57 protein-coding genes and 1 pseudogene (2 of these 58 cut by a window edge) are annotated in these 55,829 nt (G+C 59.6%); 27 read left to right on the forward strand and 31 right to left on the reverse strand.

The features are described from left to right. Positions 1-6: the beginning of a dipeptidase gene (locus tag QO002_RS17290; protein WP_307231887.1), read on the reverse strand. 1,050 nt of this gene lie to the left of the window's left edge; 6 of the gene's 1,056 nt are visible here — the first part of the coding sequence; it begins with the start codon at positions 4-6; the stop codon falls past the left edge of the window. 341 nt (positions 7-347) lie between these two features. Here QO002_RS17290 and QO002_RS17295 point away from each other — a divergent pair, with 341 nt between their 5' ends. From QO002_RS17295 to QO002_RS17305, 3 genes are all read left to right on the forward strand, one after another. Next, positions 348-1,577, forward strand: a complete 1,230-nt coding sequence (locus QO002_RS17295; RefSeq protein WP_370878556.1) for an alpha/beta hydrolase — start codon at positions 348-350, stop codon at positions 1,575-1,577. 1 nt (position 1,578) lies between these two features. Continuing rightward, entirely contained in the window at positions 1,579-2,610 is a 1,032-nt protein-coding gene (locus tag QO002_RS17300; RefSeq protein ID WP_307231889.1) for an Lnb N-terminal periplasmic domain-containing protein, read from the forward strand. A 248-nt stretch (positions 2,611-2,858) separates the two neighbouring features. Then, a complete protein-coding gene (locus QO002_RS17305) occupies positions 2,859-3,872 on the forward strand; it encodes a LacI family DNA-binding transcriptional regulator (protein ID WP_307231891.1) in 1,014 nt (337 codons plus the stop codon). 47 nt (positions 3,873-3,919) lie between these two features. Here QO002_RS17305 and QO002_RS17310 read toward each other — a convergent pair whose 3' ends face one another. The 4 genes from QO002_RS17310 to QO002_RS17325 form a co-directional block, all read right to left on the reverse strand. Beyond that, complete coding sequence (locus tag QO002_RS17310; RefSeq protein WP_307231893.1) at positions 3,920-4,972, reverse strand: Gfo/Idh/MocA family protein; 1,053 nt, start codon at positions 4,970-4,972, stop codon at positions 3,920-3,922. Next, a complete protein-coding gene (locus tag QO002_RS17315; RefSeq protein WP_307231895.1) occupies positions 4,969-5,754 on the reverse strand; it encodes a ThuA domain-containing protein in 786 nt (261 codons plus the stop codon). Before QO002_RS17315 ends, QO002_RS17310 begins: the two co-directional genes overlap by 4 nt. Positions 5,755-5,906: 152 nt before the next feature. Then, the gene (locus QO002_RS17320) at positions 5,907-6,248 is read right to left on the reverse strand and encodes a DMT family transporter (protein WP_307231898.1); all 342 of its coding nucleotides are present in this window, start codon (positions 6,246-6,248) and stop codon (positions 5,907-5,909) included. Between the two features lie 13 nt (positions 6,249-6,261). After that, a complete protein-coding gene (locus QO002_RS17325; RefSeq protein WP_307233474.1) occupies positions 6,262-6,837 on the reverse strand; it encodes a TetR/AcrR family transcriptional regulator in 576 nt (191 codons plus the stop codon). A gap of 192 nt (positions 6,838-7,029) precedes the next feature. Here QO002_RS17325 and QO002_RS17330 point away from each other — a divergent pair, with 192 nt between their 5' ends. Both QO002_RS17330 and QO002_RS17335 read left to right on the forward strand, forming a co-directional pair. Then, positions 7,030-7,428 (forward strand): group II truncated hemoglobin, encoded by a 399-nt coding sequence (locus QO002_RS17330; RefSeq protein ID WP_307231900.1) that lies wholly within the window; start codon positions 7,030-7,032, stop codon positions 7,426-7,428. Beyond that, positions 7,428-7,796, forward strand: coding sequence for a DUF423 domain-containing protein (locus tag QO002_RS17335; protein ID WP_307231902.1), 369 nt, complete (start codon positions 7,428-7,430; stop codon positions 7,794-7,796). The genes QO002_RS17330 and QO002_RS17335 overlap by 1 nt, the downstream gene beginning before the upstream one ends. A gap of 32 nt (positions 7,797-7,828) precedes the next feature. On the opposite strand, the gene hmuQ is transcribed toward QO002_RS17335, so the two are convergent. The 5 genes from hmuQ to QO002_RS17360 all read right to left on the reverse strand — a co-directional run bounded on the left by hmuQ (position 7,829) and on the right by QO002_RS17360 (position 10,486). Further along, positions 7,829-8,143 carry a heme-degrading protein HmuQ gene (gene hmuQ, locus QO002_RS17340; protein ID WP_307231904.1) on the reverse strand — a complete coding sequence of 105 codons (315 nt, stop codon included), beginning with the start codon at positions 8,141-8,143 and terminating at the stop codon, positions 7,829-7,831. 35 nt (positions 8,144-8,178) lie between these two features. After that, positions 8,179-8,460: a hypothetical protein gene (locus QO002_RS17345; protein ID WP_307231906.1), complete on the reverse strand. Its 282-nt coding sequence runs from the start codon at positions 8,458-8,460 to the stop codon at positions 8,179-8,181. Between the two features lie 35 nt (positions 8,461-8,495). Beyond that, the gene (locus QO002_RS17350; RefSeq protein WP_307231908.1) at positions 8,496-8,909 is read right to left on the reverse strand and encodes a DUF2325 domain-containing protein; all 414 of its coding nucleotides are present in this window, start codon (positions 8,907-8,909) and stop codon (positions 8,496-8,498) included. Positions 8,910-9,105: 196 nt separating this feature from the next. Next, entirely contained in the window at positions 9,106-10,041 is a 936-nt protein-coding gene (locus tag QO002_RS17355; RefSeq protein ID WP_307231910.1) for an energy transducer TonB family protein, read from the reverse strand. A 25-nt stretch (positions 10,042-10,066) separates the two neighbouring features. Then, positions 10,067-10,486, reverse strand: coding sequence for a hypothetical protein (locus QO002_RS17360; protein WP_307233476.1), 420 nt, complete (start codon positions 10,484-10,486; stop codon positions 10,067-10,069). A 293-nt stretch (positions 10,487-10,779) separates the two neighbouring features. On the opposite strand from QO002_RS17360, the gene hemP reads away from it, so the two are divergent. The 7 genes from hemP (at position 10,780) to QO002_RS17395 (ending at position 15,894) form a co-directional block, all read left to right on the forward strand. After that, complete coding sequence (hemP, locus tag QO002_RS17365; protein ID WP_307233479.1) at positions 10,780-10,893, forward strand: hemin uptake protein HemP; 114 nt, start codon at positions 10,780-10,782, stop codon at positions 10,891-10,893. 6 nt (positions 10,894-10,899) lie between these two features. Then, positions 10,900-11,955: a hemin-degrading factor gene (locus tag QO002_RS17370; protein ID WP_307231912.1), complete on the forward strand. Its 1,056-nt coding sequence runs from the start codon at positions 10,900-10,902 to the stop codon at positions 11,953-11,955. Between the two features lie 11 nt (positions 11,956-11,966). Next, positions 11,967-12,917, forward strand: a complete 951-nt coding sequence (locus QO002_RS17375) for a heme/hemin ABC transporter substrate-binding protein (protein ID WP_307231914.1) — start codon at positions 11,967-11,969, stop codon at positions 12,915-12,917. Continuing rightward, complete coding sequence (locus QO002_RS17380) at positions 12,904-14,022, forward strand: FecCD family ABC transporter permease (RefSeq protein WP_370878512.1); 1,119 nt, start codon at positions 12,904-12,906, stop codon at positions 14,020-14,022. The genes QO002_RS17375 and QO002_RS17380 overlap by 14 nt, the downstream gene beginning before the upstream one ends. Positions 14,023-14,031: 9 nt before the next feature. Then, the gene (locus tag QO002_RS17385) at positions 14,032-14,820 is read left to right on the forward strand and encodes a heme ABC transporter ATP-binding protein (RefSeq protein WP_307231916.1); all 789 of its coding nucleotides are present in this window, start codon (positions 14,032-14,034) and stop codon (positions 14,818-14,820) included. Between the two features lie 102 nt (positions 14,821-14,922). After that, the gene (locus QO002_RS17390) at positions 14,923-15,279 is read left to right on the forward strand and encodes a hypothetical protein (RefSeq protein ID WP_307231918.1); all 357 of its coding nucleotides are present in this window, start codon (positions 14,923-14,925) and stop codon (positions 15,277-15,279) included. Positions 15,280-15,465: 186 nt separating this feature from the next. Further along, positions 15,466-15,894, forward strand: a complete 429-nt coding sequence (locus QO002_RS17395) for a hypothetical protein (RefSeq protein WP_307231920.1) — start codon at positions 15,466-15,468, stop codon at positions 15,892-15,894. A 31-nt stretch (positions 15,895-15,925) separates the two neighbouring features. On the opposite strand, the gene QO002_RS17400 is transcribed toward QO002_RS17395, so the two are convergent. The 3 genes from QO002_RS17400 to QO002_RS17410 all read right to left on the reverse strand — a co-directional run bounded on the left by QO002_RS17400 (position 15,926) and on the right by QO002_RS17410 (position 18,382). After that, positions 15,926-17,428: a sensor histidine kinase gene (locus QO002_RS17400; protein ID WP_307231922.1), complete on the reverse strand. Its 1,503-nt coding sequence runs from the start codon at positions 17,426-17,428 to the stop codon at positions 15,926-15,928. 196 nt (positions 17,429-17,624) lie between these two features. After that, the gene (locus tag QO002_RS17405; RefSeq protein WP_307231924.1) at positions 17,625-18,191 is read right to left on the reverse strand and encodes an RNA polymerase sigma factor; all 567 of its coding nucleotides are present in this window, start codon (positions 18,189-18,191) and stop codon (positions 17,625-17,627) included. Beyond that, positions 18,188-18,382: a NepR family anti-sigma factor gene (locus QO002_RS17410; protein ID WP_307233483.1), complete on the reverse strand. Its 195-nt coding sequence runs from the start codon at positions 18,380-18,382 to the stop codon at positions 18,188-18,190. The genes QO002_RS17405 and QO002_RS17410 overlap by 4 nt, the downstream gene beginning before the upstream one ends. 144 nt (positions 18,383-18,526) lie before the next feature. Here QO002_RS17410 and QO002_RS17415 point away from each other — a divergent pair, with 144 nt between their 5' ends. Then, the gene (locus tag QO002_RS17415; RefSeq protein WP_307231927.1) at positions 18,527-19,321 is read left to right on the forward strand and encodes a response regulator; all 795 of its coding nucleotides are present in this window, start codon (positions 18,527-18,529) and stop codon (positions 19,319-19,321) included. Positions 19,322-19,408: 87 nt separating this feature from the next. Continuing rightward, complete coding sequence (locus QO002_RS17420) at positions 19,409-20,479, forward strand: sensor histidine kinase (protein WP_307231929.1); 1,071 nt, start codon at positions 19,409-19,411, stop codon at positions 20,477-20,479. 320 nt (positions 20,480-20,799) lie between these two features. On the opposite strand, the gene QO002_RS17425 is transcribed toward QO002_RS17420, so the two are convergent. The 8 genes from QO002_RS17425 to QO002_RS17460 form a co-directional block, all read right to left on the reverse strand. Further along, positions 20,800-22,380 carry an FGGY-family carbohydrate kinase gene (locus tag QO002_RS17425; protein WP_307231931.1) on the reverse strand — a complete coding sequence of 527 codons (1,581 nt, stop codon included), beginning with the start codon at positions 22,378-22,380 and terminating at the stop codon, positions 20,800-20,802. After that, positions 22,380-23,072 carry an HAD family hydrolase gene (locus QO002_RS17430; RefSeq protein ID WP_307231933.1) on the reverse strand — a complete coding sequence of 231 codons (693 nt, stop codon included), beginning with the start codon at positions 23,070-23,072 and terminating at the stop codon, positions 22,380-22,382. Before QO002_RS17430 ends, QO002_RS17425 begins: the two co-directional genes overlap by 1 nt. Positions 23,073-23,147: 75 nt before the next feature. Then, complete coding sequence (locus QO002_RS17435) at positions 23,148-24,632, reverse strand: mannitol dehydrogenase family protein (RefSeq protein ID WP_307231935.1); 1,485 nt, start codon at positions 24,630-24,632, stop codon at positions 23,148-23,150. 127 nt (positions 24,633-24,759) lie between these two features. Then, entirely contained in the window at positions 24,760-25,761 is a 1,002-nt protein-coding gene (locus QO002_RS17440) for an ABC transporter ATP-binding protein (RefSeq protein ID WP_307231937.1), read from the reverse strand. A gap of 34 nt (positions 25,762-25,795) precedes the next feature. Then, positions 25,796-26,620: a carbohydrate ABC transporter permease gene (locus QO002_RS17445; protein ID WP_307231939.1), complete on the reverse strand. Its 825-nt coding sequence runs from the start codon at positions 26,618-26,620 to the stop codon at positions 25,796-25,798. A gap of 12 nt (positions 26,621-26,632) precedes the next feature. Further along, positions 26,633-27,505, reverse strand: a complete 873-nt coding sequence (locus QO002_RS17450) for a carbohydrate ABC transporter permease (RefSeq protein ID WP_307231941.1) — start codon at positions 27,503-27,505, stop codon at positions 26,633-26,635. A 192-nt stretch (positions 27,506-27,697) separates the two neighbouring features. Beyond that, positions 27,698-29,008 (reverse strand): ABC transporter substrate-binding protein, encoded by a 1,311-nt coding sequence (locus QO002_RS17455; RefSeq protein WP_307231943.1) that lies wholly within the window; start codon positions 29,006-29,008, stop codon positions 27,698-27,700. Positions 29,009-29,162: 154 nt separating this feature from the next. Next, positions 29,163-30,116: a sugar-binding transcriptional regulator gene (locus QO002_RS17460; protein ID WP_307231945.1), complete on the reverse strand. Its 954-nt coding sequence runs from the start codon at positions 30,114-30,116 to the stop codon at positions 29,163-29,165. A 203-nt stretch (positions 30,117-30,319) separates the two neighbouring features. Here QO002_RS17460 and QO002_RS17465 point away from each other — a divergent pair, with 203 nt between their 5' ends. The 3 genes from QO002_RS17465 (at position 30,320) to QO002_RS17475 (ending at position 34,879) form a co-directional block, all read left to right on the forward strand. Then, positions 30,320-31,681 carry an NAD(P)-dependent oxidoreductase gene (locus QO002_RS17465; protein WP_307231947.1) on the forward strand — a complete coding sequence of 454 codons (1,362 nt, stop codon included), beginning with the start codon at positions 30,320-30,322 and terminating at the stop codon, positions 31,679-31,681. Between the two features lie 15 nt (positions 31,682-31,696). Beyond that, positions 31,697-33,010, forward strand: coding sequence for an NAD-dependent dihydropyrimidine dehydrogenase subunit PreA (gene preA, locus QO002_RS17470; protein WP_307231949.1), 1,314 nt, complete (start codon positions 31,697-31,699; stop codon positions 33,008-33,010). A gap of 183 nt (positions 33,011-33,193) precedes the next feature. Continuing rightward, on the forward strand, positions 33,194-34,879 hold the full coding sequence (locus QO002_RS17475; protein WP_307231951.1) for an adenylate/guanylate cyclase domain-containing protein: 1,686 nt from the start codon (positions 33,194-33,196) through the stop codon (positions 34,877-34,879). Between the two features lie 9 nt (positions 34,880-34,888). Here the strand turns inward: QO002_RS17475 and QO002_RS17480 are convergent, their stop codons facing one another. Continuing rightward, positions 34,889-35,545, reverse strand: a complete 657-nt coding sequence (locus tag QO002_RS17480) for a TetR family transcriptional regulator C-terminal domain-containing protein (RefSeq protein WP_307231953.1) — start codon at positions 35,543-35,545, stop codon at positions 34,889-34,891. A 280-nt stretch (positions 35,546-35,825) separates the two neighbouring features. On the opposite strand from QO002_RS17480, the gene QO002_RS17485 reads away from it, so the two are divergent. From QO002_RS17485 to hydA, 3 genes and pseudogenes are all read left to right on the forward strand, one after another. Then, a complete protein-coding gene (locus tag QO002_RS17485) occupies positions 35,826-37,079 on the forward strand; it encodes a Zn-dependent hydrolase (protein ID WP_307231954.1) in 1,254 nt (417 codons plus the stop codon). After that, positions 37,079-37,734 (forward strand): annotated as a pseudogene (locus tag QO002_RS30910) (endonuclease domain-containing protein). The gene QO002_RS17485 and the pseudogene QO002_RS30910 overlap by 1 nt, the downstream one beginning before the upstream one ends. Beyond that, positions 37,731-39,185 (forward strand): dihydropyrimidinase, encoded by a 1,455-nt coding sequence (hydA, locus tag QO002_RS17495; protein ID WP_307231956.1) that lies wholly within the window; start codon positions 37,731-37,733, stop codon positions 39,183-39,185. The pseudogene QO002_RS30910 and the gene hydA overlap by 4 nt, the downstream one beginning before the upstream one ends. Before the next feature lie 198 nt (positions 39,186-39,383). Here hydA and QO002_RS17500 read toward each other — a convergent pair whose 3' ends face one another. Further along, positions 39,384-39,827 carry a cupin domain-containing protein gene (locus tag QO002_RS17500; protein ID WP_307231958.1) on the reverse strand — a complete coding sequence of 148 codons (444 nt, stop codon included), beginning with the start codon at positions 39,825-39,827 and terminating at the stop codon, positions 39,384-39,386. A 119-nt stretch (positions 39,828-39,946) separates the two neighbouring features. Here QO002_RS17500 and QO002_RS17505 point away from each other — a divergent pair, with 119 nt between their 5' ends. From QO002_RS17505 to QO002_RS17535, 7 genes are all read left to right on the forward strand, one after another. After that, positions 39,947-40,738, forward strand: a complete 792-nt coding sequence (locus QO002_RS17505) for an ABC transporter ATP-binding protein (RefSeq protein WP_307233485.1) — start codon at positions 39,947-39,949, stop codon at positions 40,736-40,738. A 204-nt stretch (positions 40,739-40,942) separates the two neighbouring features. After that, a complete protein-coding gene (locus QO002_RS17510; protein WP_307231960.1) occupies positions 40,943-41,281 on the forward strand; it encodes a hypothetical protein in 339 nt (112 codons plus the stop codon). After that, entirely contained in the window at positions 41,278-42,150 is an 873-nt protein-coding gene (locus QO002_RS17515) for an ABC transporter permease (protein ID WP_307231962.1), read from the forward strand. Before QO002_RS17510 ends, QO002_RS17515 begins: the two co-directional genes overlap by 4 nt. After that, a complete protein-coding gene (locus QO002_RS17520) occupies positions 42,147-43,019 on the forward strand; it encodes an ABC transporter permease (RefSeq protein WP_307231964.1) in 873 nt (290 codons plus the stop codon). The genes QO002_RS17515 and QO002_RS17520 overlap by 4 nt, the downstream gene beginning before the upstream one ends. Positions 43,020-43,063: 44 nt before the next feature. After that, the gene (locus QO002_RS17525) at positions 43,064-44,056 is read left to right on the forward strand and encodes an ABC transporter substrate-binding protein (RefSeq protein WP_307231966.1); all 993 of its coding nucleotides are present in this window, start codon (positions 43,064-43,066) and stop codon (positions 44,054-44,056) included. Between the two features lie 354 nt (positions 44,057-44,410). Beyond that, entirely contained in the window at positions 44,411-45,598 is a 1,188-nt protein-coding gene (locus QO002_RS17530) for an efflux RND transporter periplasmic adaptor subunit (RefSeq protein ID WP_307231968.1), read from the forward strand. Positions 45,599-45,611: 13 nt separating this feature from the next. Beyond that, positions 45,612-48,917 carry an efflux RND transporter permease subunit gene (locus tag QO002_RS17535; protein ID WP_307231970.1) on the forward strand — a complete coding sequence of 1,102 codons (3,306 nt, stop codon included), beginning with the start codon at positions 45,612-45,614 and terminating at the stop codon, positions 48,915-48,917. Between the two features lie 71 nt (positions 48,918-48,988). Here QO002_RS17535 and ureG read toward each other — a convergent pair whose 3' ends face one another. From ureG to QO002_RS17575, 8 genes are all read right to left on the reverse strand, one after another. After that, positions 48,989-49,600, reverse strand: coding sequence for an urease accessory protein UreG (gene ureG, locus QO002_RS17540; protein ID WP_307231971.1), 612 nt, complete (start codon positions 49,598-49,600; stop codon positions 48,989-48,991). Between the two features lie 209 nt (positions 49,601-49,809). Then, the gene (locus tag QO002_RS17545; RefSeq protein WP_307231973.1) at positions 49,810-50,478 is read right to left on the reverse strand and encodes an urease accessory protein UreF; all 669 of its coding nucleotides are present in this window, start codon (positions 50,476-50,478) and stop codon (positions 49,810-49,812) included. Continuing rightward, a complete protein-coding gene (locus QO002_RS17550; RefSeq protein WP_307231975.1) occupies positions 50,475-50,633 on the reverse strand; it encodes a hypothetical protein in 159 nt (52 codons plus the stop codon). Before QO002_RS17550 ends, QO002_RS17545 begins: the two co-directional genes overlap by 4 nt. Positions 50,634-50,744: 111 nt before the next feature. Then, on the reverse strand, positions 50,745-52,457 hold the full coding sequence (locus QO002_RS17555; RefSeq protein ID WP_307231978.1) for a hypothetical protein: 1,713 nt from the start codon (positions 52,455-52,457) through the stop codon (positions 50,745-50,747). A gap of 160 nt (positions 52,458-52,617) precedes the next feature. Beyond that, a complete protein-coding gene (ureE, locus tag QO002_RS17560; protein WP_307231980.1) occupies positions 52,618-53,088 on the reverse strand; it encodes an urease accessory protein UreE in 471 nt (156 codons plus the stop codon). Continuing rightward, complete coding sequence (locus QO002_RS17565; protein WP_307231982.1) at positions 53,088-53,384, reverse strand: putative quinol monooxygenase; 297 nt, start codon at positions 53,382-53,384, stop codon at positions 53,088-53,090. The genes ureE and QO002_RS17565 overlap by 1 nt, the downstream gene beginning before the upstream one ends. Positions 53,385-53,501: 117 nt before the next feature. Beyond that, positions 53,502-55,214 carry an urease subunit alpha gene (gene ureC / locus QO002_RS17570; protein WP_307231984.1) on the reverse strand — a complete coding sequence of 571 codons (1,713 nt, stop codon included), beginning with the start codon at positions 55,212-55,214 and terminating at the stop codon, positions 53,502-53,504. A 79-nt stretch (positions 55,215-55,293) separates the two neighbouring features. Next, positions 55,294-55,829, reverse strand: partial view of a glycosyltransferase family 29 protein gene (locus QO002_RS17575; protein ID WP_307233487.1) — the 3' portion only. The gene runs 103 nt beyond the window's last position; only the last 536 of its 639 coding nucleotides appear in the window; its start codon lies off the right edge, out of view; its stop codon occupies positions 55,294-55,296.

Genomic DNA, 55,829 nt, shown 5'->3' on the forward strand with positions numbered 1-55,829 from the left:
CTGCATGAAAGAGAATTCCTCGCATTATCAACATATTGAGCAGAAACAGAGCTGCCATTCGCATCTGCGAACTGACGGATGCTAGACAATCCTTTCAAGTATGACAATTGCGCAAATTCGTTTTTATACAGATGGTCAACAACGTCCTTGTCGCCGCGGTATCCGGCTGCCGTCATCCCGGCGTCACAATGGTGTCCTCGGCGCAACGCAATCAAAAATAGCGTTGGCAATAGTAACAAAGGTTAAAATTCAAGTTGCATGGCGGGCGAATTTGACAATGCTGCAGCGAGTGTTGCGAGGGGTTGCGTATTATGTTCGTCTGGTCATCGATATGCGAAGCCAAAGGCATGCGGCTTGCTGCGCAAATGATCTTTCTTGCGACGGCACTATCGCTGACGGGCTGCGCCAGCCGCGCTGTCGGCGTACTCGTTCCCTCCGGCACGGCAAGCGACGCGACCAAGGTTGACCTCCTGGTTGCCACAACGCGCGCGCCCTCTGCCGACCCGGGCGTGCTCTTCGGCGGCGAACGGGCAGATCATGTGACGGCAGCAGAGATCGTCGTTTCCATACCGCCCGAGAAGAACCGGAAAGTTGGCCAGGTGCAATGGCCGAAAAAACTTCCGGCCGATCCGGAGCATGACTTTTCGACGGTCAGCGTCAAACCCCTGGCCGACTTCGCCGACGCGCGGTACTGGCTGAAGGAGAGAATGCCGAAAAGCCGGCGCGTGCTGGTTTTTGTCCACGGCTTCAACAACCGCTACGAAGATGCTGTCTATCGCTACGCGCAGATCGTTCACGATTCCAAGACCGACGTTGCGCCAGTGATCTTCACCTGGCCCTCGCGCGCCAGCGTCTTCGACTACAACTACGACAAGGAAAGCACCAACTACTCGCGCGATGCGCTGGAACGTTTGCTGAGAAACGCTGCCGATGATCCTTCAGTTGGTGAAATCACCGTGATGGCCCACTCCATGGGCTCCTGGCTGACAATCGAGGCACTGCGCCAGATGGCAATCCGCGATGGCCGCGTGAAGCCGAAGATCAAGGACGTCATCCTGGCATCGCCGGATCTGGACGTCGATGTCTTCAAGACTCAGTGGTTGGCCATGGGGCCTGACAAGCCCAAATTCACGATTTTCGTGTCACGCGACGATCGTGCGCTGGCGCTTTCGCGCCGGATCTCCGGCAATGTCGATCGTGTGGGCCAGATCGATCCCTCGCAGGAGCCTTATCGCTCGGCGCTTGAAAGATCGGGCATCACCGTTATCGACCTGACAGCGGTCAAGAGCGGAGACAAGCTCAATCACGGCAAGTTCGCGGAAAGCCCGGAAGTGGTGCGGCTTCTGGGCGACCGGCTGATCGAGGGCCAGACGGTTACCGATTCCAATATCGGCTTCGGCGACAGGCTTGGCGCGGTGGCCCTCGGCACCGCGCAGACCGTCGGAAGCGCCGCCAGCCTCGCCGTCAGCGCCCCCATCCTGATCTTCGATCCGAACACGCGGCAAAACTACAAGGGCCAGATCGACCGGCTGAACACCAGCGCCGGCAACACGCTGACCACTGCTGTAGGGGAGTAAGATGTCTGGAGGGACACGATCGACCTTCCGTCGGCTGATCAGCGCCGGAACATGGATTGTGTTGTTCGCACTCGTCGCGGCAACCAGCGTCTGGGGTGGCTTCGCTCTTTCCTATCGCTTCCCCGGCGGGCGGGGTGCAGGCACGACAGCAGCCGCCGTTTGGGCGCTGGCATCACTGGCCGTGCTGGCCCTCATTTGCTTGCGGCGACGGCGCATTCCGTCCCTGTTCGTCTATGGACTGCTATTTGTTGCCTTGCTGGTCTGGTGGAACACGGTCAAGCCCAGCAACACGCGCGATTGGGCCGACGAAGTCGGCCAAATGACCACCGGAACAGTTGTCGGGAACCGCGTAGACCTGCACAACGTCCGCAACTTTCACTGGCGCACCGAGGCCGACTACGATGTCGCATGGGAAGATCGCAGCTACCAGCTGGACCAGGTCGTTTCGGTCGATCTCCTGCTATCCTACTGGTCAAGCCCCGCGATTGCCCACACGCTCATTTCCTTCGGATTCTCGGATGGCCGATTCGTGACCTATTCCGTCGAGATCCGAAAAGAGCGCGGCGAGGCCTTCTCCGAGATCGGCGGATTCTTCAAGCAATTCGAAACCAGCGTGATCGCCGCAGATGAGCGCGATATCGTTCTCCTGCGAACCAATATCCGCAAGGAAGACGTTTACCTCTATCGCATCAACATGCCGGCTGCCGCTATCCGCTCGCTGTTTCTCGCCTATGTTGAAAAAACCAACGAGCTGGCAGCCGAGCCCAGTTTCTACAATACCGTGACGGCCAATTGCACAACGATTGTCTACCAGATGGTGGCGCGCATCGTGGATGGCCTGCCAATCGACTACCGGCTGCTCTTCTCCGGCTATCTGCCCGATTATATTGCCACTGTTGGAGGCTTTACGCCGGGCTTTGATCTCACCCAGCTCAGGGCCGGCGGCGCGATCAGCAGACGCGGCCAGGAAGCTGGCGATACGCCGGAGTTCTCGAAGGCAATCCGCGTCGGCGTGCCCGGCATCGGCGGCTAGCGCTTCATTGTTAAATGGAACCATTCTGCCGGAAGGAATTTCGGCCAGGACCAAGGACGCTGGCGAAGAGCGCAGCCGAAGTTGCGGTCGAGACGGCGGCCGACGGGTTGGCTCAAACCGGCCGTCCACTTTGTCGGCCGGCTTGAGCCAACAGAATTGCTTCCATTTAACAATGAAACGCTCTACCCGCAATTTCATTCCAGTCGCCACGATTTTACGATAAGCTTCCCTGAAAAGGGAATTTATGCATGAACCTCAAGGAGTTCGCCAGCAGGCTGGAACTGTCGCAAACCACGGTGAGTCGGGCTCTTTCCGGTTATCCCGAGGTCAAGCAGTCAACCCGCGAAAAGGTGCTGCGCGCGGCTCTTGAACTCGGCTATCGCCCCAATACCAGCGCACTCGGACTTGCGACGGGTCGCGTTGGAGCAATCGGCATTGTGCTGAAGGGTGGTGGCGAATTCGGCCCGCATACGAGCGAATTCATGGGCGGTCTCGGCAACCGGCTGCAGAAGGAAGAGATCGACATTCTCGTCTCGACGGTCGACTCCACCGAAGCCGAGCTTACCGCCTATCGGCGGCTTGCCGCGAGCAAACGTGTCGATGCCGTTGTTCTTCATTCGCCCTATATCGACGATCCGCGTGTAGAACTCCTGACAAGCCTGCGCCTGCCCTTCATCGTCCATGGCCGTCCGCAGGCAGAAGGTGCCTTTGGCTGGCTGGACATCGACAATTTCGGCGCCGTGCATCAGGCGACCCGGCATCTGCTCGACCTCGGCCACCGTCGCATCGCGTTTCTCAACGGCTATCGCGGCCGCATCTTTGCCGAACATCGCCAGGACGGCTACCAGACGGCGCTCACAGACTACGGCCTCCCACTCGACCCCGCCCTCGCCGGCAACGGCGAATTCACGGATGAAATGGGTTTCCGGTTGATGCAGGGCTTCTTGAAACTTCCGGACCGGCCGACAGCGGTCGTTGCAGGCTCGATGATGTCGGCGCTGGGCGCGATGCGGGCCATCCGGATTGAGGGACTAAAGGTCGGCGAAGATATCTCGCTCATCGCCCATGACGACGTGTTTCCCTATATCAGCCCGGAAAACCTCGTTCCGACGCTTTCGACGACGCGCTCGTCCATCCGTGCCGCAGGCGCCCGGATCGCGGAAATGCTGCTCGAACTCCTGCAGGGCAAGCCGGCCGAAAGCCTCCGGGAAGTCTGGCCTGTAGAACTGGTCGTTCGCAGATCGACGGCCGCCGCACCCTGAAGGTAAGGCGGCCGCGGATTTTCAATCGCCTTGTCAGACGGACAACGTCATACGGACAGCTCGCGCCGTTCCTTTTCCGTAAGGATCGCCAGATCGAGCACTTTTTGCAGCTCCGCGGCATGGCGGAAGCCCGGCTCCTCGGTCTTTCCAGCTCGAACAGCATCGATGAAGCGCTGGTAGTTGGTCAGCACGGTCCCCGCGTCGACATCCTTCCAGACACCCTTCTCGATATCCGCGCCCAGGCAAGCCCGCAGCGTCGAACCATCAGGTGTATGGATGACCTCGATCGCCCCCTTGTCTCCATGCATTCGCAGGCGCAGCTCGTTCAGATGGCCGACGGCCCAACGACTCGCGTGGATGACGCCCATGGCGCCATTGGCAAATTCTGCCGTCATGGTGAAGCTGTCATTGGCATCGAGATCATATTCGCCGATCTTGTTGCCCGGCGCCTTGTCAAAGGTCTTCAGTCGAGCAAAGACATGCTCGACATCGCTGCCTGCGCCATAACCGGCAAAATCAAGGATATGGATGCCGACATCGCCGAGCACGCCGTTCGAACCGTGCTTGGTGGAGAGACGCCAGAGCCATTGGGACTCAGTCGACCAGTCGCCCCAGGCCTTGGACACCAGCCAGCTCTGCAGGTAGGAAGCCTCGATATGACGAACCTTGCCGATCTGCCCGGCAAGCACCATCTGCCGGGCCTTCTGCACCTCCGCGACGTTGCGGTACGTCAGGTTGACCATGGTGACGAGGCCGGATGCCTCAGCCGCGCGAGCCATCTCGTCGGCCTTGGCATAGTCTTCCGCAAGCGGCTTTTCGCACAGCACATGCTTTCCGGCGGCAACCAGCTTCAGCGTTGTCGGGTGATGGATCTTGTCCGGCGTGACGTTGGTCACCGCATCGAACTCGCCCCAGGCAATCGCCTCATCAAGCGAGGTGAAGCGATTTTCGATCTTGTGGCGAGCGGCAAAGGCCTCGACACGGGCGATGTCGACATCGACGGCGGCGACAAGCTCGACGCCCTCGATCATCGAAAAATTCATCGCATGGGTGTTGGCCATGCCGCCGGTGCCGAGAATAAGAAGGCGAACGGTTTTCACTTGTAGCCCTCCTCACCGTCCTGATGCAGGCGCGGCCCGCGCTCGATGATCGGTTCCAGCGCCTTTTCGACCGGGACATTCGGCGCGTCATGAATGGCGGTGTAGGTTCCCTGCGGGTTATAGGCCCACTTCACCGAGTTGCGCAGCACTGTGTGCACATTGGCATCATGATAGGTCGGGTAAGTTTCGTGGCCTGGGCGGAAATAGAAGATATTGCCGGCACCGCGGCGCCAGGTCAGGCCCGAGCGGAACACTTCACCGCCCGCAAACCACGAGATGAACACGGTTTCCAGCGGCTCCGGAACTGAGAACTGCTCGCCGTACATTTCCTCGTTCTCGAGCACGAAGTTCTCATCCAGCCCGGCCGCGATCGGATGGCGCGGGTTGATGACCCACAGGCGCTCGCGCTCGCCAGCCTCGCGCCACTTCAGCGCGCAAGGGGTGCCCATCAGCCGCTTGAACGGCTTGGAAAAATGGCCGGAATGCAGCACGATCAGGCCCATGCCCTCCCAGACGCGCTTGGCGACGCGCTCGACGACTTCGTCGCTGACGGCGCCATGATCCTTGTGGCCCCACCAGAGCAGAACATCGGTTTCAGCCAGCCGCTCGACCGTCAGGCCATGCTCCGGCTCCTGCAATGTCGCCGTCGTCGCCTCGATTGCGGGATCCGAATTGAGCGCCGCCGCAATCGTGTTGTGCATCCCATTCGGATAGATGCCGCGCACGATCGCATTCGTCTGCTCGTGGATATTTTCCCCCCAGACGACCGCCTTGATAGTCATGTGTCTTCCTTCCTCGTCATCAATTCACCACCCTCGATCGGGTAGTTTCAAAAAATTGAAACCGCTTTCAAATTTTAGCGATAAGACGTCGCCCGGATTTTTGCAAGCAGAAACAGGCTTGAAAAGGCAACACCGAAGCGGACCGCTCTCCCTCAGTGGACGGAGGATTTGGAAAGAAGATTGAGGACGAGCACGCCGGCAATAATCAACCCCAGCCCAACCATGGCAGCGAGATCGAGTTTCTGGCCGAAGACGAAATAGCCAACGAGCGAGATCAGAACGATGCCGAGTCCGCTCCAGATCGCATAGGCGATGCCCACAGGTATGCTCTTCAGCGTGTAGGACAGACAGAAAAAGGCAATGGCATAACAGACGACCATCGTCACCGTCGGAACGACACGGGTGAAGTGCTGGGCCGCCTGCATCGCCGATGTACCAAGCACTTCAAACAGGATCGCGACCACCAGCACGAGATACAGCATAGGAAGGCTCATGGGTGCTCGCAATCTATTGGAAGGAAAGAGTTTTCAGGTTGGAAAACAGCGCCATCCGCTCTTCCTCACCGATATCGTGGCTGTGAAGAATATCGGCAAGCCACAGCCCGTCTGCTGCCATCCGCACAAGGAGGCAATTGGTTGACGAGTCCGTACCCACAAACTCATCGGCCCGATCACCAACCCACTGGCGCCAGCGATCACGCAAGACTGGTTCCGCCAGCAGAGCGATGGTCAGGACACGCCAGCCTTGTGCTTCTTCATGGCCTTGCCCTGTTTCATCGCCCAGCGGAAAGACGACAGATAAATAGGCCCGACTGAAACGCCCATGAGCGACCGGGTCGTTGCGCACTTCCTCATCGATCGCATGATCGAATTTTGACGTGAGATCCTCAAAAAGGCCATCGAGCAGCGCCATCTTGCTAGGGAAATGGTGCAGCAACCCTCCCTTGCTGACGCCGGCTGCCTGGGACACCGCATCCAGAGTTACGCTGGCAACCCCGTTTTCCAGGGAAAGGCGCGCAGCAACTTCCAGCAATTGCTGGCGAACGAGCCGGGGACGCTTCAATCTGTGGTGAGCGAGGGACATAATCGTATAAAGATACCATCTGGACGGTTTGTCAATATGTAAACTTTTGCGTGCGCAAGTCGCGATGAATTGCCGCAACGCCGGCCGCTAGCCTAAATGGAGATTGGTTGCGGCGAATGATCGGAGTAGAGAAAGGCAAGAAACCTGGGCAGCGCTTTCAGTCCCTGCCCGCCCGCCAAGCGAAAAGGCAAGATGACGGAACCGCGCACAGAGACCCTCTACGAAGCAATCGGTGGCGACCAGACGGTGCGTGCGCTCACGCACCGCTTCTACGAATTGATGGACACCCTCCCGGGCGCCGCGCGCTGCCGGGCCATTCACCCTACCGATCTCAGCGGCAGCGAGGAAAAGTTCTATGAATATCTGACCGGCTACCTTGGCGGTCCGCCGCTTTATACGGACAAACGCGGCCACCCCATGCTGAGGCGCCGCCATTTCGTCGCCGAAATCGGACCGGAAGAGCGCGATGAGTGGCTGATGTGCTTCAATCTGGCGATTGAGGAGACCGTTGCCCACCCGCAGTTGCGCGCGATCATTCTCGAGCCGATCACGCGGCTTGCGCACCACATGCAGAACAAGGAAGAGAATTGATGGCCGCAAGGGATTTTCGCCGCGTGCTGCCCTTCATTGCGGGGATGATGGGCGCAGCCGGCGTTGCAGCCGCTGCCGCCGCGTCGCATGGCGCCGATCCGCGGCTGCTTGGCGGCGCCTCCGCCATGTGCCTTGCCCATGCCCCGGCGCTTATCGCCTTGGCGGCAGCGTGGGAAAAACTGCGGCTTGCTGCTACCTCCGCGCTCCTGCTGTCACTTGGCACGGCACTGTTTGCAGCCGACCTGACGATGCGCCATTTCGCCGGGCACGGCCTCTTTCCGATGTCGGCTCCCACAGGCGGAACACTGATGATGATCGGCTGGCTGACGCTCGCAGTCGGCGCGCTCCTTCCTCAGAAGGCAGGCTGAACCACCCCGACCACCAATGCCCGATCGAAGGATCAGGCGCCTTCGACGACCGAAAAACCTTCGAACTTCGGCGGACCGAGATACATCGCCCGATTGTCTGCGGCGCTCTTGTGGGCAGCGCGAAAATTCTCGGACTTGGTCCACGCCGCGAAGGCGTCGCGATCTTTCCAGGTAGAGTTCGAAACAAAGAGCGTATAGCCCTCGTCCGCAAAGCTTTCGCCGCGCAGAAGGCGAAATTCGATGAACCCCGGCACCTCGGCAAGGCTGGAATCGCGGTTCTTCCAGACGGCCTCGAAGGCTTCCTCGTGCCCGATCGCTATCCTGAAGCGATTCATCGCAAAATACATCGTCAACTCCACAAATCGAAAGCCAACGTTTTGAGTCAGCCCTGCTTCCTGCGCAATCCGTCACGCTTGGCGGCGGAACTCGGAAACAGCAGAATTTTCCCGCCCAAAGCATGCGCAAGTGTTGAAATCGCATGGGGAGAACGACGAGGCAAGCGCACAAGATCAACCGGAAATGGCGTAATATTTGCAGCCGCAAGCTCATGCGTCGAATGCTGGCTCAGCAATTCATAGAGCTCGGGCACCATGCCGTCGCCGATCTGGTCGGCAAGCTTGTGCAGGCCGATCATGGTCATCTGATCGGGACGATCATTGTTCATTTCATAGACTCCAATGATTCTCGGCAAGGCGCGGCTCAGTTGGCGCGCTTTTCGCTCATTTCCTGCAGCGCTCGCTCAAAGCTGGATTTGCTGCCATTGCGCAGCGGAACAAAGGCTTTGCCCCACTTCTTGCAGCCCGTCTTGACGCGCAGACATGCGTCATGGCTGATGCAGTCGATCGGGCAGAAAACGCAGTCTACGGAGGGAAGCACGTTGTCGATGCGCGAAACGGCTTCGCGCAGGCCGCCGTCATGGTGGATCAATTCGGCGCCGAAGGAAGTGACGATCTGGCGCAGATGCGCGACCTGACAATCACGGCCACCGACATAGAGGAAGCTGCGCCCCTCAAGAGTAGGCTTGGAAGAATCTGCCGCGACAGCGGGTGCAGCTTGCCGGCCGGTGTCGCGCTGCTTTTCCTTGCCGCGCTGCTGTCGACGCTTGTCACCCATGTGCAACTCCCGATCTGTCGTGGCGGCAAATGCCGCTCGTTTCGTTGAGCGCGACCCTAGTAAACTTGATAAAAATAGTAAAGTATAAACATGACTTATCATATTTTTTGAGAATTTCTTTCGAACAAAAAACGCCGCTTCCTGCGTGACAGAGAGCAGCGATAATGCATTCGATACAGCGGGTTAGTTTGTGGCGTCAACGCCCGAAAGCCAAGGGAATTGTAAACGTCCAACTGCTCTTGCCGGCGCCATCCGGAATTTTAGGGAAGGGAGCAGCCCGCTGAACAGCCTCGATAGCCGCCTGGTCCAGAATCGGGAAGCCTGCACTTTTAGCGATACTCACCCCCGTTAAGGAACCGCCGGAAGACACGGTGAAGCGCACCTGCGCGGTGCCTCTGAGCCCTTCGCGCTTGGCGGAATTCGGATAACGGAAAGCCCGGTTCAGCTTGGAACGAATTTTGCCGGGATAGTTGGAGGCCGCAGCATTGCCGGCCTGCTGGTTCATGTTGCCCTTCTTGCCGCTGGACGTACTGGCCTTGGCATCAGCCGCGCCGTCGGCCTGCCCTTTCTGTGTTGAGACAACGTTCTGCCCGGCATCGCCCGCCTTCTGCTTTACCGGCTTCTTGCGCTCCACCTTCTTCTTCGGCTTTTCTTCCGGAGGCTTTTCCTTGGGTTTTTCAATCTCTTCAGGCACAGGCTGGATTTCGGGTTTTTCCTCGGGGATTACCGTCTCGACCGGGCTTACCGTCGCCGTCACTTCGGCGTCGGCAACAATCATCGGCGGAATGTCTTCCGCCGGAAGCACCACGTCGGCCTCGACCGGCTGAACATCCGTCGCCGTTTCTGACGGGATTTCTGTCTCCACTGGCCGGATCTCTTCGACCTGTGCCGTTTCCTCGACGGGCTGAACCTCTTCCGGCGGCGTTTCCAGCGGATCGATCGGCTGCTCGGTGGGATTGCCCGCCTGCAGGGTCTCCTCGAAGGCGTTGCCGAGCAAAGTGACTTCCATCGCCTCGCCGCCAGCCACCTGCGCGGTCACCTCTTCATTTTCAGGCTGGAACAGTGCTGCAGCTCCCGCATGCGCAAGCAACGACAGACCGACGGCGACCGTCCATTTCATCAATGTCTTCATGACAGATACCGATGCGCTAGCTGCATCAGCCCTTCAGTTCCACGGAAGCCTTCGAGCCGGCCGCAAGACCCTTCATGCAGGCGCCCTTGCCAACGCCCTGCCCGGTGCAAACGGGTGCGTCATTGATCAGCATGCTTTTGACCGCCTCGCATTTGGTACCGGGCAGGTCGAATTGACGCACCTTGACCTTGCCTGCGGGCAGATCGCGAAAATCGAGAACGGCCATGCGCTCCACCAGGCCCTTCTCGTCGAAGAGGACGAATTCGAAGGATGCCTTGTCCAGAGACTGCTCGAAACCGTTCGTCGCGAGGAAGGTCAGCTTGCAGCCCTTTTCAGATGGCGTGAGTTCATTGAGTTCGATGGCAAGCTTGCCCGCTGCGTCCTGAGCAAGGACTTGGCTCGGCAGGGCCGCCGTCGCCAGTATGGCAAGAGAGAGTGCGCGCATCGTCGTGATCATGTTGCCCATTCCTAAAAACTGGCCTGGAGTGGCGGATTTCCATGATTTCCAGGGCATCCAAGAGGCACCTTTTCAAGCCGCACCGGAAATAACTTGACCCGCAAAATCATATATTGCGTCCATAATAAAAGGTGAGTATGGAAGTCAAGATACGAACGCAAGGAATGACCGAAAATCGGCGAAAAACGCCTCCCGGAACGTTCCGTCAGGACCCACAGACTTTGACATCGAATGAACCAGAAAAAGTGATTGTGCCCGTGCAGACCGACACGAAGCCCCGCATGATCGATAGCCACGATCTCTTTCGTGGCAAAACCGAAATCCAGATCGCCCATGACGGCGCGATCTACCGCATGAAAATCACCCGTCAGGGCAAACTTATTTTGAACAAGTAGGCGATCATGACCACCAGCACCCGTCCGACCCCAGTCGAAATCCGCGCCTACCGCGCAGAAAACAGCAAGATGCGCGAGCGCGATATCGCCGCCCAGCTTGGCGTTTCGGAAGCAGCGCTCGTTGCTGCCGAATGTGGGCTGACCGCCATCCGCATCGACGGCAGCGCCAATCGCTTTCTGGAGCGCGCGCCGGAGCTTGGGACAGTCATGGCCCTTACCCGCAACGAAAGCGCCGTGCATGAAAAGATCGGCCCATTCGAAAAGGCGTCCACCGGCCCGCAGGCATCGATCGTTCTTGGCAGCGAGATCGATCTGCGTGTTTTCCCGCGTGCCTGGGCCTATGGCTTTGCCGTGGCCAAGACGGATGGTGAAAACATTCGCCACAGCCTGCAGTTCTTCGACAAGCAGGGCGTTGCCGTCCACAAGGTTCATCTGCGGCCGGAATCCAATCTCGGCGCCTACCATGCAATCGTTGCCGATTTCCGCCTCGATGACCAATCGCAGGAATTCGTCGAAAAGATAGCCACATCGGTGGCGGAAACCGAAGATACCACGCTCGATGTCGCAGAACTCCGCGATCGTTGGAGCAAGATGACGGACACGCACCAGTTCCACGGCCTGCTCCGCAACCTGAAGGTCGGCCGCCGGCAGGCGCTGCATTCCGTTGGTGAAGAGTATGCCTGGCTGCTCGCTCCGTCTGCCGTTGAGCAGATGATGCGCGACAGTGCCGCAGCCGGTCTGCCGATCATGTGCTTCGTCGGCAATCACGGCATGATCCAGATCCATTCCGGCCCGATCGAAACCATCCAGCAGATGGGGCCTTGGATCAACATCTTCGACCCGACCTTCCATCTTCACCTGCGTGCCGATCACCTTGCCGAGGTATGGGCCGTGCGCAAGCCGACCGCTGATGGCCATGTCACTTCGCTTGAAGCGCTGGATGCCAAAGGGGAAATGGTCATCCAGTTCTTCGGCAAGCGCAAGGAAGGCTTTGCCGAACGCCCGGAATGGCGCGCCATCATGGAAGGCCTGCAGAAGCTCGACACCACGGCTGCGGCCTGAGAGGAAACGTCATGAGCAAGCTTCTCGATCTGCGCAGGCTCCGTTCCTGGGAAAAGGCACTGGCCATCTTCGCGGTGGCCGCTCCCTTCGTCCTGCCCGCAATCTCGCCGGAGGCACCGGTCTTCGTACGCAACGCCGTTGCCGAAGACATGCAGGCAGTCGACACCGCGCGTCTGGTTTCGATCGGCGGCGCCATCACCGAGATCATCTACGCGCTCGGTGAGGAAAAGCGCCTCGTGGGCCGTGACAGCACCAGCATGTATCCTGAAGCAGTCCTCAAAATCCCTGATGTCGGCTACATGCGGCAGCTTTCGCCGGAAGGGGTGATCGCGACCAACCCGACCGCGATCATCTCCATCAAGGGCAGCGGCCCACCGGAAGCGCTTGCCGTTATCAAGCAGTCAAATATCGCGTTCGAAACCGTCCCCGAGATATTCGACAGCCAGGGCATCCTGAACAAGATCAAGAGCGTCGGCAATTTTCTCGGTGTACCCGAGAAAGCGGCTGTCCTGAGTGCCACCGTCAAGGCCGATCTCGATGCGGCTGTGGCCGACGCCGAAAAGCGGCCGGACGCGGAGCGCAAGCGTGTTCTCTTCATCCTCAGCACCCAGGGCGGCAAGATCATGGCTTCGGGCAGCGGTACCGCCGCCGACGGCATCATCCGTCTATCCGGCGCCGTCAATGCGACCGGCACCTATGCTGGCTACAAGCCCCTGACGGATGAGGCCATCATCGAAGCCAAGCCCGACGTTATCCTGATGATGACGCGCGGCGGCAGCCACGGCGCTGGTGACGACGAGCTTCTGGCGCATCCGGCCCTCAGCCTGACACCTGCCGCAAAAGACAAGGCCGTGATCCGCATGGATGGACTTCACCTGCTTGGCTTCGGCCCCCGCACGGCCAGCGCCGTGCGCGAGCTTAATGCCGCAATCTACGGAAAAAAGCCGAATGCCTCCCAGTAATATGGCTATTGAAAATGGCCATGGCGCCCCGACGCGCATGAAGGAAGACTGGCGTGCCGGCGACCGCTCCCAAGCAGCGCGGTTGTTGATCGCAGTCCTGATCGTACTGGCCATCGCTACTTTCCTGGCTTCAATCATGACCGGTGCCGCCGACGCATCGCTTGGCAACCTGTTTCGCTGGCTGACGGGAACCGAGACGGCAGAACAGGCGCTCAGCATCCGTGACCGCATCATCATTCTCGACATCCGCTTGCCGCGCGCTGTACTTGGCATGCTGGTCGGCGCCGCACTTGCGGTCTCCGGCACGGTCATGCAGGGCCTGTTTCGCAATCCGCTGGCCGATCCCGGTCTCGTCGGCGTATCTTCCGGCGCAAGCCTGGGAGCGGTCTTGATCATCGTGCTCGGCAGCGCCTTCTTCGGCCCGGTCTTCGCTGTCTTCGGCTTCTATGCCTTGCCCGTCGCTGCCTTCTTCGGCGGCCTAGCCACGACCTTATTGCTCTACCGGATCGCGACCCGCAGCGGCCAGACATCCGTTGCGACGATGCTCCTGGCAGGCATCGCCATCGCCGCACTTGCGGGCGCCGTCACCGGCGTCCTGATCTTCGTTGCCGACGACCAGCAGCTCCGCGACCTGACCTTCTGGGGCCTTGGTTCGCTTGCTGGTGCCAGCTGGACGAAAATTCTGGCGGCGGGACCAATCATTCTTTTGTCACTGGCCGTCGTTCCCTTCCTCTCGCGGGGTCTCAACGCCCTGACATTGGGCGAGGCAGCCGCGTTCCACATGGGTGTCCCCGTTCAGCGATTGAAGAACGTCGCCATCGTCAGCGTCGCTGCCGCCACCGGAGCTTCGGTCGCCGTCAGTGGTGGCATCGGCTTCGTCGGCATCGTCGTGCCGCATGTGCTGCGCCTCGTCATCGGGCCGGACCACCGTTTCCTGCTGCCGGCTTCGGCGCTTCTCGGCGGCACGCTGCTGATTTTCGCAGACATGATCGCCCGCACCATCGTACCGCCTGCCGAGCTGCCGATCGGCATCATCACAGCCTTTGCCGGCGCCCCCTTCTTCCTGTGGATCCTGCTGCGCGGGCGCTCTCACATGGGGCTTTGAGGACGAACAATGATCAAGGCCAGCAACGTTTCCGTCCGACTTTCGGGCGCCCAAGTGCTTCACGGTATCGATCTCGAAGCATCGGCGGGCAAGCTCACAGCCATCGTCGGACCGAACGGCTCCGGCAAGACCACGACCATGCGCGCCCTCGCCGGGGAAGCCCGCTACGAAGGCTCCGTCAGCATCAACGGATACAACCTTGCCACACTGAAACCATGGGAATTGGCGCTGAAGCGCGCAGTCCTGCCGCAAGCCACCGTCATCTCCTTTCCCTTCACCGTACGCGAGATCGTGCGCATGGGACTTTCTGTCGGCGTGGCTACCCAATCCGACGAGATTGACCGCATTTCCCGCGAAGCGCTTGAGGCTGTCGATCTGTCCGGCTTTGCCGGTCGCTTCTACCAGGAGCTTTCAGGCGGCGAACAGCAACGCGTGCAGCTTGCCCGCGCACTCTGCCAGATCTGGGATCCATTGCAGAACGGCGAACCCGCCTTCCTGCTGCTCGACGAGCCGGTTTCCAGCCTCGACATCCGACACCAGCTGACGATCATGCGGCTGGCGCGCGATTTCTGCCGTCGCGGCGGCGGCGTCATTGCGATCATGCACGACCTCAACCTGACGGCGATGTTCGCTGACCACATGGTGATGATGCGCAGCGGACGGGTCCACGCGGCAGGCCGCCCGGCAGAGGTCATGACCGATGACGTCATGGAAAACGTCTTTGGTTGCCCGATGCGGGTCAATGCCATACCAACCGACGCAGTACCCTTCGTTCTGCCCCACACTGCCGGTGCCTGACCAGAATCCGGGGAACAAAACCCCTTTCGAGACGTTTCGACACGAACCCCCGGCTTATCTGCCTGGGGAAAGCCGAACCCGCGGCACGAAAGGAGTCTTCCCATGGCCACTGGCCTGTTTTCAAGTTCCGCCAAGAAGCGCAACGGCGCCTTCCTCAATTCCGTCGATGACCAGCTGAGTGAAATCCGCGACGATATCGCGACGTTGAGCAATCTTTTATCGAAACGCGGCGCACAGGCATCCAAGGATGTCCGCACGAAAGCCGGCGATATTCGCGGCCATGCGGAAACCGGCCTTGACGACCTGCGCGAACAGGGCGAGCTGCTTCTCTCCGAACTCCGCGACCGCTATGCCGTGGCAGAGCGTCAGGTTCGACAGGGCGTTCGCGAGCATCCTGTTGCGACGATCGGGGCAGCCGCAGCCGTCGGCGTTCTTCTTGCCATCATGCTTCGTCGCTGATCGATCAGACAAATCGACAATGCAACGGATCGCCTGAAATCGGGCGATCCAACACCTTGATTTCCTGCATCATCTTTTGCTGTGAGCGATTCCGGGCTATGACGACGCTCATAGGCTTGAAGACTGATGCCGAACCACGTGTAACGGTACCCCTTGTCCGCGGGCCGCGCAATCTGGAGATGAAGTATGGGCTCTTTGGGGGCACTCCTCTCGACGCTGATCATGACCGACGTCGGCGCGACCGTTTCCCGCTACAAGCGCAACGGTATCTATTGGCTGATTGCCGGTTTTCTTTTCCTCAATGCCTATATTTTTGCAGTGATCGCCGGCGCCCTGTATCTCGCGACCCTCTATCCGCCTGTGGTGGCAGCGGCCCTGGTGGCGGGCGCGTTCGTCATTCTCGGCATTATCGTGCTTTGTATTCTTGCCTATGTGCGCGCCCGCGACCGCCGCATCCTTCTGGAAAACCGCCGTCAATCCCAGCTTCAGACTGGCCTCATCGCCGCAACCGCACTTTCGCTGGTTCGTCAGCAGCCGCTGCTTGCCGCCGGCGTCGCCGTGGCGCTAGGCGCATTTCTAGGTCTCACCCGCAAGAAAAGCGGCAGCGAAGACTGATCTTTTTTGGGATTGAAATTTCTGTTGCTGGCTAAAGCGGCAGGCGCACCAGCGCAGTGACGCCTGCCGGCAGGTATTGGACTTCAACAGAGCTTCCCATCACCTTGTCCAGGCTGCGTTCGATCAGGATCGAACCGAAACCCTTGCGATCAGGTTCGGCCACCGGCGGCCCACCGACTTCCGTCCATATCATACGCAGCACCTGCATGCCGTCTTCATCGACCTTGCGGGCGGTAATAATGACCGTGCCCTCAGCGCGCGTCAGCGCCCCATATTTCGCGGCGTTGGTCGCCAATTCGTGTAATACCAGCCCCAGCCCGACAGCCTGATCGGGGCCAAGCAGTATCTCGTCCTTGTGGATCTCGACCTGACGATCGTAATCGCGAACGTGGGGCGCAAGCTGCTTGTGTAGAAGCGCCGAGAGCCGGATGGCGCCCCATTCATGATCCGACAACAATCCGTGGGCCTCGGAAATCGCCTGCAGGCGACCGGCAAATGCGGTCATGAATTGCTTTGGGTCGCTGGTGGTGCGCAGTGTCTGGCGGGCGAGCGACTGAAGCATGGCCAGCGTGTTCTTCACCCGGTGATTGAGTTCCCTCAGGAGAAGCCGGGTTCGCTGGTTGGAAGTCTGTTCCTCGGTGACATCGACATTGATGCCGAGGAATACGCTCGGCCGGCCGGCAGAATCCCGTTCATGCACCCGGCCCCGGCCCAAAAGCCACCGCCCGCCCTTGGTGACCCGAAACAGCCCATCATATTCCTCGCCATTGGCCATTGCCGTGCGAAGCCTTGAAAGTGCTGCCAGCCTGTCATCGGGATGGATAGCCGCGAAAATATCCTTTGCCTGAATGGTAACCGAAGGCTCCATGCCGAACATCCGTGTCATGGCGTGGTTGCATGACACTTCACCCGTTCGAATATTCCACAGCCAGCTCCCGATATTGGCCGCATCCAGCGCCATTTCGTGACGCTGCTCTTCGCGGGATATCTCCGCTTCCTTGAGCGCACGCTGGCGGCTCTCGTGCTTCAGACGTAGAAGTGCAGAAGCCATTTCGGACAATCGGTGCAACTGAGTGAGCCAGGTCGGATCGACCTGTTCGCGGGGCTGGACATCGAAGACGCAGACCGTGCCGACAGCCTGGCCCTCGATAAGGATAGGCACGCCCGCGTAAAAACGAAGAAATGGCTCCGCCGCTACAAAGGGTTGCGACATGAACCGAGGGTCTTTCGTGGCATCGAGCACCACGAGTTCTCCGCGCTCCGCCTCGTCGATCACATGAGCGCAAAAGGACGATCGCGCCGGAGCGCTGGTCTGATCGACGCCAACAGCCGACTTGAACCATTGATCACGAATGTCCAGCAGCGTCACGAGAGCGACGGGTGCCTGAAAAACTGTTGCAGCCATGGCTGTCAACGCATCGAAATCAGAATCCGGCTCGGTCATGTCGGGGACGAAATTTCGCAAAGCTTCCAGCCGTGGAAGCGAAGCGAGAGCGGGGTAATCCTCCGCCGGCAATATCGTCGACTCCGTCATCAAAATTTCAAACCCCAAGCCCCGATCCGTTTGCGATCGGGGACCAATTTATTCCCACTCAGACATCTTCCCGGACCGGACATCCTGTTCTGCCTTATTGTCACCGATGGCGCAACGCTGCCGGGGAGCAGTTGGCCACAAACACGGAAAACGGCGCGGCAGTGGAACTGCCGCGCCGTGTCGGTCTTTGAAGAGATCAGGATACGAACGCGCGTGACGTCATGGGGGCGGACGTCGCATCAGGTCCATACTCACCTTCACCGGAAATCTGCAGTATATCCTGAAGACGCTGGCGCGCGCGGTTGACGCGGCTCTTGATCGTGCCAAGCGCGCATCCGCAAATTTCCGCAGCTTCTTCATAGGAAAACCCGGAAGCGCCGACAAGAATGATGGCTTCCCGCTGATCGGGCGGCAGCATATCGAGCGCCCGCTTGAAGTCCTGCAGGTCAAGCGATCCGTATTGAGCGGGATGCTGGGCAAGCGACTCGGTGAAGTAACCGTCGCTATCCTGCACCTCACGCCCGCGCTTGCGCATCTGGCTGTAAAGCTCGTTGCGAAGGATGGTGAATAGCCATGCCTTCATATTGGTGCCCATCTCGAAATGGTCCTGTTTGGCCCAGGCCTTCATGATGGTGTCCTGCACGAGATCGTCGGCCCGGTCGTGCCGCCCGATCAAAGACATCGCAAATGCGCGCAGGCTGGGCAAAGCCGCCAGCATTTCCCGTTTGAAACCCGACTCTTCAGCGTTCACGCGTTCGCTCATTCTGCCACATCCGGAAGGGTTTGCCGCTCAACTGCGTCGAGTTTTTCGAGCAGGTCCAAAAATTTATCTGGAATGGCCTCTTCCTGTACGGAAATATAGAGCGCGCGCAGCTTGGCTGCAATTTGCGCATTCGGATCTTCTGCGCGCGTAAATTTATCAACCTCGCGCACCGCCCCAACTCTCTCGATCATAAACTCACATAACCTTCGATGTTCATCTGAGCCGGTAATGCGCGATGAAAAAATATGTTCCATCGCGGGAACCTTTTTTTTTACGGCACGTTTTGGAGCCATGCTGGCGAACAGAACCCAAGCCAGATTGAGGGAGTATTTTGTATGTCACTTTCTACCCGGATCGCTCCGTTCCTGCCTTACCTGCGCCGTTACTCGAGAGCATTGACGGGATCCCAGACCTCCGGTGACGCCTACGTCGCTGCCGTTCTCGAAGCGTTGATCGCGGATGTTTCCATTTTTCCGAATGCGAGCAATGACAGAGTGGCCCTGTTCCAGCTTTATACGAAGCTGTTCGGTTCATCTTCGGTGATGATCCCCGAACCGGTCTCGCCCTTTGCATGGGAAAAACGCGCGTCGATCAATCTGGCATCGGTCTCGCCCATGGCACGCCAGGCGTTCCTTCTGGTTTCCGTCGAAGGTTTCCGCACGAGCGAGACGGCAGAAGTCCTGAGTTCATCGGAAGAAGCCGTCAACAAACTGCTTGAACGCGCGTCGGAAGAAATCTCGCGTCAGGTCGCAACCGACATCATGATCATCGAAGATGAACCCCTGATCGCGATCGATATCGAACAGATGGTCGAGAGCCTCGGTCATCGGGTAACCGGAATTGCGCGCACGCGCGACGAGGCTGTTGCCCTGTTCCGGACGACACAACCTTCCATGGTTCTCGCAGACATTCAGTTGGCCGATGGCAGCTCCGGCATTGATGCGGTCAACGAAATTCTACAGAGCGCGGCAATCCCGGTGATCTTCATCACCGCGTTCCCGGAAAGACTGCTGACGGGCGAACGGCCGGAACCCACCTTCCTCGTCACCAAGCCTTTCAACCCGGATATGGTCAAGGCGCTGATAAGCCAGGCGCTCTTCTTCAACGAGTCGACCAAGGCAGCCGCCTGACGCGGCAGGAAATCCAGGAACCGGCCTTGCGGGCGAAGATATTCGCCCGCAGCCCTTTTTGACGAAGCGTTGCGACACGACGCAGAAATGGCAGTGACTGCGCCCGCCAGCAAGAGCGACGCATATGATGAAGGGCGACCCGAAGTGGCCATCGACGGCAAAACACGCCCTCCAGACGCTAGTGACCTTATCCGAGCGCATCTCACAAAGCTGGTTCTGGAGAAAACTGGCGTTGGTTATCTCTTCCAATCTCCCGACCTTGAGCTTCTACACGTCGGTCCCCTTCCCCAAGGCCTGTCGACATCCGGAGGAAATGATCCCGATGCGGAGATGTTCGGTGAGGAGCATGGCAAGAGGCTGATCGAAGCCAAGCGTTTGGCACTCAACGGAAGCGGAGGGCAGTCGCTGGAGCTGGACATCACCAATCCCAGCGGACAGCGCATATACCGCATAGACATCGAAAGGATTGAGAGCCACCAAGGTGGTGTCCTGTCGGTCATCACCGACATATCGGAAAGCCATCGCCGAGAACGCGTCCTGCGCACGCTTCTGCGCGAATTGAGCCACCGCTCGAAAAATTTGCTCGCCATCATTCAAGGCGTCGCCACGCAGACAGCGCGTCAGGCCTTGTCGCTCGACTGTTTCCTCGTGACGTTTCGAGGACGTATCCAGTCGCTTGCCTCGTCTCAGGATCTGGTAACCGATTCCAGCTGGCGCGGCGTGTTTCTGTTTACGCTCGTCGAAAAGCAGCTTCAGGGTTATTGGCCAGACCCGGAAATGCCCGCAGCCATTACGGGCATCGACGCGTATCTGTCCCCCAACGCGGCCCTGCATATCGGCCTCGCCTTGCATGAGCTCGTGGTCAACTCAGCGTCGCACGGCGCGCTTGCCGTCGGGGTCACGTCTCTCACGATCAATTGCTTCGAAACCATCCACGAAGGCGGCAAGGCTGTCGAGATCAACTGGATCGAGCACCTCCCGCCCTCCATTGTCACGGAGGAAGTGGACGAACGCCCGTTCGGACGCACAGTGCTGGAACGTGTTGTTCCCTCGGCCGTGGACGGCAAGGCCTATTATCTCACGAGCCCCGATCAGATCGAATACCGACTGATCGTGCCCGCCCGCGAATACGAGATCATCACCCGGCTGGAAGAGTGAGCCGACAAGCATTTCAGGATGATGCTGAAGTGATTGGTCCTCTAGATTCTTTTGTTTGCGTTTGTCTTTTCGGGAAAACCGGTTTCCACTTTTCCGTGACAAACTCTAAAAAGATAACAGCCAGCGCCGGGGGAAGGCACTGGCTGATATCGACAACTCACCGAGGGGGCATGTGAGCTGATGCCGGATCTCGTTGGGGGCGTTCGCATTGGGGGCGATGCGAACCGTATCCGGACATCCCGTAAACGGCCTTCGAGAAAAAAGGTTCCGGAGATTTCAGAAAAATTTTCAATTTTTTTTGAAGGTGATCGACGCAGGTTTCAGAGCGCCTCAAGTTCCGCCCGGTGTCGGTAAAGGCTCAGGAATTTCCTGTAGTCACGATCGTAGGCGTCACGCGTTGCCGGATCGGGCCGATGCTCCTGGCCACCGGGATACATCGCCTGCCCGGCCCCCGCGAGATCCGGATAAAGCCCGCCAGCCACGGCTGCCACGATCGCAGTACCAAGCAAAACCGCATCATTGGCATGTGGTATGACCACACGGCATCGTGTGACATCGCAATAGAGTTCCATCAGAAGCGGATTGCGCACATGACCGCCGGTGACATGAAGCGTATCGAGATCGTAGCCCGCCTCCCGCATCATATCGAGGATGTGGCGGATACCGAGCGCGATGGCAACGCAGGTGCGCCAATAGAGCCGGCAAAGCGCATCAAACGAGCTGTCGAGCGTCAGTCCACTGATGACGCCAAGAGCATGGGGGTCGGCGAGCGGCGAACGGTTTCCGTGGAAATCCGGCAACACATGCAGTCGCCCGGCAAAATCAGGTCCATGTTCGGAGCGTAACTCCTGAATACGCAAAACGATGCGAGCGTGAACGTCGGGGGTCGGATCTCCTCCCGCACTATGGCTGCGGACTACATGATCGAGCAGAGCGCCCGTGGCGGACTGCCCACCTTCGACCAACCACGCCCCTGCAAAGCCGGCTTCGAAATACGGCCCCCACAAACCAAAACCCGGTTTCATCGTCTGGGAAAAGGCAACAATGCAGCTCGACGTTCCGGCAATCAGCGCCAGTTGCCGCTCCAGCTTGCTGCTATCATCAGCAAAACCACCCAACACGCCGATCGCGCCGGCATAGGCATCAATCAGGCCGGTCGCAACGCGGCATTCCTCGTCCAGACCCAGTTCCATCGCGGCTGCAGCAGTGAGCGTGCCAACGGATTGGCCGACAGGCGTCGTTTCATGGGGCAAGCCGCCACGTTCGAGCAGGTCATCGAGGCCGATTTCGCCAAGAAAATCGGTGCTCCAACCCTCTTCCTTGTGCGCCAGATAATTCCATTTTGCCGTTAGCGTGCAGCGCGACCGCGCCGGATTGCCCGTTGCCCTCCAGGACATGAAATCGGCAAGATCGAAGAAGTAACCCGTCTTTTTCCATTGCACGGGCAAATTCTGCTTCAGCCACATCAGCTTGGGCATTTCCATTTCCGGCGACATGACCCGGCCGGTATGGGCCAGAACCGGATGGTTGGTCGCGGTGCAGGCATCCGCTTGCTCCAGCGCGCGATGATCGAGCCAGACGATGGTATCCCACCTGGGATCACCCTTGCGATTGACGGATAGTGGCGCGCCGTCCCGGTCGCGGACAACCAGGGAGCAGGTCGCATCGAAGCCGATCGCAGCGATCGAAGACGCGGGAACGTCCGCCTTGGCGCGCGCAGTCTTTACGGCAATGCAGGTCGCCTGCCAGATGTTTTCGGAATCGTGTTCGGCGTGGTTTTCCTCTGGCCGGTTCATCGCGATCGGATAATCCGCCCGGGCCAGCAGCCTGCCATGCCTGTCAAAAATTCCCGCGCGGGCGCTGCCGGTCCCGACATCGACAGCAACGAGCAGATCGCGCATTAAGCAGTGTTCCCATCCCTTTGTTCTTTTCGAACAAAATGGATCAAATCGCTCATCTCGTCAAACAACACGTCCGGCGAAAGCTGTCGCAAAGAGGTCAGATGACGCTCGGTTTTGGCATGGGATGCACCGGTAAATGCGAAGACCCGCATGCCAGCCGCCTTGGCTGCCTGAATACCGGCGGGGCTGTCTTCGATAACAATGCACTCGGCGGGAGCAACGCCCATCTGCGATGCCGCATGGAGGAAAAGGTCGGGCGCCGGCTTGCCGTGCTCAACCATGCTCGCGCTGAAAATATACGGCTCCAGCTTGTCGATCAGGCCGGTGATGGTGAGCGACAGGCGGATGCGCTCCGGCTGACTGGAAGAGGCTACACAGCGCGCGAGGTCCAGATCATCAAGGGCCGCCGCGATGCCAGGCACCGGCTGCAGTTCCGCCCGAAAACGGCGATAGAGGTCCAGCCGCATTTCCTCCAGGAAACGATCATCAACGGCCAGGCCATATTCATCATGCAGGATCGACGACATGGTCTTTAGGCTTTTGCCGAGAAAGAGCTCAGTCGCCTCTTCTGCATCCATCTCCACGCCGGCATTGCCCAGGACACCGATCAATACCTCGATCGACAACGGTTCGCTATCGACCAGAACACCGTCGCAATCAAAGATCACCAGCTTTGGAGAAAGGCCGGCCATCAAAAACTCCCGCGCGTAACGGCAATCCGGCCGAAAGCGGCCACGAGGTTACGCGAGGGGAAAGCCACCATGTCGTCAATCTCCAAGATGTCCGTCGAGATAGAGCTGCAGGGTTGCCCGCGTGCCCTTGCTCCAGAGCGTTTGCAGCGCATGTGCAAAACGCCTCCGGAACAGATCGGATTTCGCAACTTCGCCGAAGATATCCGAAAGCGCAAGGAAGGCATCGGGATTATCCTTGGCTTTCAGTGCCGCCTCGCGAAGCCGGTCGGCGCTGGCGTCATTGAACGTGATCGGCTTGCCGCTATCTGTCGTGCCTTCGAAGTAACGGCACCAGAGCGCCGAAACCAGCGACAGGCCAACGACATCCTCGCCACGCTTCAGCCGGTCGGCGGTCGAGGGCAGGATAAATTTCGGCTGCCGGTTGGAGCCATCCTGCGCAAGCCGCGGGATGGTGTCGCCGATCTTCGGGTTGAGCAGCCGCTTTTCCACGAGCTTGAAATAGTCGTGCAGGTTTGTGTTCGGCACCGGCGGCACGATCGGGATGATTTCGTCGTGCTCCAGCTTGTCGAGGAAGGCCTGGATGATCGGCTCTTCCATGGCGTCATGGACGAAATGAATATCCAGAAGCGCTGCCGGATAGGCAATCGCCGCATGGCCGCCGTTCAGGATGCGGATTTTCATGTGTTCGTAGGGCGCGACATCCGGCACGAACTGGACGCCGACATCCTCAAGTGCGGGACGTCCCGCCGTGAATTTGTCTTCGAGCACCCACTGCTTGAATTCCTCGCAGAACACCGGCCAATTATCGTCGATGGCATAGTCGGAGGCCGCAATGCCGATTTCGCGCGGGCCGGTTGCCGGCGTGATGCGGTCAACCATGGCATTCGGGAAGGCGACATTGGCATCGATCCACTCGGCCAGAGACGCATCGGAGAGGCGCGCAAGACCGGAGACGGCGGCATGGGTGACTTCACCATTGCCCGGAATATTATCACAGGACATGACGGTGAAGGGTGGAATACCGCGCTCCTTGCGCAGCTTCAGGCCGGCGATGATCAAGCCGAAGACAGTCTTCGGCGCATCAGGGTTCTCGGCATCTGCAACGATCGCAGGATGGTTCGGGTTGAAGAGGCCTGAGGCCGGATCGATGAAATAGCCGCCTTCGGTAATCGTCAGCGAGACGATGCGGATCGCCGGATCGGCAAGCCGCGCAGTCGTGGCTTGCGGATTGCCGGGGCTGAGATAGCCGATCATCGGTCCGGTAACACGCGCGGCACTCTTGTTGTTATCCTGCTCGACCACCGTGGTCAGGTAGTCCTGCTCGGCAAGCTTGGAGCGCATCGTCTCGTCGGAGGGCAGCACGCCCGCACCGATGATCGCCCAGTCATGGCCACGGCCGGTGTTGAAGAGGTCGTCAAGATAGATGGCCTGGTGTGCGCGGTGAAAGTTGCCGACCCCGAAATGAATGATGCCGGCCTTCAGATCAGACCGCTCATAGGCGGGAACGGCGGCTGTCGCCCTGATGGCATCGAGATTGGCGAGCGAAAGTTTCGTGGTCATTTCTTCTTCCTTTCGACGAGCGTCAACTCGTCCAGTTGCCGCCGCGACCGTTGTACTTTCGTGGATGCAACTCTCCGCGAAAGTACGCCAGATCCGGTGATGACAGCGTTTTTCCCTTGAAGACGCTTCATCGAATTGCCAGTCCCTTTTCATCGAACCGGTGAATGCGCCCTTCCTCGGGCGTGAGATAAACCACATCGCCATGGCTCGCGCCGAAATCACCGGCGACGCGGGCGGTCACCTGGCCGATGCCCTCGACCTTGATGTGCAGGAAGGTATCGGCCCCCAGATGTTCCGCGACGCTGACCATGCCCTTCCAGGAACCACTTTCCTTGGAAAGTCGTAGATGCTCGGGCCGGATACCGATCGTGTGAGCACCATAGGGTTGCGAGGTCGCACCCGATGCGAAGTTCATGCGCGGCGAGCCGATAAAGCCGGCGACGAACAGGTTATTGGGCCGGTGGTAGAGATCGAGCGGCGAACCGACCTGCTCGATATTGCCGGCATTCAAGACGACGATCTTGTCGGCCATGGTCATGGCTTCCACCTGATCGTGGGTGACGTAGATCATCGTCGTCTTCAGCTGGTTGTGAAGTTCTGATATTTCGAGCCGCATCGTTCCGCGCAAGGCGGCATCGAGGTTAGACAGCGGCTCGTCGAAAAGAAAAGCGGATGGTTCACGTACGATCGCACGGCCGATGGCGACACGTTGACGCTGACCACCCGAAAGCTGTCCCGGACGGCGTTCGAGATAATTGGTGAGATTGAGGACGCGGGCTGCATCCTCGACCTTTCTGTCGATAAGGCTCTTGTCGAGTTTTGCCATCTTCAAGGGAAAGGCGATGTTGTTGCGCACCGTCATGTGCGGATAAAGCGCATAGGACTGGAAGACCATGGCGAGGCCGCGCTTAGCCGGCGCTGCGTCCGTTACATCCTTGCCGTCGATCTCGATCTTGCCGCTTGATGCGTCCTCGAGGCCGGCAATGATGCGCAGAAGGGTGGACTTGCCACAGCCCGAGGGTCCGACGAAAACGACGAATTCACCATCTTCGATGGTAAGGTTGATACCCGGAATGACCGTCGTGGCGCCGAAGGTCTTGTTGACGTTATTGAGGGTTATATTGCCCATGTTTCGCTCCCGCTCGTCTTGTTCTGTTTGTTGCTCACTTCACGGCGCCGAAGGTCAGGCCGCGCACGAGCTGTTTTTGTGAAAACCATCCCATGATCAGGATGGGTGCGATGGCGAGCGTGGACGCCGCCGAGAGCTTGGCCCAGAACAGGCCTTGCGGACTTGAGAAGGACGCGATGAAGGCCGTGAGCGGCGCCGCGTTGGTCGTGGTCAGGCGGATGGTCCAGAACGCTTCGTTCCATGCCAGGATGATGTTGAGCAGCATGGTGGATGCGATGCCCGGCACTGCCATCGGCGTCAGCACGTAGACGATCTCGTTCCAGAGCGAGGCACCGTCCATGCGCGCAGCTTCCAGGATCTCGCCCGGAATTTCGCGGAAGTAGGTGTAGAGCATCCACACGACGATCGGCAGGTTGATCATGGTCAGCATCGCCGTCAGGCCGATCCGGCTGTCGAGCAGGCCAAAGTCGCGGAACAGCAGATAGATCGGCACGAGAACGGCAACCGCCGGCATCATCTTGGTGGAGAGCATCCACATCAGGATGTCCTTGGTCTTGTTGGTCGGCGAAAACGCCATCGACCACGCGGCAGGGACGGCGATCAACAGCGCGATCAGCGTCGAGCCAAGCGACAACACCACCGAGTTCAGGAAGAACTTGAAGTAGTTGCTCTGTGCCTGCACGGCCGCATAGCTTTCGATCGTGCCGGAGGGAACGAGGTTGAAGCCTTGAATTGCCTCGGTTTCGGATTTGAATGACGTGATGATCGTATAAAGGATCGGGAAGAAGATCACGAGCGCGATGATCCAGGCGACGATCGTGAAGAAAACGGTTCTTCTGGTCGAAACTGCACGGGCCATGGTCTGCCTCCCTTACTTGTCGAGGTTCTTGCCAACGGCGCGCATCAGGAAGAAGGCGACGATGTTGGCGAGGATGACTGCGATGATGCCGCCGGCCGAAGCGCCGCCGACGTCGTAACCGAGAAGAGCGGTGCGGTAGATCAGGAACGGCAGGTTCGTCGATGCGTATCCCGGACCGCCATTGGTGGTGACGAGGATTTCGGCATAAACGCCGAGAAGGAAGATCGTCTGGATGAGAATAACGACCGTGATCGAACGGGCGAGATGCGGCACCGTCAGGTAGATGAAGCGATTGACGAAACCGGCCCCATCCATTTCGGCCGCTTCCTTCTGCTCGCCATCAAGCGATTGCAGCGCAGTCAGCAGAATGAGTGTCGCAAAGGGCAGCCACTGCCAGGCGACGATGATGATGATCGAAAACAGCGGATACTGCCCGAACCAGTCGACCGGCTGCAGCCCGAAGAAACGGGCGATATCGGCAAACACGCCGTATTGCGGGTGCATGATCATGTTCTTCCAGACCAGCGCCGCGACCGGCGGCATGACGAAGAACGGCGAGATCACGAGGATGCGGACAAGCCCCTGCCCCCACATTGGCTGATCGAGCAGCAGCGCAATGGCGACGCCGCCGATCACCGTGATGAAGAGCACGCCGACAACGATAACCAACGTGTTCCAGATGGACTGGAAAAAGGCCGGATCCGAGTAGAAGAACTGGTAATTGAACAGGCCGGCGAAGCTGACATTGCCGGGATTGAGCAGATTGTAGTTCTGGAATGAAAACCACAGCGTCATCGCCAGCGGCACGATCATCCAGATCAGGAGAAGCCCGACCGACGGGGCCATCATCCAGCGTGCCAGCGCACGCGTATTCTGCGTAGCCATTGAAACAACCCTCCCACTGATCCCGGTCCAAGATGCCCGCCCCGACGGGAAGACAGTCGCCGGATTTCTTGTTCTGGTTAGAAAAAACCCTGGCGTCAGCCGCTTCTCATGATGAAACCTCATCAACGATTGACGCCAGGTTCAGTTGACGACCCGAATGGTAGTCCGGGCCGCCCGTCCTTGGGAAGGAACCTACTTGATGTAACCGCCGCGCGTCATTTCGCGGGTAGCGGCCGTCTGTGCCTGTGCAAGCGCATCGTCAACACTCATTTGACCGGCAAGAGCCGCCGAGAAGAGCTGACCGACAGTCGTGCCGAGACCCTGGAATTCCGGGATGGCAACGAACTGAACACCAACGTAAGGCACCGGCTTTACGGATGGGTTCTTCGGGTCGGCTGCATTGATGCTATCGAGCGTCATCTTGGCGAACGGAGCCGCCTTCTGATACTCCGGGTTGTTGTAGAGCGAGGTGCGCGTGCCCGGAGGCACGTTGGCCCAGCCTTCCTTTTCAGCGACCAAGTCGAGATAGTGCTTCGACGTTGCCCAGGAAACGAACTTCTCTGCCGCTTCTGCCTTCTGGGTGCCTGCCGGGATGGCAAGGTTCCATGCCCACAGCCAGTTGCCGCGCTTGCCGAGGCCCGTGTCAGGCGCCAGTGCGAAGCCGACCTTGTCGGCAACGGTCGAGTCTTTCGGGTTGGTCACGAAGGATGCCGCAACGGTGGCATCGATCCACATGCCGCACTTGCCCTGCTGGAAGAGCGCCAGGTTTTCGTTGAAGCCGTTGGACGAAGCGCCCTGCGGGCCGGCATCGTTCATGAGCTTCACATACATGTCGAGCGTCGCCTTCCACTCCGGCTGATCGAACTGGGGTTTCCAGTTTTCGTCGAACCAGCGTGCGCCGAAAGCGTTGGACGTGGCGGTCAGGAACGCCATGTTCTCGCCCCAGCCGGCCTTGCCGCGAAGGCAGATGCCGTTGATGTCGGCACTACGGTCCGTCATCTTGCGGGCTGCTTCGTTGATGAACTCCCAGGTCGGGGCGTCGGGCATCTTGAGCCCTGCCTTTTCCATCAAGTCCTTGCGGTACATGACCATCGAGCTTTCGCCGTAGAACGGAGCTGCGTACAGCTTGCCGTCTGCGGTAAGGCCCGAACGGATAGCGGGAAGCAAATCGTCGACGTCATAATCAGCGCCGAGATTGTCGAGCGGCAGGAGCCAGCCCTGCTTGGCCCAGATCGGAACTTCATAGGTACCGATCGTCAGGACGTCGTACTGGCCGCCCTTGGTGGCGATGTCGGTGGTGACGCGTTCACGAAGAACGTTTTCCTCAAGCGTCACCCACTCGAGCTTAATATCCGGGTTCGCCTTGGTAAAGTCTTCCGTCAGGCCCTGCATGCGGACCATGTCGCCGTTGTTCACCGTCGCAATGGTGAGGGTCTCAGCCTGGGCCAGACCTGCAAAGACGACTGCCGAGCAGGCGCTCAGCAACAAAGTTTTCAATTTCATATTCTTCCTCCCAGAAGAGTTATGAGCATTTGCCTCGCTCACGGGCAATTACTCACAAACAGACAAAGCTTGTCAATCACCTTTCGTTGCTGCAATGCCGAAGGCTGCGGATAAGCATATGATTTAAAATGAAAATATTATTTTGAGCAAAAGCTCATTGCTTGAGCAAAAACGATGCAGTCGATTCGTCAGTGATCAGGCCGTTGATAATCCGACCCTTTAGCGCCGCGGCAAGGGCGGCCTGCTTGCGCTTGCCTTTGGCCATGCCGATTACGGCAGCGGTTTCACGCGACGGCAAGGGCACGCTGGCGACCCGCTCGTTGATGCTCCCCTTCAGCAGGTTACCGTCATGATCGAACATCCAGCCGCAGATCTCGCCCGCGGCCCCTTCAGCCATCAGCTTCAGCATCTCGTCGCGCGCCAGGAACCCGTCTTCGCAGAGTGGTGCATTCTCGCCGAGTTCACCGACGCCGACGAAGGCGACATTAGCTTCCGCACCGAGTTGCAACGCGGATTTCACGAGGATCTGATTGTGCAGCAACTCGCGTTCTTCGGGCGACGACACGAGAACCGGCAGCGGCATTGGAAAATGCCGCGCCTTCACGGCATCGGCCATCGAGAAAATGACGTTGTAATAGGCGGCAGAACCGTCGAGCCCGATATTGCCCGTCAACGATACGATACGATGCTGGGGGCAATCCATTGCCGGCAGCTGGTCGATCGCCGCCTTCAGCGTACGGCCCGTTCCGATGGCGACGATCAGCGGTTCCGTCGATTTCAGCCAGCGCTCGATCTCGGCGGCGCCGGCTTCCGCAATCCCGACCGTCGTAGACGACGAACCTGGATCACTCGGCACGACATCCACATGGCGCAGATCATATTTCTCACGCAGCCTCTGGCCAAGCTCAAGACAGGCGGCGATCGGATGATCGAGCCGCACCTTGATCAGACGTTCCGCCATGGCGAGCGACACCAGCCGCTGCGCGGACTGGCGCGAAATACCCATCGTTGCGGCAATCTCGTCCTGCGTCCGGCCGGCCACATAGTAGAGCCAGCCTGCCCGCGCGGCGTCGTCCAGCTTGCTGTTTGCTTCCGCTCTGCGCGCCATGTTTATCTCCTCCCTCAGGTGCTGCCATTTTTTAGGTCGACCTGTCAAACGAACGATATAAACAGATGCCTTCGCGCCCGCCGCAAACCCTTGCAGTGCAGCATTTTCAAGCACTTCCTGTTCAAAATTTTTACCGTTTGATAAAAAAAAATTCCGTGTTACCGTTTCATCATCCTGAGGCATTGACATTTGGGAGCAATAAAATGGGAACGACTGAAAACGGCATTGTCAGCGGGCGTCTCAGCCCTGCCGAATACTCCAGTAATTTCGCGGATCTGCATCCGCCACTCGACGATCATGAAGCGCTGGTCGCCTCCGACCGCTGCTACTTCTGCTACGACGCGCCCTGCATGACGGCCTGTCCCACCTCCATCGATATCCCGCTGTTCATACGGCAGATATCGACAGGCAATCCGATCGGCTCAGCCAACACCATCTTCGACCAGAATATCATGGGCGGCATGTGCGCTCGCGTCTGTCCCACCGAAACGCTCTGCGAACAGGCCTGCGTGCGCAACACCGCAGAACACCGCCCGGTCGAGATCGGCCGGCTGCAGCGCTACGCCACCGACATCGCCATGCGCGAGAATCGTCAATTCTATCAGCGCGCGGAACCAAGCGGAAAATCGGTCGCCGTCGTCGGCGCCGGCCCGGCCGGCCTCGCCTGCGCTCACCGCCTCGCCGTGAAGGGCCACGATGTCGTGCTCTACGACGCCCGTGAAAAGGCTGGCGGCCTCAACGAGTATGGCATCGCCACCTACAAATCGACCGATGACTTCGCCCAGAAGGAAGTCGATTACGTGCTGTCGATCGGCGGCATCGACTGTCGAAACGGCCAGATGCTGGGCCGCGACTTCAACATCTCCGACCTGCTCGAGAGACACGACGCCGTGTTCCTTGGTCTCGGCCTCTCCGGCGTCAATGCGTTACGCACCGAAGGCGAAAACCTTGCAGGTGTCGATGACGCCGTGGATTTCATCGCCGGTCTGCGCCAGTCGGAAACCAAGGCCGATATTCCCGTCGGCCGCCGCGTCGTCGTCATCGGCGGCGGCATGACCGCGATTGATGCGGCCGTACAGGCAAAGCTGCTCGGCGCCGAGGAGGTGACGATCTGTTATCGTCGCGGCAAGGAGCAGATGAACGCTTCCGAGTTCGAGCAGGATCTTGCCGCATCCAAGGGCGTCTCGATCCGCCACTGGCTGCAGCCGAAGCGCATCCTCGCCCGTGACGGCAAGGTCGCAGGCATCGAGCTCGACTACACGACCGTCGCCGATGGTCGGCTCACCACGACAGGCGAAACCGGCGCCGTTATCGCCGACCAGATCCTGAAGGCGATTGGCCAGACCTTCGAAGCTGATGGATTTGGTACAGTCGCCCTGCAATCCGGCCGGATCATTGTCGATGAGGAAGGCCGCACATCGATGAACGGCGTCTGGGCCGGCGGCGACTGCGTTGTCGGTGGCGAGGACCTGACCGTCTCGGCCGTCGCCAACGGCCGCGATGCCGCCGAATCGATCAACAGAGCATTGATGGCTGCAACGCAGCCCGTCACTGCCGTTGCCTGAAGGGAGGAATGAGTTATGGCTGATCTGCGCAACAACTTCGTCGGCATCAAATCGCCCAACCCCTTCTGGCTGGCCTCCGCGCCTCCGACCGACAAGGCCTATAATGTCGAGCGCGCCTTCAAGGCAGGCTGGGGCGGCGTGGTCTGGAAGACGCTGGGCGAGGAAGGCCCGCCTGTCGTCAACGTCAACGGCCCGCGCTACGGCGCGATCTGGGGCGCCGACCGCCGGCTGCTTGGCCTGAACAATATCGAGCTCATCACCGACCGCGACCTCTACACCAACCTGCGCGAAATGAAGCAGGTGAAGATGAACTGGCCGGATCGCGCGCTTATCGCCTCGATCATGGTGCCCTGCGAGGAAAATGCCTGGAAATCGATCCTGCCGTTGGTCGAGGAGACCGGCGCCGATGGCATCGAGCTCAATTTCGGCTGTCCGCACGGCATGTCGGAACGTGGCATGGGTGCTGCGGTCGGACAGGTGCCTGAGTATATCGAGATGGTGGTGCGCTGGTGCAAGCAATACACCCGCATGCCGGTCATCACCAAGCTGACGCCGAACATCACCGACATTCGCAAGCCCGCGCGCGCGGCAAAATCCGGCGGCACCGATGCCGTGTCGCTGATCAACACGATCAATTCGATCACCTCGGTCAATCTCGACACGTTTTCGCCGGAGCCGTCGATCGACGGCAAGGGCAGCCATGGCGGCTATTGTGGCCCGGCGGTAAAACCGATCGCGCTCAACATGGTGGCCGAGATCGCCCGCGATCCCGAAACCTACGGCCTGCCGATCTCCGGCATCGGCGGCATCACCACATGGCGCGATGCTGCCGAATTCCTCGTTCTGGGGGCCGGCAACGTCCAGGTCTGCACGGCTGCGATGACCTACGGCTTCAAGATCGTTCAGGAAATGATCACGGGCTTGTCCAGCTGGATGGATGCCAAGGGCCATCGCACTCTCGACGACATCTGCGGCCGCGCAGTCCCCAATGTCTCCGACTGGCAGTATCTCAACCTCAACTATATCGCCAAGGCCCATATCGACCAGGATGCCTGCATCAAATGCGGCCGCTGTCACATCGCTTGCGAGGACACCTCGCATCAGGCGATCACCCAGTACGTCGATGGCGTCAGGCATTTCGAGGTGATGGAAGACGAATGCGTCGGCTGCAATCTCTGCGTCAACGTCTGTCCCGTTCAGGACTGCATCACCATGGTCGGGCTTGAACCGGGAACGCTCGATGAGCGCACCGGCAAAGTTGTCGATCCGAACTACGCCAACTGGACGACGCATCCGAACAACCCGATGGCCCGGCAGGCTGCGGAATAGCGCGTTTCCCTCTTCTCGGCCGGGGAGAAGAGGGAGCCAGCACCGAAATCCACCTCGCTCCACACGCAATCATCACGAAAACGAGACAATCCGTCCATAAAACAGGCATTGTCGCTGACAACGAACTCGTCAATAAGGGGATTAAGCAGAAACGCACACAACGCGGCGGCTACGGAAACTCTCTTGAGATTGAAACTGGACATTTCCCGCAAAAGGCTGCACCTGATTACCGGTCTTGGCCTCGGGCTGTTTCTTCTCACCCATTTCCTCAACCATGCGCTCGGATTGATCTCCGTAGACGCCATGGAAAAGGGTCGCGAGATCTTCAATCTGCTCTGGCGCAACTGGATCGGCACCACGCTCCTCTACGGATCGCTTTTCACGCATTTCGTTCTGGCACTCGATAGTATTTATCGCCGCCAGACTCTGCGCATGCCACCGCGTGAGGCATTGAAGATCATCTTCGGTCTCGCGCTACCGTTCATGCTCGTGCCCCACGTGGTAGGAACCCGCGTCGAATGGATGCTCTCCGGCTACGCCGCCAGCTACTACGAGGTGCTGCCTAATCTCTGGTCACGCCCTTCGGATGCCGTTCGCCAATCCGTCGCGCTTGTCTTTGCCTGGTCGCATGGCTGCCTCGGCTTCTGGTTCTGGATGCGCGGACGAGCCTGGTATCCCCGCTATCAGCTGCTTCTCTATACGGCAGCGCTTCTCGTCCCGGTGCTGGCGTTGTTGGGCTTCTGGGTCGGCGCCCGGTCGCTCGAAGGCGTGACCGCTTCCAATACCTGGTTCAAGCCCGAACGTACGGATTTCGCCCTTCTCAGCGATATCCGCTTCTGGATCTATATGGCGCTCCTCGGCTCTGTTGCCGGCACGCTGCTCCTGCGAGCGCTACCCGTGAACGGCAAAATCCGCGTCGCCTATCCGGACGGCCGCAGCATCTCGGTTGCTCGTGGTTTCACGCTGCTTGAGGCAAGCCGCGCCGCCGGGATTCCACACATCTCGATCTGCGGCGGACGCGGACGTTGCTCAACCTGTCGTGTCCGCATCATCGAGGGCATGGAGGGGTTGCCTGCACCGGGCGACGCCGAGCGCAACACGCTGAGCCGCATCAAGGCACCGGACAATGTGCGCCTTGCCTGCCAGCTGCGCCCGAACCACAATGTTTCCATCGCCCCCGTTCTCGGCGCGGAAAATGTCGGCGTTTCGACGGCCCCGAACCCCGAAGAATCGGCTGGACGCGAGCGCCGCATCGCCGTTCTCTTCTGCGACCTGCGCGACTTCACCCGATTGTCGCAGCAGCAGCTTCCCTTCGATACGGTCTTCCTGCTCAACCGCTATTTCGAAATGATCGGGGAAGCTGTGGAGGGCGCCGGTGGCGTCGTGGACAAATTCATCGGCGATGGCGCGCTGGCGATTTTCGGCCTCAGCACCGGCATCGAAACAGCCTGCCAGCAGGCCTTGAACGCCACCACCCGCATTGCCCGAAGTGTTGAAATTCTCAATCGCAACTTCATGAGCGAGCTGGACCAACCCTTGCGCGTCGCCATGGGCATGCATGCCGGGCCTGCAATTATTGGCCACATCGGCTATGGCCGCGCCTCGTCGCTGACCGCCGTGGGCGACACGATCAATGCCGCAAGCCGACTGGAAGGTTTCGCCAAGGAATATGATGCCCAGCTTGCCGTTTCCGCCGATCTGATCCGTTACGCCGGATTGCCTCTCGCAGGACACGAGAGTTACAACATTGCCATTCGCGGCCGCGCCGGAACGCTGGAAACACTGATCATCTACAAGGCCGAAGAGTTTGAGCCGCTGCTTGCGGAGAAAGCTGCAGGCCCGGCGGTGCCTCTGCCCGGCCGCCAATAGGCCTGCCTTTCAGGCAGACGGAGGCTCTCCTTTTACAGCCAGACCATCGATGAACAGCCGCTCCAGAAAGCGGGCCGCATCCTCGAATCGACCTTCACCCGAGCGCTCCTGCCCCAGCACGGAACGAACCTGCACATCGAAATCCGCATAATGCTGGGTTGTCGACCAGATTGCGAAGATCAGGTGATAGGGATCGCATTTGGCGATCTTGCCCGCCCGCGTCCAGGAGCGGATGACCTCAACCTTCTCGTCCACCAGCTCCTTCAGGGGACCTTTCAGCTCATCAAGGATGTGCGGCGCGCCCTGCAGCACTTCATTGGCAAACAGCCGGCTTTCGCGTGGAAAGTCGCGCGCCATTTCCAGCTTGCGGCGGATATAGCTGCGGATTTCTGAGACAGGATTGCCCTCGGCATCGAATTCCCGAAGCGGATCGAGCCAGCTGTCGAGCACCCGGTCTATCAGCGCCCGGTGCATCGCCTCCTTGGTACGGAAATAATAGAGCAGGTTCGGTTTCGACATGCCCGCCACATCGGCGATCTGGTCGATGGTGCTGCCGCGAAAGCCATGGGTAGCAAAAACCTCGAGTGCCGCCTCGAGAATGAGCTCTTCCTTCTCCTCCTGGATGCGGGTTCGCCTTTGTGTCCTGGCAGCCCTCGGAAGTACCATTTTGTCTCCTGCTTCGCCGCAATCCGAGACCTACGGGGATGGTCGATTGCCTGAAATTATGCCCGCTAATTTTTTGGGCAACAATGCCGATTTTATATTTTCCGTCTTGAGTGCGGCAACGGAAGTTGTAATGTTTACCAACCGGTCAAATTATCAGCCAGTTCAAACATAAACGCAACGACTGATCGAAGGGCAACGATAAAAACAGCCCCGATTTGACCCCGACGGGAACTGCCGGGAGCGCAACGCGCCACCGTGAAAACTGATGAGGAGTTGAGCCATGGTAGCTGCACCGGGCGAGAACATGCGCGTCAATGCCGACCGCCTGTGGGATAGCCTTATGGACATGGCGAAGATCGGCCCCGGCATCGCCGGCGGCAACAATCGCCAGACCCTGACGGACGAAGACGGCGAAGGCCGCCACCTGTTCCAGAGATGGTGCGAAGACGCCGGCATGACCATGGGCGTCGACAGGATGGGCACGATGTTTGCCACCCGCCCCGGCACCGATCCCGATGCCCTGCCCGTCTATGTCGGCAGCCATCTCGACACCCAACCGACCGGCGGCAAATATGACGGCGTTCTCGGTGTGCTCGGCGCGCTGGAAGTCGTGCGCACCATGAATGACCTCGGCATCAAGACCAAACATCCGATCGTCGTCACCAACTGGGCGAATGAAGAGGGCGCGCGCTTCGCCCCTGCCATGCTCGCCTCCGGCGTCTTTGCCGGTATTCATGCACTCGATTACGCCTATGGCCGCAAGGATCCCGAGGGCAAGACCTATGGCGACGAACTGAAGCGCATCGGCTGGATGGGTGACGAAGAAGTCGGCGCCCGCAAGATGCATGCCTATTTCGAATACCACATCGAACAAGGCCCGATCCTCGAAGCAGAGGACAAGCAGATCGGTGTGGTCACCCACTGTCAGGGCCTGTGGTGGCTGGAATTCACGCTGACTGGCCGCGAAGCCCACACGGGCTCGACGCCGATGAACCTGCGCGTCAATGCCGGCCTTGCCATGTCGCGGATTATCGAGATGGTGCAGGATGTCGCCATGGGCGAGCAGCCGGGCGCCGTTGGCGGCGTCGGCCAGGTGTTCTTTTCGCCCAACTCCCGCAACGTGCTGCCGGGCAAGGTGGTCTTCACAGTCGATATCCGCTCGCCGGACAAGGCCAAGCTCGACCGCATGCGGGCAAAGATCGAGGCCGAGGCGCCGAAGATAACGGATGCTTTGGGTGTCGGCTGTTCGATCGAGGCGATCGGCCATTTCGCGCCCGTGACCTTCGATCCGACACTGGTGACCGCGGTGCGCACCGCCGCCGAAAAGCTCGGCTACAGCCATATGAACCTCATCTCCGGCGCCGGCCACGACGCCTGCTGGGCCGCCAAGGTCGCGCCTGCTACCATGGTCATGTGCCCCTGCGTCGGCGGCTTGAGCCACAACGAGGCAGAGGACATCTCCAAGGAATGGGCGGCGGCTGGATGTGACGTGCTGTTCCATGCGGTGGTGGAGACGGCGGGGATTGTCGAATAATGACGTTTCGCGCACGCAGATCCCCCTCATCCGGCCCGTTGGGCCACCTTCTCCCCGCTGGGGAGAAGAGGGAGTTTGCCGTGCGGGCGTACGAAAAAACCATCTCTACACCTGCGGAAGCAGTTGGAGCTTCTGAAGGTGCCGCGATCTCCCTCTTCTCCCCAGCGGGGAGAAGGTGGCCCAACGGGCCGGATGAGGGGGTCTTCCACCCATGAATGCTGCCAGAGATAACGATCTGACCAAGCGGCGCCCTGGCGCCACTCTCAAAGCCCGTACGCTCCGAAGAAACGAGACAGAAGCGGAATACCGTCTTTGGGGCGATCTCAGAAATCGACTGCTGAACGGCTACAAATTTTCTCGACAGGTTCCGCTTGGCCCTTACGTTGCGGATTTCCTTTGCCGTGAGCAGCGGCTTGTTGTCGAGATCGACGGATCGCAACATGCCGATTCCGTCTCCGACGTCATTCGAACCCAATGGTTAAACGCGAACGGCTATGCCGTTCTCCGCTTCTGGAACGAGGAAGCGCTGCGTGAACGCCGCCCCGTTCTCGAAACCATACTAGCCGTCCTGTCCGGCGACATCTCCGAGCGTTGCGAGACCATCCGCTTCTGGCCGGCGGACGCTATTCAAGAACTACAAGGGAGCAGACAATGACTACAGTCATCAAGAACGGCACCATCGTCACCGCCGACCTGACCTATAAGGCGGACGTCAAGATCGAGGCTGGCCGGATCATCGAGATCGGGCCGAACCTTTCCGGCGACGAGACGCTGGATGCGAGCGGCTGTTATGTCATGCCCGGCGGCATCGATCCGCATGTGCATCTCGAAATGCCGTTCATGGGCACCTATTCCTCCGATGATTTCGAAAGCGGTACCCGCGCCGCCCTCGCCGGTGGTACGACCATGGTGGTCGATTTCTGTCTGCCCGATCCCGGCCAGTCCCTGCTCGATGCGCTGAAGCGCTGGGACAACAAATCGACCCGCGCCAATTGCGACTATTCTTTCCATATGTCGGTGACGTGGTGGGGCGAGCAGGTCTTCAACGACATGAAGACCATCGTGCAGGAAAAGGGCATCAACACCTTCAAGCACTTCATGGCCTATAAGGGCGCGCTGATGGTGAACGACGACGAGATGTTCGCCTCGTTCTCGCGCTGCGCCGAGCTTGGCGCGCTCCCCCTCGTCCATGCCGAAAACGGCGATGTCGTCGCCGCCATGCAGCAGAAGCTGATGGATGAAGGCAATAATGGCCCGGAAGGCCATGCCTATTCGCGGCCCGCCTCCGTCGAGGGCGAGGCAACCAACCGCGCCATCATCATCGCCGATATGGCCCGCGTGCCGCTCTACGTGGTCCACACCTCATGCGAACAGGCCCACGAAGCCATCCGCCGCGCCCGCCAGAACGGCATGCGCGTCTATGGCGAGCCGCTGATCCAGCACCTGACGCTGGATGAGAGCGAATATTTCAACAAGGACTGGGATCACTCCGCCCGCCGCGTGATGTCGCCACCCTTCCGCAACAAGCAGCATCAGGACAGCCTCTGGGCCGGGCTCTCTTCCGGCTCGCTGCAGGTGGTCGCGACCGACCACTGCGCCTTTACCACCGACCAGAAACGCACAGGCGCCGGCGATTTCCGCAAGATCCCCAACGGCACCGGCGGGCTCGAAGACCGCATGCCGATGCTCTGGACCTATGGCGTCGCAACGGGCCGCATAACCATGAACGAGTTCGTGGCCGTCACCTCCACCAACATCGCCAAGATCCTCAACGTCTATCCGCGGAAGGGCGCGATCCTCGTCGGGGCCGATGCAGATATCGTCGTCTGGGACCCGAAACGCTCGAAGACCATTACCGCCAAGAACCAGCAATCGGCGATCGACTACAATGTCTTTGAAGGCAAGGAAGTGACTGGCTTGCCGCGCTACACGTTGACGCGCGGCGTGGTCGCGATCGAGGAAGGCACGGTCAAGACGCAGGAAGGCCACGGCAAGTTCGTGTCCCGCGAACCCTTCACTGCCGTCAACAAGGCGCTTTCCACCTGGAAGGAACTGACCGCGCCGCGCAAGGTTGAGCGCACCGGCATCCCGGCGAGCGGGGTTTAAAAATCGCGGATGCCCAATATGCCGCGCCTTACCCCCCTCTGTCCCTTCGGGACATCTCCCCCTCAAGGGGGGAGATCGTTCTTTTCCCAATTTGCGTATGCAGCGAGAGGGTTCGATGTGCTCCCCATCTCCCCCCTTGAGGGGGAGATGGGGAGCAGTGACAGAGTGGGGTGCGGCCCCACGCTTGAATGCCAGCGGTCAGAATTTGATCAGCGACTCCAACTCCGGCAGCAGCACAACGCTTTCCTGCTCGTTCGGGTCTGTCCGGGCGATCACCGCGCTGCAGGGCGCATCCGACAGGTTTGCCGGCAGATGCGGCACGCCGGCCGGAATGTAGAACATCTCACCGGCCTTGACGATGACGTGATGCTCCAGCCGGTCGCCATACCAGGTGTGCGCCTCGCCCGAGAGCATGTAGATCGCCGTTTCATGACTTTCGTGCATATGGGCCTTGGCGCGACCGCCCGGCGGGATCGTCAGGAGATGCATGCAGATGCCCTTGGCCCCGACGGCTTCCGCCGAAATGCCCTCGAAATAACTGAACCCCTGCTTGCCGTCATAGATACTCCCTGGACGAACCAGATGGCACGTCGGCTTTTCATCGAGAATACGTTCAGCCAAAACACTCTCAGATTGCGACATCGATCATCCTCCAGGCCCTCTGCGCCAGCATACCGTAAATGGACAATATGACGTACGATATTTCGAAACAGGAAGCCCAAGGGTTCCATACAGGTTCAGGGCGGAGCAACCAGCAGATCATGACCCCCAATCTTGCATCCGTGGTGTCGGCGCGCGATCTCGGCCTGACGTTCGAGACCGGCGACGGCCCCGTCAACGCGCTGACCGGCGTCAATCTCGATGTGAAGAAGGGTGATTTCGTCTCTTTCATCGGTCCCTCCGGCTGCGGCAAGACGACCTTCCTGCGCGTGATCGCAGACCTTGAAAAGCCGACCTCCGGCTCTATCACCGTCAACGGCACGACGCCGGAAGACGCCCGCAAGAACCGCTCCTACGGTTATGTCTTCCAGGCGGCCGCGCTTTATCCCTGGCGCACGATCGAGAAGAACATTGCGTTGCCGCTGGAGATCATGGGCTATTCCAAGGCCGAGCAGCAACAGCGCATTGCCCGCACGCTCGAGCTTGTGAACCTCGCCGGCTTCGGCAAGAAATTCTCCTGGCAACTTTCCGGCGGCATGCAGCAGCGCGCCTCGATCGCCCGCGCCCTTGCCTTCGATGCCGATCTTCTCTTGATGGATGAGCCCTTCGGCGCGCTGGACGAGATCGTCCGCGACCATCTGAACGAACAGCTGCTGGAGCTCTGGGACCGAACCAACAAAACGATCTGCTTCGTCACCCATTCAATCCCCGAGGCGGTCTATCTCTCCACCAAGATCGTCGTCATGAGTCCGCGTCCCGGCCGCGTCACCGACATCATCGAATCCACCCTGCCCCGGGAGCGTCCGCTGGATATCCGCGAGACACCCGAGTTCCTGGAAATCGCCAGCCGCGTGCGCGATGGCCTGAGAGCGGGGCATAGCTATGATGAGTAGGAGCAGGGGAATATTGCCGCGGTCTCCCTCTTCTCCCCCGCGGGGAGAAGTGCCGAGCGTAAGCGAGGCGATGAGGGGGACTTGGCGGCGAGTTCGGAGCCAGCCCGCCCCCTCATCCGGCCCTTCGTGCCACCTTCTCCCCGTTGGGGAGAAGAGGGAGCGAGCCGCACATCCAGAAATCAACAATCCCCCGCAGGCCCGCCCATGAACCCCGCCTTCCTTCTCTGGCTTGCCGCGGCCATGGCCGTTTTCCTGAGCGCCGCCACCGCATCGCGATACTACGTGGCCAACAACAACATCCTGGTCCTTGTCTTTTCCCTCGGCCTCTACTGCGTCGGCAATCTGATGATGGTGAAGCTGATGCGCGAGGGCGGACTGGGGATGGCAATCTCTGCTTCGGCCATCGCCCAGTTGCTGCTGATCAATATCATCGCCTTCGCTATCTTCGGCGAGCGGTTGACGACAACGCAGATGGCCGGCGTCGCCCTCGGCTTCGTCGCCATGGGGCTAATGCTGTTTCCAACGGGCGGTTCCGCGTCATGACCCTGCGCGAAAAATTCTTTCCCGTTCTTACCATCGTCCTGATCCTGATCGCCATCTGGTACGTCGCCGCCGTCTATCTCAACGCGCCCTTCGAGCGCGACACGGTCGCACGCGCTGGAACAACGATCACCTTCTCGGAAATCGTGCCGAAAACCATGTTCCAGGCACGACCAGTGCTGCCGGCACCGCATCAGGTCATAGCGGAAATCTGGGATACGACCTTCAACAAGCCGATCACCTCGAAACGCAGCCTCGTCTATCACGCCTGGATCACGCTTTCGGCGACCCTCGTCGGCTTCGGCATCGGCACCGTCCTCGGCATCCTGCTTGCCATCGGCATCGTCCACAACCGCGCCATGGATCGCTCGCTGATGCCATGGGTCATCGCCAGCCAGACGATCCCGATCCTTGCCATCGCGCCGATGATCATTGTCGTCCTCAATGCCATCGGCATTGCCGGCCTGCTACCGAAGGCGCTGATCTCGACCTATCTGAGCTTCTTCCCGATCGTCGTCGGCGTGGTGAAGGGCCTGCGCAGCCCCGAACAGATCCAGCTCGACCTGATGCACACCTATTACGCCTCCTCCGCCCAGACTTTCTGGAAGCTGCGCTGGCCGGCTTCTATGCCCTATCTCTTCACTTCGCTGAAGGTGGCGATCGCTATCTCGCTGGTCGGCGCCATCGTCGGAGAACTGCCGACGGGCGCGGTCGCCGGTCTCGGCGCCCGTCTGCTTGCGGGCTCCTATTATGGCCAGACCGTGCAGATCTGGTCGGCGCTGTTCATGGCGGCGGCATTGGCCGCTGTGCTGGTCATCATCGTCGGCATCGCCCACACCGCCGTCCTCAAGCGCATGGGAGTGAAACCATGACCTCCGGTTTCCTCTACGGCGCCATCGCCTTCTGGCTCACCGCCTGGGCCATCAACGAATGGCTGGTGCGCGTCAAGACCAAGGATCGCACGGCCCAGCAAGCCATCCGCATCGCCGTGCCGTTGCTGTTCGGGATCAGCATCCTCGTGCTCTGGGAAGGCATTGTGCGCGGCTTCAATGTCCCCTCGGTCCTCCTGCCCCCGCCCTCGATGATCTGGACGCGGCTGATCAATTCGCTGCCGACGCTCTGGGCCGATTTCCGTCAGACGTTCCTCAAATCCGTCATCACCGGCTATGTGATGGGCTGCGGTCTGGGCTTCCTCGTCGCCATCGCCATCGATCGTTCGCCCTTCCTGCAGAAGGGGCTGCTGCCGCTCGGCAATTTCGTCTCGGCGCTGCCGGTGGTTGGTGTCGCCCCCATCATGGTCATGTGGTTCGGTTTCGACTGGCAGTCGAAGGTCGCCGTCGTCGTGATGATGACGTTCTTCCCGATGCTGGTGAACACCATCTCCGGCCTTGCCGCCGCAAGCCAGATGGAAAAGGACCTGATGCACACCTATGCCGCAAGCTGGTTCCAGACGCTCGTTAAATTGCGTCTTCCCGCGGCTTGGCCATTCATATTCAATGCACTGAAAATCAATTCCACGCTCGCCCTCATCGGCGCCATCGTGGCGGAATTCTTCGGGACACCCATCGTCGGCATGGGCTTCCGGATTTCCACCGAAGTGGGCCGCATGAATGTCGACATGGTTTGGGCCGAAATCGCGGTTGCCGCGGTGGCTGGCTCGGCCTTTTACGGGATCGTCGCGCTCGTCGAACGCGCCGTCACGTTCTGGCATCCGTCTGTCCGTGGTGGGCAGACGTCATAAAAGGGCCTGCCCACAAGGGCGGGCATCATAAGAGGGAACTGAAAATGAAGACAAAACTGGCATCCCTGCTGCTCGCAGGTGCATTTTCGCTTTCTGCCTTCCAGGCCATGGCGGCAGACAAGGTCACGCTTCAGCTGAAGTGGGTGACCCAGGCCCAGTTCGCCGGCTATTACGTCGCCAAGGACAAGGGCTTCTATGAAGCAGAAGGCCTTGACGTCGAAATCAAGCCGGGCGGCCCGGATATCGCCCCGCCGCAGGTCATCGCCGGCGGTGGTGCCGACGTCGTCGTCGACTGGATGCCGTCAGCGCTCGCGACCCGCGAAAAGGGCGTTCCCCTCGTCAACATTGCCCAGCCCTTCAAGTCCTCCGGCATGATGCTGACCTGCCTGAAGGAATCCGGCGTCGCCTCGCCGGCTGACTTCAAGGGCAAGACGCTGGGCGTCTGGTTCTTCGGCAACGAGTATCCGTTCCTGTCGTGGATGAGCCAGCTTGGCCTGAAGACCGATGGCGGCCCGGATGGCGTGACTGTCCTGAAGCAAGGCTTCAACGTCGACCCGCTGATCCAGAAGCAGGCGGCCTGCATCTCGACCATGACCTACAACGAATATGGTCAGGTGCTCGATGCTGGCATCAAGCCGGAAGACCTTGTCGTCTTCAAGTATCAGGATCAGGGTGTCGCAACGCTGGAAGACGGCCTCTACGTTCTCGAAGACAAGCTCAAGGAGCCTGCCTTCAAGGAAAAGATGGTCAAGTTCGTGCGCGCGTCGATGAAGGGCTGGAAATACGCCGAAGCCAACCCGGACGAAGCCGCAGGCATCGTTCTCGAAAACGACTCCACCGGCGCCCAGACGGAAGAACATCAGAAGTTCATGATGAGCGAAGTCGCCAAGCTGACGGCCGGCTCGAACGGCGCGTTGGATGAGGCCGACTACAAGCGCACGGTCGATTCACTGCTGAAGGGCGGCTCCGATCCGGTCATCACCAAGGAGCCGGAAGGCGCCTTCACCCACGAGATCACTGACGCTGCCCTGAAATAGGCATCTGACGGAATTTCATGCAGGAAACGCGCGGGAACGTCCCGCGCGTTTCTCATTTGCAACATATAAAAACACTTTTTTCAGATCGATGTGGTTCAAGACAAAAATTGCCTCGAAGAAGTCCTACAGATAGAATAATGAGGCACCATTCTTTTTTTATTGTGATCTTGCATCGCCAAAAGGGCCTTACTAAATAGAACCCTGAGGCATTTTGAGGAGAGCGCGGGGGAAATTTTCTCGAGTTGGATCGAGGCGATATTTCTTCCCCTTCCAGCGGCTGACAGCGATGTATCCTTCCCGGATGAAGGAGCGTTCTGGCAACCGATTTATCCGGAATTCGAGGAAAGTTAGCCGATGGCCCGCAACACGATGTTTGGTGTCCTTACCACGCTGCTTCTGGCGCTCCACGCGAGCACCGCACTGGCGCAGGAACCAGCTCCTGCAAAAACCGAACAGGCCCTGCCCTCCATTATTGTCTCGGAAGTCAAGACCAAGCCGATCGTCGATCGGGTTGTTGCGACCGGCGCCGTCAAGGCGGTCGAGGAAACCTATGTGTCGCCGCTCGTCGATGGGCTCTCCATCCGCACGCTGAACGCCGATGTCGGCGATCGCGTCGAGGCCGAAAGCACGCTTGCGACACTGAACCCGGACATGCTGGAGCTGCAGAAGAGCCAGTATGCCGCAAATCTTGCCAAGGCGAATGCCGGCCTTGCCCAATATCAGGCGCAGCTTGTCGAAGCGCAGGCCAATGCCGACGAAGCCGTTCGCGTCAGCGAACGATCGCAAAAGCTTTCCGAGGCCGGCTCGATGTCGACCGCCCAGCGGGATAAGGAAAAGGCTGCGGCAACGGCAGCGCTCGCCCGGGTCAACTCCGCCGAGCAACTCGTCTCCGTGGCCAAGGCCGATATCAAGGTCGTCGAGGCACAGATTTCGGATATCGACCTGCGGCTGGCCCGAACGGATGTGAAAACGCCCGTTACCGGCGTCATTTCGGCGAGGACTGCAAAAGTCGGCGCCATCGCCAATGGTAGCGGCGAGCCCCTGTTCACGATCATTCGCGACGGCGCAATCGAGATGAAGGCCGATATCATCGAGACGGACCTGCCGAAGCTTGAAATCGGTCAGAAGGCAAAAATTACGCTGGCGGACGGCAAAACGCAGATCGACGGTAAAATTCGCCTGATTTCACCGGTAGTCGATACCCAGACCCGCCTCGGCAGCGTCTACATCACGCTGCTAGATGCTGATAAGGCGCGGGTCGGCATGTATGCGAGAGCCCAGATCATCGTGACCGAGAAGGAAGCGCTTGTCCTTCCGCTCTCAGCGGTGACGAAGACCAAAGACGGCATGGTTACCCGCAAGGTTGACGGCGACGTCGCCCATGTCGCGAAGATCGAAACCGGCATTGAGGACGACGGATATATCGAGATCCGCAGCGGCCTTAGCCAGGGAGACAAGGTGATCACCAAGGCAGGCGCCTTTGTGCGCGACGGTGATCGCATTAAACCGGTGCTGTCCGGCGCCGAAACCGTATCGAACTGACGAGGTCTAAGCGATGAACTTCTCCGCCTGGGCAATCCGAAATCCGATCGCACCGATCCTCGGTTTCGCGCTTCTCTTGTTCCTTGGAATTCAATCGTTTTTCGCGTTGCCGATCACGAAGTTCCCGAACATCGATGTTCCCGTCGTTGCGATCACTGTTACCCAGAACGGTGCCTCACCGTCTGAACTGGAAATGCAGGTGACAAAGCAGGTCGAAGACGCGGTTGCCTCGATCGCAGGTGTCGATGAAATCCAATCGACAGTAACCGATGGAAAGTCGGTGACATCGGTCGTCTTCCGCATCGAAAAGCCGACCGAGGAGGCCGTGCAGGACACCAAGGACGCGATCGATCGCATCCGCAGCGACCTGCCAGCCGATGTTGAAGAACCCGTGGTCACCAAGATCGATGTCGAGGGACAGGCGATCCAGACCTTCTCCGTGACATCGCCGGACATGACGCTGGAAGAGCTGTCATGGTTCGTCGATGACACGATCAAGCGCGCCCTTCAGGGCCAGATCGGTGTCGGTCGCATCGACCGTTACGGCGGCTCCGATCGCGAGATTCGCGTCGAACTCGACCCCAACAAGCTCGATTCCTTCGGCATCACTGCGCCGGACGTGAACAACCAGCTGCGCAGCACCAACGTCGACCTCGGCTCCGGCCGCGGCCAGATCGGCGGCAACGAGCAGACGATCCGCACGCTCGGTGATGCCCGCAACGTCGCGCAACTTGCGAGCACCACCATTGCCCTGCCGAACGGCCGGTTCGTGAAGTTGTCCGATCTCGGCACCGTGACCGATACCTATGAGGAGCCGAAGTCCTTCTCGCGCTTCAATGGCGACGCGTCGGTTACCTTCGCGGTATTCCGATCGAAGGGCGCCAGCGAAGTGTCCGTCGCCGAAACCGTCGCCAAGAGCCTCGATGCGGTGCGTGCCGCGCATCCCGAGGTGAACATCGCGATGGTGGACGACGCCGTCTACTTCACCTACGGCAACTATGAATCCGCGTTGCACACGCTGACGGAAGGCTCGATCCTCGCCGTCCTCGTGGTGCTGCTGTTCCTGCGCAACTGGCGGGCAACCCTCATTGCCGCCGTCGCCCTTCCACTGTCTGCTATCCCGACCTTCTGGATCATGGACCTGATGGGCTTCTCGCTGAACCTCGTCAGCTTCCTCGCTTTGACGCTCGCGACAGGTATTCTTGTCGACGATGCGATCGTCGAGATCGAGAACATCGCGCGGCATATCAAGATGGGCAAGACGCCCTACCTTGCCTCGCTCGATGCCGCCGATGAAATCGGTCTTGCGGTTATCGCCACGAGCTTCACGATCATCGCCGTCTTCGTGCCGGTGTCGTTCATGCCGGGCATTGCCGGCCAATACTTCATCCAGTTCGGCCTGACGGTCGCCTTCTCCGTGTTCTTCTCGCTCATGGTGGCGCGTCTCATCACCCCGCTGATGGCCGCCTATCTGATGCGGCCGGAAGATGGCGTGGATGACCATCATGACAATGACGGCCGCCTGATGAAGGCCTATACAAGGCTGGTCAGCTTCACCACCTCGCGCTGGTACATGCGTTATGCGACGATGCTGGCCGCCTTCGGTTTCCTCGTCGGCTCACTCTACCTGATGGCGCAGGTTCCAGGCAGCTTCATGCCGCCAGACGATTCCTCGCGCGTCGTTCTCTCCGTCGAACTGCCACCAAACGCGACACTCGCCGAAACCGACACCACGACCACCCGTATCTATGATGCGATCCGCGATATCGATGGCGTCGATAGTGTCTTCATCCTGGGCGGCGCTTCGCCGAAGGGCGATCTTGAACTGCGCCGTGCGACCGTTCGCGTCATCCTTGGCAAGATCGATCACTCGCTGGTCAAGACCCTCGTGAACAAGGGCCTCGGTGGCCTTCCCATCATCGGCCAATATATGCCGAAGATGGAATTGGAGGGTCGCACCCGTCCGCAGTGGGATGTCGAAAAGGATATCTTCGCCAAGCTCAAGGACATTCCTGACGTTCGCATCACCAAGCTTAACGACCGGGGCGAGCGAGAACTGACGTTCAACTTCCTGTCTTCTAACGAACAGGACCTGAACGATGCGATCGGCGTGCTTGAAGCAAAGCTACGCGCCTCGCCGATTCTCTCGAATGTCAGCTCGGAAGGCGCCCTGCCGCGTCCCGAGCTGCAGATCTTCCCGCGCAAGGATGAGATCGCCCGCCTCGGCATCACGCCGCAGCAGATTTCGCAGACGATCCGCGTGGCGACCACCGGCGATGTCGATGCCGCACTCACCAAGATCTCGCTTGATGACCGGCAGATTCCGATCCGCGTGCAGACCTCGCTCGATGTCCGGCGCGATCTGCAGGCGCTCGGCGCGCTGAAGGTGAAGACGGCATCCGGTACCACGGTGCCTATCGATAGCGTGGTGGATCTCAACTACGCCGAAGGCCCGAGTTCGATCCTGCGTAATGCGAGAAACCGCGTTGCATCGATCGGTTCCGACGTGCCGCAGGGCACTGCACTCGATACCTCGACCGCCGAGTTCAAGCGGATCGTCAAGGAGACGAAGCTGCCGCCGACGGTAAGGCTCGCCGAAAGTGGTGACGCCAAGATCCAGAGCGAAATGATGCAGAGCTTCGGCAATGCCATGCTGCTCGGCCTGCTGATGGTTCTGGTCGTTCTCATCCTTCTCTTCAAGGATGTGATCCAGCCGTTCACCATCCTGCTGTCGCTGCCGCTTGCCATCGGTGGTGTTGCCGTTGCGCTGATCCTGACGCGCAATGCGTTTTCGATGCCGGTCATGATCGGGGTGCTGATGCTCATGGGCATCGTCACCAAGAACGCGATCCTGCTGGTCGATTTCGCCGTCGAGATGAAGCGCCATGGCATGGGCCGCGTTCAGGCCATGATCGAGGCAGGCCGCAAGCGCGCCCAGCCGATCATCATGACCTCGATCGCCATGTCGGCCGGCATGATCCCATCCGCGCTCGGCGTCGGTGAAGGCGGCTCGTTCCGCGCGCCGATGGCAATCGCCGTGATCGGCGGCATCATCGTCTCGACCGTGCTTTCGCTGCTTGTCGTGCCCTCGTTCTTCCTGATCATGGATGACCTGTCGCGACTGCTCGGCTGGCTCTTCGGCCGTCTCGTCGGCAAGAAGGACGACGAACCGGAAGTGTTGGAAAACGAAGCCCTCACCGGCATCGTCACCGATCAGGCGAAGACCATCACCGAGCTTCAGGAGCGTCTGGACAGGCTGGAAGGCCCCAAGCGCACCGGCAACGTCATCAGTCATCCGGCAGCACTGGCTGCGGAGTAAAGACCAGATCAAACGAAAAAGCCCGGCCGCATCACTGATACGGCCGGGCTTTTCTTTGTCTGTTTCAGGCTTCAAAGCCCGCCTTCGACCCGCAGGAATTCGACAATTCGATCGACACCATCGCCGCGCTTCATGTCGGAGAAGACAAACGGCTTCGACTGGCGCATGCGGTCGGCATCGTTTTCCATCACACCGAGATCAGCGCCAACATAGGGCGCAAGATCCTTCTTGTTAATGACGAGTAAGTCGGAACGGGTGATGCCCGGCCCGCCCTTACGCGGGATTTCCTCGCCCTGGCAGACGGAGATCACATAAATGGTGATATCGGCCAGATCAGGCGAGAAGGTCGCCGCGAGATTGTCGCCGCCGGACTCGATGAAAACCACGTCGAGATCGGGGATACGGCGGTTGAGGTCAGCGATGGCCTGCAGGTTGATCGTCGCGTCTTCACGAATAGCGGTGTGCGGACAGCCACCGGTCTCCACCCCCACAATACGATCCGAAGGCAACGCCTGCATGCGCACCAGCGCCTCCGCATCCTCACGGGTATAGATATCGTTGGTGACGACGGCGACCGAATACTGGTCACGCATCGCCTTGCAGAGCTTGTCGGTCAGCGCCGTTTTTCCCGAACCGACCGGGCCGCCGATGCCGACACGTAAGGGGCCGTTTGCAGATTTCATCTTTCGAACTCCAATAAAACAACAGCATAGTAAAACTGGTCACTGCATAATGCCTTAAACCGAAATCGGTTTAAGGAATAAATTATGCAGCAGTCATAAAGTGCTACAGCGCCGTGCGCCATATATGACGCACGGCGCTGTGGTGGCGGATAGCGGCAAATGACGTATCCGCAGTGCTCGACTGAAGAGGTGAAACGCGCCGGGGCCGATCAAGAGCGGAAAAGTTTGACCGTCTGTGTCTCGTGGCGCAATGCGGAAATATCGGCCTGAAGGGTAGCGGAGCCGAGATCGTCAAGCGTCGATCGCGCCGCCCGCTCCGCGGTTGCGACAATCGTCTGCTCCAGCGCGGCCAGCACAGAAACACCATCCTTCTGGCCGCAGACGCTGAGCCGGATGCCAGCGGATATACTCTGTGAAATGAAAGCATGCAGATAAGCGGCAACAGCTTTGTCGCACGGCACGCCATGCAGGCCGGCCACAAGACCAACAGCCACGGGATAGGCCATCTTGTCGTCCGCAACCCCGGCCGTTTGCGGCCATGCGCTGGCCGTTGTCAGAAATGCATCTCCCAGCAGCATCGTCTCCTGGTGGCGCTCGCGCGAGCCGCTGAGCGCTTCGGCAAGCTCGGCGCACTGTGTCAATCGCCCGGCATCGGCGATCGCCCGATGGGCCTCGGCCAGAAGCACGGCATCGTTCCAGAGCGAACCCTGCGTCAGCAACGATGACAGCCATTCACCAAGTCCTGCACTTCCCGAAACCAGACCATCCTCGACCGCGCACTCAAGTCCGCCGGAATAGGCGAACGATCCGATCGGAAAGGCCGGCGACAGCCAGGACATCAATCGCAGAAGAGCGCCGAGCTCCTGATCGTCGCTCATTGCGGCTCAGCCACGTGCGTGGTGGGCATGGTCCTTGTCACGTCACCGCTTTCCAGACAAAGCAGCTCGCGCCGCAGATTATGAGGCAGAACGATGCTTTCTACCGGCTGCGACAAAGGTGCGCCGACGGGCAGATAGGAAGTAATGTGTTGCATGAAGCTTTCCATTCCATGTGATGGATGACCATGGAAAACAATAATCTTCGATGCAACAGGGAATGCATGGCGACAACAAGATTCCCGCGACCAAAACGACGGGTATAGCCTTTACATGTCTCTGCCGGCGGACGGGCTCCTCGATCGGCCCTCGATCAATTGCTGTCGTTTGCTGGAAGGTCCTGAAGCTTCCGCCACACCGTCCGCATTGCTGTCGTTTGATATCTCCGAGTGCCCGCGCTTACGACCTTGTTCCGGTGCTGGTGATGCCGCCTGCCGTGAAGTCGATGGGCCTGCCACGGCTAAACCCTCCGGCATTTCAGGTATCCTGCTAGACGATCGAGAACGATCAACAGAGAGATGGCGAATTTCCTGCGATGCCGGCTGTCGGGTTGTCGATGGGCCTGCGACAGGTGAGCCCTCACGTGTCGCAGGAATTCTGCCGGGCGATTGGGAATGGTCAACCGAATGGTCGACCGATGGATTGCGAAGCGCTCGCGATCCCGGCTGCCGGATTGTCGATGGGACTGTCATGGGTGAGCCCTCCCGCGATTCGGGGCCGCCGCTTGTAGAGCGGGAATGATCCGCAGATGGACCGTAAGCCTGCTGAGCAGCTACCAACGCCCCATGACGATCTCCTGAATGGTATGCGTCAATTGCCTCCTGCTGGCCAGGAGCACTGGGAGGCCACTGCCGAACATATTCCATGAGGCTGGTGTCTCCTGACTGCTGGCTGGAGGAATGGCTGATCCCACCCCATTCGGAACCGGAACCGTACCCAGGTTCTGGACTAAACAAGGTCCGTTGGGAGTCGTCGTCGCTGACATGATGATCTGACCGCGAGTCGGTTTCGTAATCGTCGGTTTCGTGATCGGAGCTTGACCAACCTTCGTAGCCCGCGTGGCCTCCATACCCGTAGCCCCCGTGGCCTCCATACACCCCGTTGTTTGAAATCGAATTTGCATCCCAAAACGAGGACAGTTCGGAGCTGGAACTACCGCGCTCCGGCCGCAGATCCATGCCGTAATCATAGGCCGGCCAAATTTTTTCATCCGAGCCAAAATCAAGACTGCTATGCTCGCTGCCGGCAACGGAGCTGGCTGGCGAAACATCATTCATGTTCCAGAGCTGCCGCTGCGACGCACTTGCGCCGCTGTAGCGCGCCGTGTCCAGCCTGCTCTTCTCCGTTGCAACGTCTTGCCGGTCGGAGAAGCTATCAACATTGTCCACGGTATGATCGGCGTACAAGGTGCTGACGCCTCTCATGCGATCGTCCACGGACGTACGAAGGTCATGCGCCGCGGTGAGAAGGGCGCCCACCTTTTCTCCGCTGAAGGCCGATCTTGTTCGGACACGGAAATCTGCCGCAACATTCATCTCCTCGGCGATTCCACCCAGGTCTCTCTCGAAGACGGTGTGCTGCACGTATTTATTGAGGATACCCAGCGCTGCAACGCGCTTGTCGACACCATCGCGACCAGGGGGCACACTGTCATCCAAAATCGATCCGATTTTCTCAACATGCCCACGAACGTTTGCGGCAAGCGGTTTGACGCCTGCCGCGCGTGAATTATGGACATTTAAAGGAATATAATCTGTCATCATTACATTCGTGGGCTCGTGGCACGATTGCAATGCTGATTGATGCACCTCGTCATAATGATCCAAGTGGGCGCTGCGAAAGCTGAGCTTCGCATGCTTCGCGAAGGTTACAAGGCGTTCGGAGGACTCAAGTTGCTGTTCTTCATACGTCGGCATTTGAAATAACTTTCTTGAAAAAAATAAGCCCAGCGCTTCGACCAATTGGTCCAGCATTGCCCACAATTAGGCGCGTCCGCTGCTATGATTTCAAGAAAAAGACGGTTTCAATTGAAACACGCCTTATCGATCACAGAATAGAAAAAGGCCGGCCCCCGCGAAGGACCGGCCCGGTGAATTTACCATGCAATTGAGGTCACCGATGTATGATTGAGTTGAGGCAACCTCAGCCGTGGTGGTGATGCCCATGGGAATGTCCGCCCGTGCCATGATAGGCCCCGCGCATCGGCTGGAAAGGCGTGTTCACCTCGCTCACCGTCGCGCCCAGCCCTTCCAGCATCGCGCGGATGACCAGATCCCGCAGGATGAAGATACGGTCCTCACGGATTTCCGCCGGAAGATGCCGGTTGCCGAGATGCCAGGCCAACTCTATCAGATGCAGCGGTCCGCGCGGCAGGATTTCGTAAAGCGGCTCTTCGATCGCCGTGATGCGGATGTGACCGCCACCTTCCAGCACGAGGAGATCGCCATCCGCCAGCATGGCCGGCTCCTTCAGATCGAGCATGACGACATCGTCATTTTCGAGATGCAGGAGCTTGCGACGCAGATGCCGCTGATCATGCGCCAGCGCGATCGTAGCGACAGGCGCGATATCGGCTGAGCCAGAGGACAGGACTTCCGTCGAGCGATAGGGCATCAGACCACCTCGACCTTTTCCGGATGCACGACCTCGACCCGGCTTTCAGCCACCAGATCAGCCGTGGCCTTGCCGAAGGCGGCGATATGGGCCGTCTCGAAATGCGCCTGAAGCGCCACGCGGCTTGACCAGTTTTCAACAAAAACCAAAGTCTCGGGTTCGCCGGGCTTCTGGTAGAGTTCGTAGTAGATGCAGCCGTCTTCGGCGCGGGTCTCGGCAATCAGCGGCTGGGCGGCAGCCAGAACATCAGCGGCCTTGCCGGGGTGCGCTTTAAGATAGGCAATAACGTAGATCATGGGTACCTCGGAATAGGGACGGCAGGGTGATTGCCGTTTGTAACGGAGAATGTTGAACGAGGGGAGAGCTTGCGCGCTGTCTCTGTTTGCGGAGTCTTACCCCTCACCCGACCCCTCCTAGAACAGGAAATACCTCTGCGCCATCGGCAGCACGGTTGCCGGCTCGCAGGTCAATAACACACCATCCGCCCGAACCTCGTAGGTCTCCGGATCCACCTCGACATGCGGTGTCAGGCTGTTATGGATCATCGACGCCTTGCCGATACCGCCGCGGGTGTTCCGCACAGCCACCAGTTCCTTGGCGACACCAAGGCGGCCCTTCAGGCCACCGTCCAGTGAGGCCTGCGAGACGAAGGTGACGGAGGAGTTGGTGAGGCTCTTTCCGAACGAGCCGAACATCGGCCGGTAGTGCACAGGCTGCGGCGTCGGGATCGAGGCATTCGGATCACCCATCGGGGCTGCCGCGATCGTGCCACCGAGCAAAACCATGTCCGGCTTGACGCCGAAGAAGGCCGGGTTCCACATCACCAGATCGGCGCGCTTGCCGACTTCGACCGAACCGATGACATGGCTGAGGCCGTGCGCGACGGCCGGGTTGATCGTATACTTGGCGATATAGCGCTTGACGCGGAAATTGTCGTTTTCGCCCTTTTCCTCCGGCAGACGGCCGCGCTGGCGCTTCATCTTGTCGGCGGTCTGCCAGGTGCGGATCGCCACTTCCCCGACGCGGCCCATGGCCTGACTGTCGGAGGAGATGATGGAGAAGGCACCGATATCATGAAGGATATCTTCCGCCGCGATGGTTTCCTTGCGGATGCGGCTTTCCGCAAAAGCAATGTCTTCCGGGATCGACGGCGACAAATGGTGGCAAACCATCAGCATGTCGAGATGTTCGGCCAGCGTGTTCTTCGTATAGGGCCGCGTCGGGTTGGTAGACGACGGGATGACGTTCGGCTGGCCGCAGATTTTGATGATATCAGGCGCATGGCCGCCACCCGCTCCTTCCGTGTGGAAGGCGTGGATCGTACGCCCTTTCAGCGCCGCGATCGAATCCTCGACGAAGCCGCTTTCGTTCAGCGTATCCGTGTGGATCATCACCTGCACATCGTATTCATCGGCAACCGACAGGCAGCAATCGATCGCGGCAGGGGTCGTGCCCCAGTCTTCGTGCAGCTTCAGCGAGGTCGCACCGCCCATGACCATCTCAACCAGCGCGCCCGGCAGTGAAGCATTGCCCTTGCCGGCGAAGGCGAGGTTCATTGGGAAGGCATCGGCCGCCTCGATCATGCGGGCGATGTGCCAGGGACCGGGGGTGCAGGTGGTGGCGAGCGTGCCGTGCGCGGGGCCGGTGCCGCCGCCGAGCATGGTGGTGAGGCCGCTCATCAGCGCCTCCTCGATCTGCTGCGGGCAGATGAAGTGGATGTGGCTGTCCATGCCGCCGGCGGTGATGATCTTGCCTTCGGCGGCGATCGCCTCCGTGCCCGGGCCGACGATGATATCGATGCCCGGCTGGGTATCCGGGTTGCCGGCCTTGCCGATCGCGACGATCAAGCCGTCCTTCAGGCCGATATCGGCCTTGACGATACCCCAGTGATCGACGATCAGCGCATTGGTGATGACGGTATCGACAGCGCCATTGGCGCGCGTCACCTGGCTCTGGCCCATGCCATCGCGGATAACCTTCCCGCCGCCGAATTTCACCTCTTCGCCATAGGTGGTGAAATCCTTCTCAACCTCGATGAACAGCTCGGTATCGGCAAGCCGCACCTTGTCGCCGGTGGTGGGACCGAACATGCTGGCATAGGCCGCGCGGGACATTTTGTAGGACATTGTTCTTCACCCTCTGGAGTGCCGAATTCTGGGAAAAATTCGGGCGAATTCATTTCTCATTTCTGTCTGCGCAGTTGCTTCACAACGGCGCAGTTGCGTGAATGGACGGAGCCGCGACATCATCGAGCGGCTGGAGCCGCGACAAGCGTCCCTCCCCGATCGAACGTTCGACCAGCCTTCGCTCAGCCTCGAAAGGATGGCCCTCCCACCCCTCGTGGCCGAAACCGGCAATCGTCACCTCGTCATCGCGAAAACTCTCGAGCACGTAGGCAATCACGATCAGGCCGCTGCTCGGCACGACATAGGGTGCCGGACTGAAGGCCTGAAGCTGGGTATCGACAGCCTCATGAACGGCGCGGCTGATCACGCTATGCTTCTTGCCGAGACAGACGCAGAGCCTTGAAAAATCCGCCGTATAGTCATCGCAGAAATCATCAAGCTCCGGGTGGCTCACCGCCAGAACCTGCCGCAGGGCGGTAAATTTCGCGGGGTCCCGCACGCTCCAGATAGCACCGGCCTGCTGAACGGCAGGGTGGCTTGCCCACTCCGCCGAAGCAAGCCGCGCCTTGCCGGGACGTCCCGTGTTGCAGATGGCGACGACATCGGTCTTCTCGC

Origin of the sequence: Pararhizobium capsulatum DSM 1112, from assembly GCF_030814475.1 — a bacterium.
GTDB lineage: Bacteria > Pseudomonadota > Alphaproteobacteria > Rhizobiales > Rhizobiaceae > Pararhizobium > Pararhizobium capsulatum.

Bases quoted from the DNA above. Each gene is read 5' to 3' on its own strand.
- QO002_RS17295 (WP_370878556.1), top strand. From the start codon at position 348: ATGCGGCTTGCTGCGCAAATGATCTTTCTTGCGACGGCACTATCGCTG.
- QO002_RS17300 (WP_307231889.1), top strand. From the start codon at position 1,579: ATGTCTGGAGGGACACGATCGACCTTCCGTCGGCTGATCAGCGCCGGA.
- QO002_RS17305 (WP_307231891.1), top strand. From the start codon at position 2,859: ATGAACCTCAAGGAGTTCGCCAGCAGGCTGGAACTGTCGCAAACCACG.
- QO002_RS17315 (WP_307231895.1), bottom strand. From the start codon at position 5,754: ATGACTATCAAGGCGGTCGTCTGGGGGGAAAATATCCACGAGCAGACG.
- QO002_RS17320 (WP_307231898.1), bottom strand. From the start codon at position 6,248: ATGAGCCTTCCTATGCTGTATCTCGTGCTGGTGGTCGCGATCCTGTTT.
- QO002_RS17325 (WP_307233474.1), bottom strand. From the start codon at position 6,837: ATGTCCCTCGCTCACCACAGATTGAAGCGTCCCCGGCTCGTTCGCCAG.
- QO002_RS17330 (WP_307231900.1), top strand. From the start codon at position 7,030: ATGACGGAACCGCGCACAGAGACCCTCTACGAAGCAATCGGTGGCGAC.
- QO002_RS17335 (WP_307231902.1), top strand. From the start codon at position 7,428: ATGGCCGCAAGGGATTTTCGCCGCGTGCTGCCCTTCATTGCGGGGATG.
- hmuQ (WP_307231904.1), bottom strand. From the start codon at position 8,143: ATGTATTTTGCGATGAATCGCTTCAGGATAGCGATCGGGCACGAGGAA.
- QO002_RS17345 (WP_307231906.1), bottom strand. From the start codon at position 8,460: ATGAACAATGATCGTCCCGATCAGATGACCATGATCGGCCTGCACAAG.
- QO002_RS17350 (WP_307231908.1), bottom strand. From the start codon at position 8,909: ATGGGTGACAAGCGTCGACAGCAGCGCGGCAAGGAAAAGCAGCGCGAC.
- QO002_RS17355 (WP_307231910.1), bottom strand. From the start codon at position 10,041: ATGAAGACATTGATGAAATGGACGGTCGCCGTCGGTCTGTCGTTGCTT.
- QO002_RS17360 (WP_307233476.1), bottom strand. From the start codon at position 10,486: ATGCGCGCACTCTCTCTTGCCATACTGGCGACGGCGGCCCTGCCGAGC.
- hemP (WP_307233479.1), top strand. From the start codon at position 10,780: ATGATCGATAGCCACGATCTCTTTCGTGGCAAAACCGAAATCCAGATC.
- QO002_RS17370 (WP_307231912.1), top strand. From the start codon at position 10,900: ATGACCACCAGCACCCGTCCGACCCCAGTCGAAATCCGCGCCTACCGC.
- QO002_RS17375 (WP_307231914.1), top strand. From the start codon at position 11,967: ATGAGCAAGCTTCTCGATCTGCGCAGGCTCCGTTCCTGGGAAAAGGCA.
- QO002_RS17380 (WP_370878512.1), top strand. From the start codon at position 12,904: ATGCCTCCCAGTAATATGGCTATTGAAAATGGCCATGGCGCCCCGACG.
- QO002_RS17385 (WP_307231916.1), top strand. From the start codon at position 14,032: ATGATCAAGGCCAGCAACGTTTCCGTCCGACTTTCGGGCGCCCAAGTG.
- QO002_RS17390 (WP_307231918.1), top strand. From the start codon at position 14,923: ATGGCCACTGGCCTGTTTTCAAGTTCCGCCAAGAAGCGCAACGGCGCC.
- QO002_RS17395 (WP_307231920.1), top strand. From the start codon at position 15,466: ATGGGCTCTTTGGGGGCACTCCTCTCGACGCTGATCATGACCGACGTC.
- QO002_RS17400 (WP_307231922.1), bottom strand. From the start codon at position 17,428: ATGACGGAGTCGACGATATTGCCGGCGGAGGATTACCCCGCTCTCGCT.
- QO002_RS17405 (WP_307231924.1), bottom strand. From the start codon at position 18,191: ATGAGCGAACGCGTGAACGCTGAAGAGTCGGGTTTCAAACGGGAAATG.
- QO002_RS17410 (WP_307233483.1), bottom strand. From the start codon at position 18,382: ATGATCGAGAGAGTTGGGGCGGTGCGCGAGGTTGATAAATTTACGCGC.
- QO002_RS17415 (WP_307231927.1), top strand. From the start codon at position 18,527: ATGTCACTTTCTACCCGGATCGCTCCGTTCCTGCCTTACCTGCGCCGT.
- QO002_RS17420 (WP_307231929.1), top strand. From the start codon at position 19,409: ATGGCAGTGACTGCGCCCGCCAGCAAGAGCGACGCATATGATGAAGGG.
- QO002_RS17425 (WP_307231931.1), bottom strand. From the start codon at position 22,380: ATGCGCGATCTGCTCGTTGCTGTCGATGTCGGGACCGGCAGCGCCCGC.
- QO002_RS17430 (WP_307231933.1), bottom strand. From the start codon at position 23,072: ATGGCCGGCCTTTCTCCAAAGCTGGTGATCTTTGATTGCGACGGTGTT.
- QO002_RS17435 (WP_307231935.1), bottom strand. From the start codon at position 24,632: ATGACCACGAAACTTTCGCTCGCCAATCTCGATGCCATCAGGGCGACA.
- QO002_RS17440 (WP_307231937.1), bottom strand. From the start codon at position 25,761: ATGGGCAATATAACCCTCAATAACGTCAACAAGACCTTCGGCGCCACG.
- QO002_RS17445 (WP_307231939.1), bottom strand. From the start codon at position 26,620: ATGGCCCGTGCAGTTTCGACCAGAAGAACCGTTTTCTTCACGATCGTC.
- QO002_RS17450 (WP_307231941.1), bottom strand. From the start codon at position 27,505: ATGGCTACGCAGAATACGCGTGCGCTGGCACGCTGGATGATGGCCCCG.
- QO002_RS17455 (WP_307231943.1), bottom strand. From the start codon at position 29,008: ATGAAATTGAAAACTTTGTTGCTGAGCGCCTGCTCGGCAGTCGTCTTT.
- QO002_RS17460 (WP_307231945.1), bottom strand. From the start codon at position 30,116: ATGGCGCGCAGAGCGGAAGCAAACAGCAAGCTGGACGACGCCGCGCGG.
- QO002_RS17465 (WP_307231947.1), top strand. From the start codon at position 30,320: ATGGGAACGACTGAAAACGGCATTGTCAGCGGGCGTCTCAGCCCTGCC.
- preA (WP_307231949.1), top strand. From the start codon at position 31,697: ATGGCTGATCTGCGCAACAACTTCGTCGGCATCAAATCGCCCAACCCC.
- QO002_RS17480 (WP_307231953.1), bottom strand. From the start codon at position 35,545: ATGGTACTTCCGAGGGCTGCCAGGACACAAAGGCGAACCCGCATCCAG.
- QO002_RS17485 (WP_307231954.1), top strand. From the start codon at position 35,826: ATGGTAGCTGCACCGGGCGAGAACATGCGCGTCAATGCCGACCGCCTG.
- hydA (WP_307231956.1), top strand. From the start codon at position 37,731: ATGACTACAGTCATCAAGAACGGCACCATCGTCACCGCCGACCTGACC.
- QO002_RS17500 (WP_307231958.1), bottom strand. From the start codon at position 39,827: ATGTCGCAATCTGAGAGTGTTTTGGCTGAACGTATTCTCGATGAAAAG.
- QO002_RS17505 (WP_307233485.1), top strand. From the start codon at position 39,947: ATGACCCCCAATCTTGCATCCGTGGTGTCGGCGCGCGATCTCGGCCTG.
- QO002_RS17510 (WP_307231960.1), top strand. From the start codon at position 40,943: ATGAACCCCGCCTTCCTTCTCTGGCTTGCCGCGGCCATGGCCGTTTTC.
- QO002_RS17515 (WP_307231962.1), top strand. From the start codon at position 41,278: ATGACCCTGCGCGAAAAATTCTTTCCCGTTCTTACCATCGTCCTGATC.
- QO002_RS17520 (WP_307231964.1), top strand. From the start codon at position 42,147: ATGACCTCCGGTTTCCTCTACGGCGCCATCGCCTTCTGGCTCACCGCC.
- QO002_RS17525 (WP_307231966.1), top strand. From the start codon at position 43,064: ATGAAGACAAAACTGGCATCCCTGCTGCTCGCAGGTGCATTTTCGCTT.
- QO002_RS17530 (WP_307231968.1), top strand. From the start codon at position 44,411: ATGGCCCGCAACACGATGTTTGGTGTCCTTACCACGCTGCTTCTGGCG.
- QO002_RS17535 (WP_307231970.1), top strand. From the start codon at position 45,612: ATGAACTTCTCCGCCTGGGCAATCCGAAATCCGATCGCACCGATCCTC.
- ureG (WP_307231971.1), bottom strand. From the start codon at position 49,600: ATGAAATCTGCAAACGGCCCCTTACGTGTCGGCATCGGCGGCCCGGTC.
- QO002_RS17545 (WP_307231973.1), bottom strand. From the start codon at position 50,478: ATGAGCGACGATCAGGAGCTCGGCGCTCTTCTGCGATTGATGTCCTGG.
- QO002_RS17550 (WP_307231975.1), bottom strand. From the start codon at position 50,633: ATGCAACACATTACTTCCTATCTGCCCGTCGGCGCACCTTTGTCGCAG.
- ureE (WP_307231980.1), bottom strand. From the start codon at position 53,088: ATGCCCTATCGCTCGACGGAAGTCCTGTCCTCTGGCTCAGCCGATATC.
- QO002_RS17565 (WP_307231982.1), bottom strand. From the start codon at position 53,384: ATGATCTACGTTATTGCCTATCTTAAAGCGCACCCCGGCAAGGCCGCT.
- ureC (WP_307231984.1), bottom strand. From the start codon at position 55,214: ATGTCCTACAAAATGTCCCGCGCGGCCTATGCCAGCATGTTCGGTCCC.